Source organism: Sphingomonas olei, from assembly GCF_045369765.1.
Taxonomy (GTDB): domain Bacteria; phylum Pseudomonadota; class Alphaproteobacteria; order Sphingomonadales; family Sphingomonadaceae; genus Sphingomonas; species Sphingomonas panaciterrae.
Genome location: NZ_JBIQEU010000010.1, coordinates 55,940 through 111,392, shown reverse-complemented (window position 1 = coordinate 111,392; position 55,453 = coordinate 55,940). Strand labels below are relative to the sequence as shown.

The 55,453-nt window shown below is 66.8% G+C and carries 54 protein-coding genes, 1 tRNA gene, 1 other RNA gene and 1 pseudogene (2 of these 57 cut by a window edge); 38 read left to right on the top strand and 19 right to left on the bottom strand.

Going from position 1 to position 55,453, the window contains the following annotated elements:
* Positions 1-633, top strand: the end of a protein-coding gene (locus ACH0BU_RS12415; RefSeq protein ID WP_500264086.1) for an MFS transporter. The gene continues 882 nt to the left of window position 1, outside the view; the window shows 633 of its 1,515 coding nt (coding positions 883-1,515); its start codon lies off the left edge, out of view; its stop codon occupies positions 631-633.
* Positions 634-975: 342 nt separating this feature from the next.
* A complete protein-coding gene (locus ACH0BU_RS12410; protein WP_211095248.1) occupies positions 976-1,500 on the top strand; it encodes a CHAP domain-containing protein in 525 nt (174 codons plus the stop codon).
* Between the two features lie 48 nt (positions 1,501-1,548).
* Here ACH0BU_RS12410 and msrB read toward each other — a convergent pair whose 3' ends face one another.
* A complete protein-coding gene (msrB, locus tag ACH0BU_RS12405; protein ID WP_500264085.1) occupies positions 1,549-2,013 on the bottom strand; it encodes a peptide-methionine (R)-S-oxide reductase MsrB in 465 nt (154 codons plus the stop codon).
* 241 nt (positions 2,014-2,254) lie between these two features.
* Between msrB and ACH0BU_RS12400 the strand changes: the two genes are divergently transcribed.
* Entirely contained in the window at positions 2,255-3,514 is a 1,260-nt protein-coding gene (locus tag ACH0BU_RS12400) for a glutamate-5-semialdehyde dehydrogenase (protein WP_500264084.1), read from the top strand.
* A 3-nt stretch (positions 3,515-3,517) separates the two neighbouring features.
* Here the strand turns inward: ACH0BU_RS12400 and ACH0BU_RS12395 are convergent, their stop codons facing one another.
* Positions 3,518-4,795 carry a methyltransferase family protein gene (locus ACH0BU_RS12395; protein ID WP_500264083.1) on the bottom strand — a complete coding sequence of 426 codons (1,278 nt, stop codon included), beginning with the start codon at positions 4,793-4,795 and terminating at the stop codon, positions 3,518-3,520.
* An 84-nt stretch (positions 4,796-4,879) separates the two neighbouring features.
* Between ACH0BU_RS12395 and ACH0BU_RS12390 the strand changes: the two genes are divergently transcribed.
* Positions 4,880-5,362, top strand: a complete 483-nt coding sequence (locus ACH0BU_RS12390; protein ID WP_046407582.1) for a free L-methionine (R)-S-oxide reductase MsrC — start codon at positions 4,880-4,882, stop codon at positions 5,360-5,362.
* A gap of 152 nt (positions 5,363-5,514) precedes the next feature.
* Positions 5,515-6,558 carry an RcnB family protein gene (locus ACH0BU_RS12385; RefSeq protein ID WP_500264082.1) on the top strand — a complete coding sequence of 348 codons (1,044 nt, stop codon included), beginning with the start codon at positions 5,515-5,517 and terminating at the stop codon, positions 6,556-6,558.
* Positions 6,559-6,604: 46 nt separating this feature from the next.
* Here the strand turns inward: ACH0BU_RS12385 and ACH0BU_RS12380 are convergent, their stop codons facing one another.
* Entirely contained in the window at positions 6,605-7,057 is a 453-nt protein-coding gene (locus ACH0BU_RS12380) for a universal stress protein (protein ID WP_046407584.1), read from the bottom strand.
* Positions 7,058-7,165: 108 nt separating this feature from the next.
* Here ACH0BU_RS12380 and ACH0BU_RS12375 point away from each other — a divergent pair, with 108 nt between their 5' ends.
* The 3 genes from ACH0BU_RS12375 to lpdA are packed head-to-tail and all read left to right on the top strand — an operon-like array spanning position 7,166 to position 10,121.
* Positions 7,166-8,518: a pyruvate dehydrogenase complex dihydrolipoamide acetyltransferase gene (locus ACH0BU_RS12375; RefSeq protein ID WP_500264081.1), complete on the top strand. Its 1,353-nt coding sequence runs from the start codon at positions 7,166-7,168 to the stop codon at positions 8,516-8,518.
* 1 nt (position 8,519) lies between these two features.
* A complete protein-coding gene (locus ACH0BU_RS12370) occupies positions 8,520-8,717 on the top strand; it encodes a hypothetical protein (RefSeq protein ID WP_136452039.1) in 198 nt (65 codons plus the stop codon).
* A gap of 3 nt (positions 8,718-8,720) precedes the next feature.
* A complete protein-coding gene (gene lpdA / locus ACH0BU_RS12365; RefSeq protein WP_500264080.1) occupies positions 8,721-10,121 on the top strand; it encodes a dihydrolipoyl dehydrogenase in 1,401 nt (466 codons plus the stop codon).
* A 72-nt stretch (positions 10,122-10,193) separates the two neighbouring features.
* Here lpdA and ACH0BU_RS12360 read toward each other — a convergent pair whose 3' ends face one another.
* Together ACH0BU_RS12360 and ACH0BU_RS12355 are read right to left on the bottom strand one after the other, a co-directional pair.
* Positions 10,194-11,018, bottom strand: a complete 825-nt coding sequence (locus ACH0BU_RS12360) for an alpha/beta fold hydrolase (protein WP_046407592.1) — start codon at positions 11,016-11,018, stop codon at positions 10,194-10,196.
* Positions 11,019-11,073: 55 nt separating this feature from the next.
* Positions 11,074-12,468, bottom strand: a complete 1,395-nt coding sequence (locus ACH0BU_RS12355; protein ID WP_500264079.1) for an MFS transporter — start codon at positions 12,466-12,468, stop codon at positions 11,074-11,076.
* Between the two features lie 220 nt (positions 12,469-12,688).
* Between ACH0BU_RS12355 and ACH0BU_RS12350 the strand changes: the two genes are divergently transcribed.
* Together ACH0BU_RS12350 and ACH0BU_RS12345 are read left to right on the top strand one after the other, a co-directional pair.
* Positions 12,689-14,716: a prolyl oligopeptidase family serine peptidase gene (locus ACH0BU_RS12350; protein WP_241212488.1), complete on the top strand. Its 2,028-nt coding sequence runs from the start codon at positions 12,689-12,691 to the stop codon at positions 14,714-14,716.
* Between the two features lie 90 nt (positions 14,717-14,806).
* Positions 14,807-15,154, top strand: a complete 348-nt coding sequence (locus ACH0BU_RS12345; RefSeq protein ID WP_241212508.1) for a hypothetical protein — start codon at positions 14,807-14,809, stop codon at positions 15,152-15,154.
* A 26-nt stretch (positions 15,155-15,180) separates the two neighbouring features.
* Here ACH0BU_RS12345 and ACH0BU_RS12340 read toward each other — a convergent pair whose 3' ends face one another.
* Positions 15,181-15,699 (bottom strand): glycine zipper 2TM domain-containing protein, encoded by a 519-nt coding sequence (locus ACH0BU_RS12340; protein WP_136452035.1) that lies wholly within the window; start codon positions 15,697-15,699, stop codon positions 15,181-15,183.
* A 111-nt stretch (positions 15,700-15,810) separates the two neighbouring features.
* Here ACH0BU_RS12340 and ACH0BU_RS12335 point away from each other — a divergent pair, with 111 nt between their 5' ends.
* Positions 15,811-16,212 carry a DoxX family protein gene (locus ACH0BU_RS12335; protein WP_498343204.1) on the top strand — a complete coding sequence of 134 codons (402 nt, stop codon included), beginning with the start codon at positions 15,811-15,813 and terminating at the stop codon, positions 16,210-16,212.
* Here ACH0BU_RS12335 and ACH0BU_RS12330 read toward each other — a convergent pair.
* Both ACH0BU_RS12330 and ACH0BU_RS12325 read right to left on the bottom strand, forming a co-directional pair.
* A complete protein-coding gene (locus ACH0BU_RS12330; protein ID WP_500264078.1) occupies positions 16,203-17,354 on the bottom strand; it encodes an aspartyl/asparaginyl beta-hydroxylase domain-containing protein in 1,152 nt (383 codons plus the stop codon). The two genes, ACH0BU_RS12335 and ACH0BU_RS12330, sit on opposite strands and share 10 nt — an antisense overlap.
* Positions 17,355-17,401: 47 nt before the next feature.
* Entirely contained in the window at positions 17,402-19,708 is a 2,307-nt protein-coding gene (locus tag ACH0BU_RS12325; RefSeq protein ID WP_334655621.1) for an ATP-dependent helicase, read from the bottom strand.
* An 82-nt stretch (positions 19,709-19,790) separates the two neighbouring features.
* Between ACH0BU_RS12325 and ACH0BU_RS12320 the strand changes: the two genes are divergently transcribed.
* A complete protein-coding gene (locus tag ACH0BU_RS12320; protein WP_145118700.1) occupies positions 19,791-20,192 on the top strand; it encodes a GFA family protein in 402 nt (133 codons plus the stop codon).
* Between the two features lie 72 nt (positions 20,193-20,264).
* Positions 20,265-20,783: a GNAT family N-acetyltransferase gene (locus tag ACH0BU_RS12315; RefSeq protein WP_500264077.1), complete on the top strand. Its 519-nt coding sequence runs from the start codon at positions 20,265-20,267 to the stop codon at positions 20,781-20,783.
* A gap of 22 nt (positions 20,784-20,805) precedes the next feature.
* On the opposite strand, the gene ACH0BU_RS12310 is transcribed toward ACH0BU_RS12315, so the two are convergent.
* The gene (locus tag ACH0BU_RS12310) at positions 20,806-22,356 is read right to left on the bottom strand and encodes a porin (RefSeq protein WP_500264076.1); all 1,551 of its coding nucleotides are present in this window, start codon (positions 22,354-22,356) and stop codon (positions 20,806-20,808) included.
* A 147-nt stretch (positions 22,357-22,503) separates the two neighbouring features.
* On the opposite strand from ACH0BU_RS12310, the gene ACH0BU_RS12305 reads away from it, so the two are divergent.
* On the top strand, positions 22,504-24,411 hold the full coding sequence (locus ACH0BU_RS12305; RefSeq protein WP_500264075.1) for a BCCT family transporter: 1,908 nt from the start codon (positions 22,504-22,506) through the stop codon (positions 24,409-24,411).
* Positions 24,412-24,625: 214 nt separating this feature from the next.
* Positions 24,626-25,924 carry an MFS transporter gene (locus ACH0BU_RS12300; RefSeq protein WP_125944428.1) on the top strand — a complete coding sequence of 433 codons (1,299 nt, stop codon included), beginning with the start codon at positions 24,626-24,628 and terminating at the stop codon, positions 25,922-25,924.
* A gap of 10 nt (positions 25,925-25,934) precedes the next feature.
* Here ACH0BU_RS12300 and rsmD read toward each other — a convergent pair whose 3' ends face one another.
* Positions 25,935-26,474 carry a 16S rRNA (guanine(966)-N(2))-methyltransferase RsmD gene (gene rsmD / locus ACH0BU_RS12295; protein WP_500264074.1) on the bottom strand — a complete coding sequence of 180 codons (540 nt, stop codon included), beginning with the start codon at positions 26,472-26,474 and terminating at the stop codon, positions 25,935-25,937.
* Positions 26,475-26,974: 500 nt separating this feature from the next.
* A pseudogene (locus ACH0BU_RS12290) lies at positions 26,975-27,673 on the bottom strand (pseudouridine synthase); the annotation flags it as partial.
* A gap of 34 nt (positions 27,674-27,707) precedes the next feature.
* On the opposite strand from ACH0BU_RS12290, the gene ACH0BU_RS12285 reads away from it, so the two are divergent.
* Together ACH0BU_RS12285 and ACH0BU_RS12280 are read left to right on the top strand one after the other, a co-directional pair.
* A complete protein-coding gene (locus ACH0BU_RS12285) occupies positions 27,708-28,364 on the top strand; it encodes a response regulator (protein WP_346962757.1) in 657 nt (218 codons plus the stop codon).
* Between the two features lie 108 nt (positions 28,365-28,472).
* Positions 28,473-28,925 carry a DUF983 domain-containing protein gene (locus tag ACH0BU_RS12280; protein ID WP_046411633.1) on the top strand — a complete coding sequence of 151 codons (453 nt, stop codon included), beginning with the start codon at positions 28,473-28,475 and terminating at the stop codon, positions 28,923-28,925.
* 45 nt (positions 28,926-28,970) lie between these two features.
* Here ACH0BU_RS12280 and ACH0BU_RS12275 read toward each other — a convergent pair whose 3' ends face one another.
* Together ACH0BU_RS12275 and ACH0BU_RS12270 are read right to left on the bottom strand one after the other, a co-directional pair.
* Positions 28,971-29,213 carry a hypothetical protein gene (locus ACH0BU_RS12275; protein WP_500264073.1) on the bottom strand — a complete coding sequence of 81 codons (243 nt, stop codon included), beginning with the start codon at positions 29,211-29,213 and terminating at the stop codon, positions 28,971-28,973.
* A gap of 1 nt (position 29,214) precedes the next feature.
* Entirely contained in the window at positions 29,215-29,373 is a 159-nt protein-coding gene (locus tag ACH0BU_RS12270; protein WP_164518833.1) for a hypothetical protein, read from the bottom strand.
* A gap of 111 nt (positions 29,374-29,484) precedes the next feature.
* On the opposite strand from ACH0BU_RS12270, the gene ACH0BU_RS12265 reads away from it, so the two are divergent.
* The 7 genes from ACH0BU_RS12265 to ACH0BU_RS12235 all read left to right on the top strand — a co-directional run bounded on the left by ACH0BU_RS12265 (position 29,485) and on the right by ACH0BU_RS12235 (position 36,000).
* Positions 29,485-29,569 (top strand) — tRNA-Leu (locus ACH0BU_RS12265).
* Positions 29,570-29,631: 62 nt separating this feature from the next.
* The gene (gene tig / locus ACH0BU_RS12260) at positions 29,632-31,284 is read left to right on the top strand and encodes a trigger factor (protein WP_046410068.1); all 1,653 of its coding nucleotides are present in this window, start codon (positions 29,632-29,634) and stop codon (positions 31,282-31,284) included.
* A gap of 111 nt (positions 31,285-31,395) precedes the next feature.
* On the top strand, positions 31,396-32,352 hold the full coding sequence (locus ACH0BU_RS12255; protein ID WP_432431013.1) for a glycosyltransferase family 2 protein: 957 nt from the start codon (positions 31,396-31,398) through the stop codon (positions 32,350-32,352).
* Between the two features lie 9 nt (positions 32,353-32,361).
* A complete protein-coding gene (locus ACH0BU_RS12250) occupies positions 32,362-33,150 on the top strand; it encodes a MipA/OmpV family protein (protein WP_046410071.1) in 789 nt (262 codons plus the stop codon).
* 71 nt (positions 33,151-33,221) lie between these two features.
* Positions 33,222-33,911 (top strand): ATP-dependent Clp endopeptidase proteolytic subunit ClpP, encoded by a 690-nt coding sequence (gene clpP, locus ACH0BU_RS12245; RefSeq protein ID WP_046410072.1) that lies wholly within the window; start codon positions 33,222-33,224, stop codon positions 33,909-33,911.
* A gap of 80 nt (positions 33,912-33,991) precedes the next feature.
* Positions 33,992-35,260, top strand: coding sequence for an ATP-dependent Clp protease ATP-binding subunit ClpX (gene clpX / locus ACH0BU_RS12240; RefSeq protein WP_046410073.1), 1,269 nt, complete (start codon positions 33,992-33,994; stop codon positions 35,258-35,260).
* A gap of 164 nt (positions 35,261-35,424) precedes the next feature.
* Positions 35,425-36,000 carry a GNAT family N-acetyltransferase gene (locus ACH0BU_RS12235; RefSeq protein WP_245995426.1) on the top strand — a complete coding sequence of 192 codons (576 nt, stop codon included), beginning with the start codon at positions 35,425-35,427 and terminating at the stop codon, positions 35,998-36,000.
* A 175-nt stretch (positions 36,001-36,175) separates the two neighbouring features.
* Here the strand turns inward: ACH0BU_RS12235 and ACH0BU_RS12230 are convergent, their stop codons facing one another.
* The gene (locus ACH0BU_RS12230; RefSeq protein ID WP_046410075.1) at positions 36,176-37,255 is read right to left on the bottom strand and encodes a 1,9-bis(guanidino)-5-aza-nonane synthase; all 1,080 of its coding nucleotides are present in this window, start codon (positions 37,253-37,255) and stop codon (positions 36,176-36,178) included.
* Positions 37,256-37,363: 108 nt separating this feature from the next.
* Positions 37,364-38,596 (bottom strand): type III PLP-dependent enzyme, encoded by a 1,233-nt coding sequence (locus ACH0BU_RS12225; protein ID WP_046410076.1) that lies wholly within the window; start codon positions 38,594-38,596, stop codon positions 37,364-37,366.
* A 166-nt stretch (positions 38,597-38,762) separates the two neighbouring features.
* Here ACH0BU_RS12225 and ACH0BU_RS12220 point away from each other — a divergent pair, with 166 nt between their 5' ends.
* Together ACH0BU_RS12220 and ACH0BU_RS12215 are read left to right on the top strand one after the other, a co-directional pair.
* Positions 38,763-39,728: a threonine ammonia-lyase gene (locus ACH0BU_RS12220; RefSeq protein WP_296221444.1), complete on the top strand. Its 966-nt coding sequence runs from the start codon at positions 38,763-38,765 to the stop codon at positions 39,726-39,728.
* 89 nt (positions 39,729-39,817) lie between these two features.
* Positions 39,818-39,985 (top strand): hypothetical protein, encoded by a 168-nt coding sequence (locus ACH0BU_RS12215; protein ID WP_046410078.1) that lies wholly within the window; start codon positions 39,818-39,820, stop codon positions 39,983-39,985.
* 57 nt (positions 39,986-40,042) lie between these two features.
* Here ACH0BU_RS12215 and ACH0BU_RS12210 read toward each other — a convergent pair whose 3' ends face one another.
* Positions 40,043-40,699: an alpha/beta hydrolase gene (locus tag ACH0BU_RS12210; RefSeq protein ID WP_046410080.1), complete on the bottom strand. Its 657-nt coding sequence runs from the start codon at positions 40,697-40,699 to the stop codon at positions 40,043-40,045.
* Between the two features lie 73 nt (positions 40,700-40,772).
* Between ACH0BU_RS12210 and ACH0BU_RS12205 the strand changes: the two genes are divergently transcribed.
* The 7 genes from ACH0BU_RS12205 (at position 40,773) to ACH0BU_RS12175 (ending at position 45,801) form a co-directional block, all read left to right on the top strand.
* On the top strand, positions 40,773-41,867 hold the full coding sequence (locus ACH0BU_RS12205; RefSeq protein WP_500264072.1) for a cysteine desulfurase family protein: 1,095 nt from the start codon (positions 40,773-40,775) through the stop codon (positions 41,865-41,867).
* A complete protein-coding gene (locus ACH0BU_RS12200; RefSeq protein ID WP_500264071.1) occupies positions 41,864-42,949 on the top strand; it encodes a cysteine desulfurase family protein in 1,086 nt (361 codons plus the stop codon). The genes ACH0BU_RS12205 and ACH0BU_RS12200 overlap by 4 nt, the downstream gene beginning before the upstream one ends.
* Positions 42,946-43,254 carry a 2Fe-2S iron-sulfur cluster-binding protein gene (locus ACH0BU_RS12195; RefSeq protein WP_046410084.1) on the top strand — a complete coding sequence of 103 codons (309 nt, stop codon included), beginning with the start codon at positions 42,946-42,948 and terminating at the stop codon, positions 43,252-43,254. Before ACH0BU_RS12200 ends, ACH0BU_RS12195 begins: the two co-directional genes overlap by 4 nt.
* Before the next feature lie 29 nt (positions 43,255-43,283).
* Positions 43,284-43,381: signal recognition particle sRNA small type (gene ffs, locus ACH0BU_RS12190), an RNA gene on the top strand.
* 86 nt (positions 43,382-43,467) lie between these two features.
* Entirely contained in the window at positions 43,468-45,138 is a 1,671-nt protein-coding gene (locus ACH0BU_RS12185; RefSeq protein ID WP_046410086.1) for a DNA polymerase III subunit gamma/tau, read from the top strand.
* Entirely contained in the window at positions 45,135-45,470 is a 336-nt protein-coding gene (locus tag ACH0BU_RS12180; RefSeq protein WP_046410087.1) for a YbaB/EbfC family nucleoid-associated protein, read from the top strand. The genes ACH0BU_RS12185 and ACH0BU_RS12180 overlap by 4 nt, the downstream gene beginning before the upstream one ends.
* A gap of 88 nt (positions 45,471-45,558) precedes the next feature.
* Positions 45,559-45,801: a hypothetical protein gene (locus ACH0BU_RS12175; protein WP_046411634.1), complete on the top strand. Its 243-nt coding sequence runs from the start codon at positions 45,559-45,561 to the stop codon at positions 45,799-45,801.
* A gap of 9 nt (positions 45,802-45,810) precedes the next feature.
* Here the strand turns inward: ACH0BU_RS12175 and mtgA are convergent, their stop codons facing one another.
* Positions 45,811-46,500, bottom strand: coding sequence for a monofunctional biosynthetic peptidoglycan transglycosylase (gene mtgA / locus ACH0BU_RS12170; protein WP_125944437.1), 690 nt, complete (start codon positions 46,498-46,500; stop codon positions 45,811-45,813).
* A gap of 94 nt (positions 46,501-46,594) precedes the next feature.
* Here mtgA and ACH0BU_RS12165 point away from each other — a divergent pair, with 94 nt between their 5' ends.
* From ACH0BU_RS12165 to ACH0BU_RS12145, 5 genes are all read left to right on the top strand, one after another.
* Positions 46,595-47,704: a LysR family transcriptional regulator gene (locus tag ACH0BU_RS12165; RefSeq protein WP_500264070.1), complete on the top strand. Its 1,110-nt coding sequence runs from the start codon at positions 46,595-46,597 to the stop codon at positions 47,702-47,704.
* Positions 47,705-47,857: 153 nt separating this feature from the next.
* Positions 47,858-48,868 carry a D-cysteate sulfo-lyase gene (gene cuyA, locus ACH0BU_RS12160; protein ID WP_046410092.1) on the top strand — a complete coding sequence of 337 codons (1,011 nt, stop codon included), beginning with the start codon at positions 47,858-47,860 and terminating at the stop codon, positions 48,866-48,868.
* The gene (gene cuyB / locus ACH0BU_RS12155; protein WP_046410093.1) at positions 48,868-49,590 is read left to right on the top strand and encodes a cysteate racemase; all 723 of its coding nucleotides are present in this window, start codon (positions 48,868-48,870) and stop codon (positions 49,588-49,590) included. Before cuyA ends, cuyB begins: the two co-directional genes overlap by 1 nt.
* A gap of 201 nt (positions 49,591-49,791) precedes the next feature.
* On the top strand, positions 49,792-51,066 hold the full coding sequence (locus tag ACH0BU_RS12150) for a M20/M25/M40 family metallo-hydrolase (RefSeq protein ID WP_500264069.1): 1,275 nt from the start codon (positions 49,792-49,794) through the stop codon (positions 51,064-51,066).
* A 19-nt stretch (positions 51,067-51,085) separates the two neighbouring features.
* Positions 51,086-52,039 carry a M14 family zinc carboxypeptidase gene (locus ACH0BU_RS12145; protein ID WP_500264068.1) on the top strand — a complete coding sequence of 318 codons (954 nt, stop codon included), beginning with the start codon at positions 51,086-51,088 and terminating at the stop codon, positions 52,037-52,039.
* A 1,910-nt stretch (positions 52,040-53,949) separates the two neighbouring features.
* Here the strand turns inward: ACH0BU_RS12145 and ACH0BU_RS12140 are convergent.
* Positions 53,950-54,744 carry an esterase/lipase family protein gene (locus ACH0BU_RS12140; protein ID WP_136452016.1) on the bottom strand — a complete coding sequence of 265 codons (795 nt, stop codon included), beginning with the start codon at positions 54,742-54,744 and terminating at the stop codon, positions 53,950-53,952.
* Between the two features lie 101 nt (positions 54,745-54,845).
* On the bottom strand, positions 54,846-55,453 hold the 3' portion of the coding sequence (locus ACH0BU_RS12135) for an efflux transporter outer membrane subunit (protein WP_500264093.1). The gene runs 856 nt beyond the window's last position; 608 of the gene's 1,464 nt are visible here — the last part of the coding sequence; its start codon lies beyond the right edge, outside the window; it ends in the stop codon at positions 54,846-54,848.

Sequence of the window (55,453 nt, the reverse complement as noted above, 5' to 3'; positions counted from 1 at the left end):
CTGGGGCTGACGGTGCCGACCTTCGTGCCGCTGAGCATGGTGTTGTTCGGCGGCGTGCTGGTGGCGTTTGTCGTCGCGCCGCGGATCGGGGCGGTGACGAGCAAGCCCAAGGCGGCGTCGACCGCAGCGATCCTGGCGATCATCATCGGGACCACGCCTTATTGGCTGCGGCTGGCCGGCATGTTCCCGGGGCCGGAGAACCCGATGATGCTGCCGCTGCTGTTCGGCATGCTGGCGGCGGGGACGGCGGCGAGCGTGACGGCGCACATCCTGGGGGCATCGATGATGGCCGATGTGGTGGAGGATTCCGAGCAACGCACCGGGCGACGTTCCGAGGGCGTGTTCTTCGCGGGCAGCTTCTTCATCCAGAAGTGCACCAGCGGCGTCGGCATCTTTGCCACCGGGCTGATCCTGGCGGCGGCGAACTTCCCGGCGAAGGCGGTGCCGGGACAGGTGCCGGTCGCGGTGCTGGATCGCCTGACAATTATCTACATCATCTGCGCCACGGCGCTCGCGCTGATCGCGGCGTTCACCTACCGCGCCTTCCCCTTCGGGCGGGCCGAGCATACCGCACGGCTGGAGGCGCTCCGGATGCAGGCGCTGGACGCCGAGCGGATCGACCCAGTGCCGTAAGCACCTGCGCCAGCGATGAGGTGGAGGAGCCCTCGGGATAACCCCGAGGGCTCTTCTGTCTGGGGCGAATCCAATCGGAGTAAATGCAGGCGGAAACGGCGGTTTTTCAGCCTGCGGGAGCGTGAGAAGCGGCGGGCGGCTGCCGCCGGATGGTTAAAATACGGATAGTTTTGCTGTTCGTCGGCGCCGCAACACCGTTCATCGGAATTGGTTCCCGCAACTATTGGTATTCGGCGGAACCCCCCGTAGCTGGACTGCAACGAACGTCGGTTTGGCCGGGGGGTCGCAGTGCATTTCAAGTCTTTGACGGCGCGTTTGGCGCTGGTGGTGTCGTGCGGCCTGATGACCGCGACCGCAGCCAATGCACAGTTCTGGCAGTGCGCACCTTATGCCCGTGAGATCTCTGGCATTCAGATTCACGGCAACGCCAATACCTGGTGGGGCCAGGCTGCCGGTCGCTACGAGCGCGGCAATACGCCCAAGGTCGGCGCGGTGCTTTCCTTCCAGTCGACCCGCCGCATGCGCGTCGGCCATGTCGCGATGGTCAGCCAGGTCGTCAGCGATCGCGAAGTGCGCCTGACCCACGCCAATTGGTCGCGCCGCGGCAAGATCGAGCGCGATGTGCGCGCGATCGACGTGTCCCCGGCCGGTGACTGGAGCATGGTCAAGGTGTGGTATGCGCCCAACGGCGGCCTTGGCACGTCCGACTATCCGACCAACGGCTTCATCTATGCCGATGGCGCCGCCGGTGCGCCGGTGATCCAGGCCGGCAAGGGCGAGGGTGCCGACGAGACGCGGCTGGCCAACCTGGCGATCGCGTCGGCCGCATCGGTGCCGGTCAGCGGCGGCGTTTCGGTTTCGGACTGATCCCGGGCGGGCGCCAGAGCGCCCGTTCCTGACCCCCAGCGCTGCGAATCAGGCGGCGTGAAACTGTAGCGCGGCCCCGTTCATGCAATAGCGCTTCCCCGTCGGCGGCGGGCCATCGTCGAAGACGTGACCCAGGTGGCCGCCGCAGCGCGCGCAATGCACCTCCGTCCGCGGGATGCCGAGCGAGAAATCCCGCCGCGTTCCCACCGCATGGCGCAGCGGCGCATAGAAGCTGGGCCAGCCGGTGCCGCTGTCGAATTTGGTCCGCGAGGAAAACAGCGGCTGGCCGCAACCCCCACAACGAAAGATACCGGCGCGCTTCTCGCGATCCAGCGGGCTGGAGAAGGGGCGCTCGGTCGCCTCCTGCCGCAGCACGCGATAGGCCGCGGGCGACAGGCGCTGGCGCCATTGTTCGTCGCTGAAGCGGACGGGGAAGCTTTCCGCGGCGGCGGGTGAGGCGCGGCAGGCGCCGAGTGCCGTTGCCGCGGCTCCCGCGCCGAGCACAGCCAGCATCTGCCGTCGATCGAGCGTCTGCCACATGGGTTTCGATATAGTGCGGGCAGGCGCGGCATCACAGGGGCTGGGAAGCGCGCGTCCAGCGTCAGGTGATCGGGCGAGGAGCCCAGGTGCCGGCGTTACTGGAATGCTGGCGGGTGCCTGTTTCGCTGCCACGATGCCCGACGGCCGGGGTGCGCGCTGATCCGGGGGACCACAGCTACTCGTCCGCAACGCCCTGGCATGGTAGATGTCGGCCATGCTGGATCCGTTGTCCCCGTCTGCCCTGATCGCCGACCTCGCCACCAAAGCGCGCGCGGCGCAGCGCGTGCTGTCGCGCACCAGCACGGAGGAGCGGCGCGCCGGCGTGCGTCAGGTCGGGCAGGCGCTGCGAGCGGCGTCCGAAGACATTCTGCACGCCAATCGACAGGACGTTGCGCGAGCGGAGGCGGCGGGGCTGTCGGGGGCGATGCTGGATCGTCTGCGGCTGGACCCGGCGCGGGTCGCGGCGATGGCGGATGCGGTCGAAGCGGTGGCCGGGCTACCCGATCCCGTCGGCCAGATCATCGACACGGCAACGCGCCCCAACGGGCTGCGCCTGTCGCGCGTGCGCGTACCGATCGGGGTGATCGGCATCATCTACGAAAGCCGGCCCAACGTGACCGCCGATGCCGCGGCGCTGTGCGTGATGTCGGGCAATGCCGTGCTGCTGCGCGGGGGATCGGAGGCGCGTGACAGCAATGCCGCGATCCATCAGGCCTTCTGCGAGGGGCTGGCGGCGGGCGGTCTGCCGGCCGATGCGGTGCAGCGTGTCGCCACGACCGATCGCGCGGCGGTGGGCGCGATGCTGGCGGCGGACGGGTTGATCGACATGATCGTGCCGCGCGGCGGAAAAAGCCTGGTCGCACGCGTCCAGGCGGAGGCGCGGGTGCCGGTTCTGGCGCATCTCGACGGGATCAACCACCTGTTCATCCACCGATCCGCTGATCCGGTGATTGCAACCCGGATCGTGGTCGATGCGAAGATGCGGCGCACCGGCATTTGCGGGGCGACCGAGACGTTGCTGATCGACGCTGGCTACCCCGAGCCGGGTGCGCTGATCGCCGCGCTGGCGGCGGCGGGGTGCGAGGTGCGGGGCGACGAGCGGATCGCGTCGGTTGCCGATGTTGTCCCGGCGACCGAGGAGGATTGGGACACCGAATATCTCGACGCGATCTGTTCGGTCGCGATGGTCGATGGGCTTGAGGGCGCGCTGGCGCATATCGCCCGGCACAGTTCGCACCATACCGATGCGATCGTCGCGTCGGACGAGGCGGTGGCAGAGCAGTTCCTGGCCGAAGTCGACTCCGCGATCGTGCTGTGGAATGCGTCGACGCAATTCGCCGACGGCGGCGAATTCGGGCTGGGCGCCGAGATCGGCATCGCGACCGGCCGGCTTCATGCGCGCGGGCCGGTCGCGCTGGAGGGGCTGACGACCTACAAATGGGTCGGCGTGGGGACGGGGCAGGTGCGCGGCTGAACGTCAGCGCCCGCCGACCCATCGGAAGAAGCGCGGCACCGGCGCGTTGCGGCTCATCCAGGCGCTATATCCCTGATAGGCGGGGTCGGCCGACAGGTGCCGCTCCTCCGTCCGGGCACGCCAGTAATAGACGCCGCTGACCGCCGCGAGGATCAGCGTGGCACGCGCCGCGTCGGCCAGCGAGCCGGTCGAGAGCAGCGGGATCGTCGAGACCCACCAGAACAGGTTTTTGGTCAGATAGGCCGGGTGGCGTGACCAGGCGTAGGGACCATGCGTCAGGATGCCGCGGTGCGTCAGGTTGGAGAAGCGCAGGCCGAAGGCGACCGTCGCCCAGGCGTAGATGCCGGTGAGCAGCACCAGCAGCGCGCCGACGAGCGCGAGCAGGACGGGATATCCCTGAAGCCAATAGGTCCAGTCGGCGGTGCCCGGGTGATAATCGAGCGGGCCGCCGGCATCCATGAGGATGAAGGGGGGATAGCAGATCAGCGCCGCGGCCCAGCCGGCGGCATAGGGGTTCGCGCTGCGGATATGCGCGTCGAGCGGCCGCATGGTGAGGATGTAGCCCACCGTCGCGAATGCCACGTCGATCACGAACATGAAGGTGATGAGCCAATTGGCGAGGCGCACCGGATCCGCGAGGATGCCGAAGGTCGGCGTCTGGATGAACTCGGCAAAACCGGGCGGGACGATGGCGAGCATGAACGCCAGGAAAAAGGCCTTCACCCCCCAGGCGCGCAGGTGGCCGTAGATCACGTCCGGTTCCGGCCGGGCAGTGTTGGTGAGCCATGCGCCGAGCGCCCAGGCGCCATCGCGTGGCTCGACCAGATAGCGGTCGAGCCATAGGACATAGGGTATCGACAGCACGAAGAGGGCGGGGGCGGAGGTGCCGAGGCACCACATGGCGAAGGCGAAATTGCCCTCCCAGTAGAACCGGCAGGTCGCGTAGATGAGCGCGATGCCCGCCCAGGTCGCCCACAGGCCGGCGAGTTTGACGAGGCTGACATCGATGGTGTCGCGCCACGGCCGCGCCGCTGCCCAGTCGATCCCGGTCGACGAACGGCGATGGACCTTGTCGACGAAGATCGACCAGAGGATCATCGGGATGCCGCAGGCGAGCAGGTTGACCAGCGCGGCATAAGGCCCGTCCATGCCGTAGGCGCGGGCAATCGCGATCCAGACGATCACCCCGACGAGCCCGGCAAGCCCGACGCCATGCGACACGGCGGACGCCGGGCGGGGCTCGGCGCGGCCGGCAGCGGCAACGATGGAATCGGCGATCATGCCACCCCAATAGCGCAACAATGGTAAGCGGCGCATGAAGGAAGGCCCTCGCGCGATGCGGCGCGGGCGACTACATCGCGCACCATGTATCAGTTCGACATTGCAGCCGGCGACAAGGCCGAGCTTTACCGTGACATCCTGTCGGCGCTGGACGCGCTGACCGCCGACGAGCCGGACGCGATCGCCAACATGGCCAATGCCGCGGCGCTGCTGTGGCAATATCTGCCCGACCTGAACTGGTCCGGCTTCTACCGCATGGTGGACGACACGCTGGTGCTGGGGCCGTTCCAGGGCAAGCCGGCGTGCATTCGTATCGCGGTCGGCGCGGGGGTGTGCGGCGCCGCGGCGGCGACGCGCGAGACCCAGCTGGTGGCCGATGTTCACGCCTTCCCGGGCCATATCGCCTGTGATGCGGCAAGCGCGTCGGAACTGGTGGTCCCGATTATTCATGAGGGCCGACTGGTCGGCGTCCTTGACCTCGACAGCCCCATTCCCGGGCGGTTCGACGCGCAGGATGCGCGAGGATGCGAGGCGATCGTCGCGTTACTGGCGCCGCGGATCGCCTGATACGAACGATGGTCGCGCCACGGTGCCTGTTCCGGATGCATCATTCCGGGACATTGGCCGTTGTGGCTAGTCCTTATCCATTTTGATATCATTCTTCCTGACGAGCGTCGGCAGTTGCCTTGCCGGTTGAATAAGTTCTGGGAGAATGGACGATGCGCGCACTCTTGGCGACGGCGGCGATCCTGTCGATCGCGACGAGCGCGGCGGCTGGCAGTCCCGATCGCCCCGACCTGCGCGCTGCAGCCGCCGAGCGACCGAGCGGCCCGCGTGTGCCGCCGCCCCCGGGAAGCCGCCGCTCGGCCGAGGCGCGGCGTGACGCCGGCGCGTCGCAGGCCGCGGTCACGTCGCCGTCGCGCTGGGGCGAGCGGTCCGAGGGACGCTGGTGGGCCGGGCATCGCGCGCCGGGCGGCTGGGACGCCTATCGCCGGCCGCTGCGGGGCTGGGCCTTGCCGACCTATTGGCTGTCGCCCGATTGGCGGGTGAACGACTGGGCCACCTATGGCTTGCCGCGGCCGCCGGAGGGCTATGTCTGGTCGCGTTATTATGACGACGCGGTGATGATCGATGCGCGCGGATCGGTGCACGACACGATCGGCGGCGTCGACTGGGACCAGTTTGACGATGTGCTGGTCGATTATGCCGATGTCGGCGCGATGCCGGGATATGACCGATTGGCCTATGCCGCCCCGACACTGCCAACGCCATCGCCACCGGCCCGCCCGTCGTCGCAGGGTGCGCCCTATGACGCACCGCGCCGAGCGGCAGCGCGCACACCCGAACCCGGCCCGGCGCAACGGACGGTGACGAGCGTTGGCGCAGGGCAGGTCGCGGGCACTGGTCAGCCTGCGGCACCCTATCGCGCGCCGGCGCCCCGCTACGGCGCGGACTATCCGGTTCCGGGAGCAGGCTATTCGGCGGCGACCGGTGGCTATCCTCCGGCCGTGGCAACGCGTGCGCCGGCCTCTTCGCCGGCAGCCGCTCCGCCCCCCGTGCAGCAGGTAACGGGTGTGGCGCCCGTCGTGGTGACGGCGGCACCGGGCACGCGGGTGCTCAGCACGACCACCACGACGCCGACGCCCGGCTATTATGCCAACGGCTATTATTATCCGGGGACGAGCATCACGACGATCACGGTGCAGGGGCAGCCGGTGACGACGACGACCAACACCACGTCGCCGAGCCAGGGGCGCCGCTGAGATTGGCGCCCGCGCCGCCGCGTCTCGCAGAGGCGACGCGGGTGGATCAGCTCAGCCGGTCGATTGCCTCGCGATCGAGATTGCCGGGGATGATCATCAGCGGTACCGGCAGCGTGCCCGCCTGACCTGCGAAGTGGGTGACGAGCGGCCCGGGCGGCCCGTCCGCGGCCGCGCCAAGCACCAGCGCGGCGACTTCGCGATTGGCGGCCAGCATCTCCCGGATGATCTTGGGACCATCGCCCTGCCGCACGGTGATGGAGGGGCGAAGGCCAGATTCTTCCAGCAAGGTACCGGCGGCCTTGGCCACCAGCCCCTCCGCATGGCGGCGCGCCTCATCCTCGATCGTGGCCTGCACGCCGCCAAAGGCGATGAACTCCTGCTGTTCGACCAAGGCGAGGATTTCCACGCCGCCGCCGGTCTTCACGGCGCGCCGGGCGGAGAAGCGAAGCGCGATCTCTGCCTCCGGGGTTTCATCAATCACGGTCAGATAGATGCGCATTATATTGTCTTCGCCCCTGTAAGGCGTCACTTATCCGCCTGCGGGGTTGACCGCGCAAGGCCTCGGCGCAAGAGACGGGCGCCCCGCCAGGAACCGCTGAGGACCTTCATGTCGATCGAGATCAAAATGCCCGCGCTGTCCCCCACGATGGAGGAAGGCACGCTGGCGAAATGGCTGGTGAAGGAGGGCGACTCCGTCAAGGCGGGCGACCTCATGGCCGAAATCGAGACCGACAAGGCGACGATGGAGTTCGAGGCCGTCGACGAGGGCGTCGTCGGCAAGCTGGTGGTTCCCGAGGGTACCGATGGCGTGAAGGTCGGCACGGTCATCATGCTGCTCGACGGTGAGGGTGAGGAAAGCGCGCCGGCGAAGAAGGACGCTGCCGCCGAGACCGCCGCCCCGGCGCCGAAGAAGGAGCAGGTCGACGCACCGGTCGATCGCGAAACCGGTGAGAAGGTGTCCGCAGAAAACCCTGAGAACAAGCAGCCGGCCGCTGAGGCCCAGGCTCCGGCCCAGGCATCAGCACAGCCGCAAGCCGCTGCCGCGCCGCGCCGCGATGGCGAGCGCGTGAAGGCCAGCCCACTGGCGCGCCGCATCGCCGCCGAGAAGGGCGTGGACCTGGCGACGTTGGCGGGATCGGGGCCGAACGGCCGGATCGTAAAGGCCGATGTGGAAGGCGCGCAGCCGGCGGCCGCGGCTGCGCCGTCGCAGGCCGCCAGCGCGCCAACCGCCGCGCCGGCCGCTGCACCTGCCCCGGCCCAGATCCCCGACATCCCGCATGAGACGACCAAGCTCAGCAACATGCGCAAGACGATTGCGCGCCGCCTGACCGAGTCGAAGCAGCAGGTGCCGCACATCTACCTCACCGTGGACGTGCGCCTCGACAAGCTGCTGAAGCTGCGGGCCGAGCTGAACGAGAGCCTGGGCGCGCGCGGCGTGAAGCTGTCGGTCAACGACCTGATGATCAAGGCGCTGGCCGCGGCGCTGGTGCAGGTGCCCAAGTGCAACGTGATGTACACGCCGAACGAGCTGGTCACGTTCAAGCGCGCCGACATCTCGGTCGCGGTGTCGACGCCGGAAGGGCTGATCACGCCGGTGATCACCGAGGCCGATACCGCGTCGCTGTCGTCGATCTCGACCCGGATGAAGGATCTGGCCGCGCGTGCCCGCGACAAGAAGTTGAAGCCGGAGGAATTCACCGGCGGCACCGCGTCCCTGAGCAACATGGGCATGTACGGGATCAAGCAGTTCGAGGCGGTGATCAATCCGCCGCAGGGCATGATCCTGGCGGTGGGTGCGGGCGAGAAGCGCCCGTACATCATCGACGACGCACTGGGCATCGCGACCGTGATGAGCGCGACCGGCAGCTTCGACCATCGTGCGATCGATGGTTCGGATGGTGCCGAACTGATGCAGGCGTTCAAGGCGCTGTGCGAAAACCCGCTGGGCATGCTGGCCTGAGATGAACCGCGCGGCGGCCGTCGAGCTGATCTATCTGGCGATCGCGCTGGTGGCGACGCAGGCGGTCTTTCGCGCGGCGATCTGGTCCTATCCGCAGGGCACCGACTCGCTGGAGCCGGTGAGCTGGGCGGTGATGCTGGCATTGCTGGCGATGAGCGTGCCGGCGGTGATGAAGGCCGCGCGCAAACCAAGGAACTGAAAAGTGGCAGACACTTATGATCTCGTCGTCCTCGGCTCGGGGCCGGGCGGCTATGTCGCTGCGATCCGCGCCGCGCAGCTTGGGCTGAAGGTCGCGATCGTCGAGCGTGAACTGCTGGGTGGAATCTGCCTCAACTGGGGCTGCATCCCGACCAAGGCGCTGCTGCGGTCGGCCGAGGTGTTTCACCTGATGGGCCATGCCAAGGATTATGGCCTGAAGGCGGAGGGCATCGTCGCTGACCTGGACGCGGTGGTGAAGCGGTCGCGCGGCGTTGCCAAGCAGCTCAACCAGGGCGTCACGCACCTGATGAAGAAGAACAAGATCGCGGTCCACATGGGCACCGGCAAGCTGACGGGGAAGAACAAGCTGACCGTCACGGCCGAGGACGGCAAGGCGACCGAGATCGGGTATAAGAACATCATCGTCGCCACCGGCGCGCGGGCGCGCGACCTGCCGTTCGCCAAGGCCGATGGCAAGCGGATCTGGACCTATCGCCACGCGATGACGCCGAGCGAGATGCCGAGCAAGCTGCTGGTCATCGGATCGGGCGCGATCGGGATCGAGTTCGCGAGCTTCTACAACGACATGGGCGCGGACGTGACGGTCGTCGAGATGCTCGACCGGCTGGTGCCGGTCGAGGATGCGGACATTTCCGCGCATCTGGAAAAGTCGCTGAAGAAGCAGGGCATGACGATCATGACCTCCGCCGGGGTCAGCGCGCTGGACGTCAGCGACAAGGGCGTGACTGCCAGGCTGAAGGACGCATCGGGCAAGGAAGTGACTGCCGAATTCAGCCATGTGATCGTGGCGGTCGGGATCGTGCCGAACACCGCAGACATCGGCCTGAAGGAGTTGGGCGTCGAGATGGACGAGCGCGGCTTCCTGAAGACCGATGCGATGTGCCGCACCAACGTTTCGGGCGTCTGGGCGATCGGCGACATCACCGCGCCGCCGTGGCTGGCGCACAAGGCGAGCCATGAGGGCGTGATCGCGGCAGAGGCGATCGCGGGCGGGCACCCGCATGCGATGGACCCGCGCAACATCCCGGGCTGCACCTATTGCCGGCCGCAGATCGCCAGCGTCGGGCTGACCGAGGCGAAGGCGAAGGAGGCCGGCTATGAGGTGAAGGTTGGCAACTTCCCCTTCATCGGCAACGGCAAGGCGATCGCGCTGGGCGAGCCGGAAGGCTTCGTGAAGACGGTGTTCGATGCCAAGACCGGCGAACTGCTGGGCGCGCACATGATTGGCGCCGAAGTGACCGAGATGATCCAGGGCTACACGATCGGCAAGACGATGGAGACGACCGAGGCGGAACTGATGGAGACGGTGTTCCCGCACCCGACGATCAGCGAGGCGATGCATGAATCGGTGCTGAGCGCCTACGGCCGCGCGCTGCACATCTGATCGCCATCCCGGAATCGAAAAGGGGCGGTGGAGGACGAAACCTCCACCGCCCCTTTTTTCATGAGCCAGCGGTCAGCGGCTGAGGAAGGTCAGCAGATCCTCCGTCAGGCGCTCGCTTTCGGTGGCGAACAGCCCGTGGGGGGCGCCGTCATATTCGACCAGCTGGCTCGCGGCGATGCCGGCGGCCGCGGCGCGACCGGTGGCGTCGATCGGCACCGTCTTGTCGCCCGTGCCGTGGATCACCAGCGTCGGCACGCGGAACGCCGGCAGGTCGGGGCGGAAATCGGTGAAGCTGAAGCTCTTCGCGCATTCCAGCGTCGAACGCAGCGACGCCTGCATCGCAAGTCGCCAGGCCCATTCGAGCATCGGCTGGCTGACCGGGCTGGTCACATAGCCCACGCCGAAGAAGTCTTTGAAGAAATTGTGGAAGAAGTTCGGGCGGTCTTCCTGGATGCCGGCGGCGATCCCGAGAAGTTGATGTTCCGGCACACCGTGCGGATTGTCTTCCGTCTTCAGCATATACGGCACGACCGACCCGACGAGCACGGCCGAATTGACGCCGCGGCCGTCATGGCGGCTCATGTAGCGCGCGACCTCTCCGCCGCCCATCGAGAAGCCGACCAGCGTCGCATCCTGTTCGACGCCGGCCGCTTTCATCACGTCGGCCAGATCGTCGGTCAGCGTGTCATAGTCATAACCCGTCCACGGCTGGCTCGACCGGCCGAAGCCGCGCCTGTCATAGGAGATGACGCGATAGCCGGCCTCCGCCAGCGCCAGTGCCTGAGGATCCCAGCTGTCCGCCGACAGCGGCCAGCCGTGGATCAGCACGACGGGACGACCCTCGCCCCAATCCTTCACGAAGATGTCGGCTCCATCACGTGTCTTGACGTAGGGCATGATTAACTCCGGTTAGTGCCTTGCCGTGAACGAGCGGATGCGAGCCGCGTTCCGGTCAGCGCGAGGGGCGGAGGGTTGGTGCCTCGGCAGGAGTTTCAAAGCCGGCGGGGCTGCTTACCGAGGGGCGCAGCCGGGCGATGCTGCACAGGCCGGCGATGAGCGCGAGCCCGGCGGCCACCAGAGGCGGGACGGCACCGGTCCCGACACCCGCGGCGAGAAGCGCGGCGACCAGCGTGGCGCCGATCGTCTGCCCCGTCAGGCGAAGGGTGGAGATGAGGCCGCCCGCGGCAGCAGCGCGATGGTGCGGTGCGGAGCCGACCACGAGCCGCGAATTGGGCGGCAGGTACAGGCCGAAGCCCGATCCGCACAGCGCCATGCGCCACGCCACGTCGAGTATCCCCGCGTCGGCCGGCATGGTGGCGAGGAGCACCAGCGCGATGAGCGAGACCGCCATGCCGATGCCCCCCAGGATGCCCGCTGGGATACGATCGGACAATGCGCCGGAGAGCGGTGCGACGACCATGTTGGTGAGCGGCCAGGGGGCGATGCAGGTGCCGATCTGCGCGGGGGTGAAATCCAGTGCGGCCAGGCGGAAGGGGGTGGAGACGAGCACCGTCATTGACGCCATGAACGCGGTGAGGCTGCCGACCGCGGACAGTGCGATGATCGGGCGGGCGAGCAGGTCGACGGGGAGGATCGGCGCGGTGATGCCCAGTTCGCGCCGCACGAAGAACCAGCCGATGGTCGCGCCGGCGGCCACGACCGCCGCGCTGACCACCGGACTGTCGCCGTGGACGAAGCTTTCCGCGCCGCCAATGACGAGGCCGAACATCGCCGCGCACATGATCGCGCCGGCAAGATCGAGCCTGGTGAGGCGGGGCGGGGGATCGGGAAGCCAGCGACCGAGGATCAGGCTGACGATCGCGAGCGGGATGGTGCAGGCGAAGACCCAGGGCCAGGGCGCGACGGCGAGCACCAGGCCGCCGACCGTGGGCGCGGCGGCGGCGGCGCTGGTAACGATGACGGCATTGATCCCGAGCCCACGGCCAAGCTGCCGGGTGGGATAGGTGTGACGAATCAGCGCTGACGACACGCTGAGCACGCCAGCCGCGCCGATCGCCTGCATCGTCCGCACGATGAGGAGGAAGGGAAAGCTCTCGGCAAAGAAGCAGAGCAGGGTCGACAGGGTGAAGATGATCTGCCCGCCCTGGTAGGTCCGCTTGAGCCCGATACGCTCCGCCATCCCCGAAAATGGCAGGAGGAGCATGACCAGCGTGACCTGATAAACGGTGACGATCGACACCACGGCGCTGGACGCCACCCCCAGATCCCGCGCGATCGTCGGCAAGGCGACGTTGGCGATGCCGCCGTCGATGATCACCAGCGCGGACCCGCAACCAAGCGCGCCGATCGCGAACAGGCGGCGGGGAAGCGGAAGGCCATCGGACATTGCGGCGGTCATACGCGGATGATGGTCGTGGACAAGCCGGCGATTGCGGGGTGCCGCGGGGTGTGCGCTAAAGCGTTGAATCAGCGCCAGCTCAGGGTTGTTCGATCGGCAGGAGACAGTATATCGACGCCCGATGAAGACACGTCCCGCATTGCAACATCTTGTGGCTATCGCACTTGGAGCGCTTGCAGCACCGCAAAGTGCCGCCCAAATCGCATCGATGACTGAAGATCCGTATATCTGGCTTGAGGACAAGGACGGCAAGCGGGCACTGGCATGGGTAGAGGCGGAAAATGCCCGGACGCTTGCCCGCCTGGAGAACGACCCGCGCTATCGCACCTTCTATGACGAGGCGCTGGCCATCGCCTCCGCCGAGGACCGGATCGCGATGCCGCAGATGCTGGGCGACCGGATCTTCAACTTCTGGCGTGACCAGAAGCACCCGCAGGGCATCTGGCGCTGGACGAGCGCCAAGGAGTACGCCACCGCAACGCCGCGCTGGCAGACGCTGATCGATGTCGACGCGCTGTCGCAGGCGGAAGGCAAGAAGTGGGTGTGGAAGGGGGTCGTCTGCCTCGAACCGGGCGAGCGCCGCTGCCTCATCACGCTGAGCGAGGGGGGCGAGGACGCCACGTCGCTGCGCGAGTTCGACCTGGTCGACGGGCGGTTCGTCAAGGACGGCTTTGCATTGCCGACGTCGAAGCAGAATGCCGACTGGATCGACGAGAACACGCTGATCGTGTCGCGCGACTGGGGTACCGGATCGCTGACGAAGTCCGGCTATCCGTTCGTGGTCAAGATCCTGAAGCGGGGCCAGCCGCTGAGCGAGGCGCGCGAGCTGTACCGCGGGACCAAAGATGACCTGGGCGTGTTTCCATCGGTGATGGTCGACGGCGACGGCAACCGCGCGGTGGTGATCACGCGCGCCAAGACCTTCTTCACCTCCGAGACATTGCTGTGGGACGGCAAGACCGCGAAGAAGATCGCCATTCCGGAGAAGGTGGAGGCGATCGGGCTGGTCAAGGGACGGCTGATCTTCCGCACGAGCGAGCCGTGGGGCGCGGTGCCGGAGGGGGCCCTTGCCTCCTTGCCGCTGAAGGACGCGATGGCGGGAACGGGCACGCCGACGGTGATCTTCGCGCCGGCGGAACGGCAAGCGGTCGACCGGGGCAATGTGCGCGTGACGCGCAATGCGGTGGTTGCGGCGATCTATGACAATGTGCGTGGCCGCGCGATGGTGTTCACGCCGTCCGGGGACGGGTGGAGCAGCCGCAGCCTCAAGCTGCCCGACAATCTGTCGGTCGATCTGGTGGCCAGCGATATCGCGAGTGACGAAGCCTATCTGGCGGTGTCGGGTTTCACCACGCCAACGCTGCTGATGTCATTCAACGCGGCGAGCGATGCGGCGCCAGCGACGGTCAAGTCGGCGCCCGCGCGCTTCGATGCCACCGGGCTGGTGGTGGAGCAGCACGAGGCGCCCTCGTCTGACGGCACCAAGATCCCGTATTTCGTCGTTCGCCGGGCGGACACCCCGCTCAACGGCAGCACGCCGACGCTGATGACGGCCTATGGCGGCTTCGCGGTATCGAACACGCCTTATTATTCGGGCATCACCGGCAAGCTGTGGCTGGAGCGGGGCGGGGCATTTGTCCTGGCCAACATCCGCGGCGGCGGGGAGTTCGGCCCGTCATGGCATGAGGCAGGGCGCAAGACGCGTCGCCAGCTGATCTATGACGATTTCGCCAACATCGCGCGCGACCTGTTTGCGCGCGGGATCACCAGCGCCTCGCGGCTCGGCATCTATGGCGGGTCGAACGGCGGCCTGCTGATGGGCGTCGAGATGACGCAGCACCCCGAATTGTGGGGCGCGGTGACGATCCAGGTGCCGCTGCTCGACATGCTGCGCTACGAAGGAATTGCGGCGGGCGCGTCGTGGGTGGACGAATATGGCTCGGTCAGCGTCCCCGAGGAGCGCGCGTTCCTCGAGCGGATCTCGCCTTATCATGCGCTGCGCCGCGGTGGGCGTTATCCCGAACCCTATATCTGGACGACGACCAAGGACGATCGGGTCGGGCCGCAGCATGCCCGCAAGTTCGCGGCGAGGATGCGCGAATATGGCTTGCCGTACCTGTTCTACGAGGACACGGCGGGTGGCCATTCGGGTGATGCCGACATTGCGCAGGGTGCGCGACTGCAGGCGCTGCAGATGACCTATTTTGCGCGCAAGCTGATGCCCGAGCAGGAGTGAGCAGCCGCATCTACGGGTGCAAACAGGTTACGCAGAGTTGCAGAAAACAAATGTTGCTGCGGTGCAGCAGTGTGGATATTGCCGTTGAACATGAAGCTGAATACCGACCAGGATCAGGTCGCACCGTCGCCGCCGCCGGCCACCATGCCCGTCGTGTTCGAGGCTATCGTCAAGCAGCAGGCACTCGCCGCGACCTATAATCGCGGCGACGTGACGCTGGCGCCGCACATCGTCTACACCAAGCACGGTGAATTCTACCTCGACGCGGTGACGCTGGAGCGCGACGGCAAGCCGCCGCGCGAGCCGAAGATCGGCGCGTTCAAGATCGTTGGCCTGGGCGGGATGCGGGTCACGCCGCGGCGCTTCACGCCGAGCGAGCTCTTCAATCCCAAGGAAGAGCGCTACGAAGGGGTGACGCTGCTGGCCGTCGACTGCTGACTCGCAGCGCCGCGACGATCCGTTCGTCAGCGGCAGCGGATCTGCTGATTGCTGCGATCCACAGCGCGCCCGGCGAGTGCCCCGGCCGCGCCACCCAGCAGCGTTCCGACCGTGCGGCTGCGGCCGCCATCGATGACATTGCCCAGCACGCCGCCCAGCGCGCCGCCGACGATCAGCCCGGTCGTCCCGTCCGACCGGCGGCAGTAATAGCGGCCGTCCGATCCGGTATAGACCCGGTCGTTGGGGCCGAGCGCGCGTTCCTGGTTGCCGGGGCTATAATAGCGGCTGGGATCATAATCGCCCTCATCGCGCCATTGCGGGTCGTCGTACCGGGGGTCGGCCGGCGCGGTGCGATAGCCGGATCCCGGCACCCGGCGCACCGACTGGTAGCGATCATATTCGCTGCGGAAGGTTTCCAGCTCGCGCTCGAACCGTTCCTGCGCGGCGCGGAAGCGCGCATCATCAGCGGCGGTTTGCGCGAGTGCGGGGGTTGCCACCGCCGCCGCGGCGGCAGCCATGGTGACGGCGATGTGACGGAACGACATGTCGCGATCCTCTCCCAATCCTGAAAACCGGGCGCCCGCAAGCGCGCCCCACATAGAGGGCAAGGCGGATACGGTTGCATCGGCGTATCGTTCCGTTGGTCAGGAGGATCGATGATGGACCGGGAGAGCGGCGGCAGACGCGTGGCACGCTGGCTGCTGATCGCCTTCTATCTGACGGCGGGGATCGGGCATCTGCTGTTCATCGATGCGATGGTGCGGATCGTGCCGAAGTTCGTGCCGGCGCCGCGGCTGGTGGTGCTGGCAACCGGGCTCGCCGAGCTGGCAGGCGCGGCGGCCCTTGTGACGCCGCGGTACCGGCGCGCGGCGGGATGGGCGCTGGCGGCCTATGCGCTTTGCGTGTGGCCGGCGAACATGCAGCATGCGTGGAACGACCTGTCGAGCGGAACGGGGCTGCCGATCGGATATCATGTGGTGCGCCTGCTGCTCCAACCACTGATCATCTGGTGGGCGCTGCGGGCGAGCGGGGCCGTGCGCAGCTGCCGTCAGCCCTGATCAACCATCGGCGGGCCATAAGCGTCGATCGCCTCGAACAGCCGGGTCAGGTCGGCGCGTTCGTCGGGCGCAATCTCCGGCTTCCAGATCTCGAACAGCAGGACCGTGCGGGTCGACGTGCCGCGATTCCATGCCTCATGCTCGAAGGAATCGTCGAAGGTCACGAGCTCACCCTCGCGCCATTCGTGCGTGTCGGCGCCAACGCGCAGCGCGCAGCCGGGCGGGGCAATGATCGGCAGATGGCAGATCAGGCGGGTGTTGAGCAGGCCGTGATGCGGCTGGATATGCGCGCCGGGCGTCAGCCTCGAGAACAGCGCCATTGGTGAGCGGCCGGCAATGCGCGGAATGGGCAGCTTCGCCAGCGCCGCCATGGTGACGGGAAAGCGATCGGCGTTCTCCGCCACGATCTCCCCGCCGCGCCACAGATGCAGCGCGCTCCATGCCGGATCGTCGAGCAGGGGGTTGTTGGGGAGCGGGCGGTTGGGATCACCCTCCACATAGGGGCGGAAGCCCTCGGTAACGGCTTCCAGTTCGGCACGGATGGCGGGTGTGGCGGCCTCCAGTTCGGCGACCCACTCGAACTCGTCTCGGCGGTAGAAGGGGCGCTGCGGCAGCCCTTCGAAATAGAACATCGAGGGTTGTTGCAGGTGAAGTTCGCGGCGGCCGAGCAGCAGGTCGACTGATTGGGCGACGCGGCCGGCGTGAAGCGCGCCCACGGCCGCCTCGACATGGCCGGCGAAGCGCACGGCGCTTTCCTGCTTGAACGCTTCCGCCTGGCGCAGCAGCGGGTGGAGCGAGGCCGGAACCTCACGCATGGCCGCGGCCTGATTGAGCGCCGCGGTGTAGAAGACGGTTGCGGCGCGATCGTCGCTATCGAGCCGCTTGCGATCCCCCATCAGCAACAGCCCGGCGAGGTTGCGAGGCTGTTCCCTGAGCAGCGCCTGCAGCGCCTCCGTCTCAGCCGGGGCGTCCCCGATCAGTCGGCAGGCCTGGGCGAGCGGCAACCACGGACGCGGCACGTCGGCCGGGGCCTCCACCGCCAGCCGATCAAAGATGGCGCGGGCGCGGGCGCCGTCGCGATTGCGCAGGGCATCGAGCCCCTGACGGGCGAGTTGGTCGGCATCAGCACGCGGAAGGGCCATGGCCGGACTATTGCGGCATCAACCCGGCAGGTAAATAGCACTGAGGCTCAGGGGATGGTGACGAAGCTGTCCATGACGCGCTTGCGGCCGGCCTTCTCGAACTCGATCTCGAGCTTGTTGCCCTCGATCTCCTCGATCGTGCCGTAGCCGAACTTCTGGTGGAAGACGCGCAGGCCAACCGACAGGTCGGTGCGCCCCTTGTTGCCGAGGCTGACCGCCGGCGTGCGACTTTCGACCACGCGCGACGGTTCGCGCGAAAAGGTGCGGCTTTGCCAGTCGCCGCCGGGCTTGCCGCCCAGCGTCCCCGCCGCGCGCTGCCAGCCCGGGCCGCGGCCGGTGCCGCGCCCGACGTCGGCAAAGGGGTCGGCGCGTTCCGACCAGTTGGCGCGCCACAGGCTTTCGCCGCCCGACATGGTGGTTTCGGTTTCCACGTGATCGTCGGGCAGCTCCGCGACGAAGCGCGAAGGGATGGAGCTGGTCCACTGGCCATAGATGCGGCGATTGGCGGCGTGGAGGATCGTGGCCTGGCGGCGCGCGCGGGTGATCGCGACATAGGCGAGGCGGCGTTCCTCCTCGAGCCCGCGGGTGCCGGTTTCATCGAGCGAGCGCTGCGAGGGGAACAGGCCTTCTTCCCAGCCGACCAGGAAGACGGTGTCATATTCGAGGCCCTTGGCGGCGTGGATCGTCATGATCGTGACCTTGGGATCCTCCCGCAAGCCTTCATTGTCCATGACGAGGCTGACGTGTTCGAGGAAAGCGCCGAGGCTTTCATATTCCTCCATCGCTCGGACGAGTTCGCTTAGGTTTTCCAGCCGGCCCGCGGCCTCGGCGGACTTTTCCGCCTGCCACATGGCGGTGTAGCCGGATTCGTCGAGGATCTGTCGGGCGAGTTCGGGGTGCGGAAGATCGCGCGCCATGTCGCGCCAGCGCGCGATGTCACCGACGAAATTGCCCAGCGCACGGCGCGCCTGCGGGGTTAGTTCGTCGGTGTCGAGGATACGCGCGGCGGCGAAGCTGAGCGGGAGGTTCTCCGCGCGGGCAAGCTGGTGGAGCTTGGCGATCGCCTTGTCGCCAAGGCCGCGCTTGGGCGTGTTGACGATGCGTTCGAACGCGAGATCGTCCGCCGGCTGGTTGACGATGCGCAGGTACGCGAGTGCATCGCGGATTTCCTGCCGCTCGTAGAAGCGGAAGCCGCCGACGATGCGATAGGGCAGGCCGATGGCGATGAAGCGGTCTTCGAACTCGCGCGTCTGGTGCTGTGCGCGGACCAGGATCGCCATGTCGTCCAGGCTCTTGCCCGCACGCTGGCACGCCTCGATCTCGTCGCCGACGCGGCGCGCCTCCTCAGGCCCGTCCCATACGCCGACGACGCGGACCTTTTCGCCGACGTCGAGCTCGGTCCACAGCTGCTTGCCGAGCCGGCCGGTGTTGTTGCCGATCACGCCGCCGGCGGCGCCCAGGATGTGCGGCGTGGAGCGGTAGTTCTGCTCCAGCCGGATGACCTTGGCGCCGGGGAAGTCCTTTTCGAACTTCAGGATGTTTTCGACCTGCGCGCCGCGCCAGGAATAGATCGACTGGTCATCGTCGCCGACGCAGCAGATGTTGCGGCGTTCCTGCGCGAGCAGCCGCAGCCAGAGGTACTGGACGGCGTTGGTATCCTGATATTCGTCCACCATGATGTAGCGGAAGCGCTGCTGATACAGCTCCAGCACCTCGCGATTGTTCTTCAGGATGGTGAGGACGTGGAGCAGCAGATCGCCGAAGTCGCAGGCGTTCACTGCGCGCAGGCGGGCCTGATATTGCTCGTAGAGTTCGCCGCCGCGGCCGTTGGCGTAACGCTCGCTTTCGCCGGCGTCGATTTCGCGCGGCGTCAGGCCCTTGTTCTTCCATTCGTCGATCAGGCCGGCGAGGCTGCGCGCGGGGAAGCGCTTCTCATCAATGTCGGCAGCAAGGACGAGCTGCTTCAGCAGACGCAGTTGATCGTCGGTGTCGAGGATGGTGAAATTGTTCTGCAGCCCGACGAGTTCGGCGTGGCGACGAAGCATCTTTGCGCCGATCGCGTGGAAGGTGCCGAGCCATGGCATCCCCTCCACCGCATCGCCGACGAGGCGGCCAACCCGCTCGCGCATTTCGCGCGCCGCCTTGTTGGTGAAGGTCACCGACAGGATCTCGCTGGGATAGGCGCGGCGGGTGTAGAGCAGATGGGCGAGGCGCGCGGTCAGCGCCGCCGTCTTGCCGGTGCCGGCACCGGCGAGGACGAGGACGGGCCCGTCGGTGGTAAGCACGGCCTCGCGTTGCGGCGGATTCAGGCCGGAAAGATAGGGCGGCTCGCTGGCTTGGCTCTGCGTCGACAATTCGGTCACGGGTGCCACGTAGGCAGGGTTGCGCGACAGCGCAATGCATGAGAACAAAGGTGAAACGATTGGGAGAAGGGTGATGAGCGCGACGGGACGCTGTCATTGCGGGGCGGTCACATGGGCAGCCGAAGGTGAGCCGCAGCATCATGCGATCTGCCATTGCGAGGATTGCCGGCGCTGGTCGGGCGCGCCGATGGTCGGGTGGATCGCGTGGCAGGAGGATCAACTGACCGTCGAAGGCGCGACGACGCGCTATCATTCGTCGCGGCACGGGACGCGGGAGTTTTGCAGCGCCTGCGGGACGGGGCTGTTCTATCGCAACCCGGAGACCTTGCCGGGCATCGTCGACATACAGTCCGGTACGCTCGACGACCCGGAACGGCTGCCGCCCGGCGCACAGATCATGGTCAAGGAGCGGCTGGGCTGGGCGCCGGGCATCGCCGACCTGCCGGCGTTCAACGCCTATCCCGGCATGGACTGACGCCGCCGGGGCGCGCAGGAGCTGCGTGCGGCTGTTGCCGGTTGAACGGTCATCGGCGAAAGTGGAGCGATGATGTCACAGGCCTCTTCACTGACCATCCGCCGCTTCGCCGAGAGCGACGTGCCGGCGGCGCTTGCCATTCAGGCAGTCTGCTTTCCCGCGTTCCTGCTGGAGGACGAAGCCGCCTTCGGCAGCAGGGTGAGACTGGCGAGTTCGTGCTGCTTCGTCGCGATGCAGGGCGACACGATGGCGGGCTATGTGCTGGCGCATGGCTGGCCGGAGGGGTCGCCGCCGCCGGTGGGAGCCGTGCTCGCCGAGCCGCCGCAGGTCGACGTGCTGTTCATCCACGACATGGCCGTCTCCCTTGACGCGCGCGGGCTGTCGGCCGGACGGGCGCTGATGGAAGCGGCCTTCATGTGCGCCGCGGGGCAGGGCATTGGGCGCGCCGAGCTGATCGCGGTGGGCGGCGCCGCGACCTATTGGCGCACGCTGGGGTTCACGGAGGCGGCGGCATCCGATGCGCTGGCGGCAAAGGTGGCCGGCTATGGCGCCGACGCAACCTGGATGACGGGCGCCATCCCGCTCGACTGACGATCGCGAACTGACGCGGCCGTCAATAATTCCACTGTAGCTGCGCGCGGATGACATCGCCCTCCGCCCGGCCGAAGCGGCGCTCGTCTGCCTCGCGCCGCGTCATATCGGCATAGGCGAGCGTCAGCTCCAGTTCCTCGATCGGCTGGAATTCAATGCCCAGCTCGATCTCGTCCGTTTCCAGTCGGGGCGCGTTGACGATCGCCTTCCACCCGCCGCGATACGTCTGCCAGCGAACATAGGGCATGAAGGGGCCGAGCGGGCTCTGGCGAACCCGGCCCATCGCCTGGACGTAGCCGCCGCTGAGGGAGCGGGTGCGGATCGTCCCCAGCAAGGGATCATATTCCGGGCCGCGGCCCCAGTTCCATTCCGCCTGGAGGCCGAACGGCTGGGGGTAGAGGATCAGGTGAACGCCGACCCGATCGTCACGGAAGCTGGCGTCGCTGACGCCGCCGGTGCGGATTTCGGGGCGGACACGGTTGCGCATCCCGGACGCGCCCACTTCGAGTACCTGGCCGGCGAAGGTGGTGCCCAGGCCGTCAAGCTCGAACGGCCAGGTCGCCATGGCGACGCTCATCAGGTCATTGTTGCGTTCCGGCCGGTTGACGCCCTGACCGTTATACAGGCCGAGACCGAAGGCGCCGTAATTGCCGAACAGCTTCTGCCCGTCATCCTCCAGCCGGTCCCAGATCCGCTGCACCGCGGCCGGCGTAAAAAATGCGGTCACGCCCAGATCGCGTTCGCCGGGAATGGCACTGTTGATCCCGTCCGAGCGGTCGAGCGTCAGCCGGTTGGAGGATGATTGAAGGTTCTCCCAGCCGAACGGTACCTTCTGCTGACCAAAGCGAAAGCGGAAGCGGCGATCGGCCCATGGCGACCAGTCGACATAGGCATCGCGCAGCTGGGCGAACCCCTCGCGACGCTCGCCCGCGGACTGGTTGCTGACCGCGACGGCGAAATCGGGCTGGAAGTAGAAGGATACCGAATCGGACAGATCGCCCGAAAAGACGAGGCGGATACGGCGGAAGGTGAAATTGCCTTCGTCGGTGATGCCGCCGTCGCCGGGTGACCGCAGCCGTGACACGCCGTCCGGGGCGGTGGCGTCGCCCGAGATGATTTCGTTGAGGCGCAGCTGCGTATAGCCGCGCACGTTGATCCGTTCGTACCACGGCTTGTCGGCCGGCGGGGTGGCGGCCGCGAGCGCTACCGGCGGAGCGGCGGTGGGCGTAGCGGCCGGGGTGGCAGTCTGTGCCGGGGACGCGGGGGTGGCAGGCGCGGTGGCCGCTACCTGCGCGTCCGGTGCGGGCGGCTGATTCGTCGTCGCGGGCGCAGGAGCAATGGTGGCGGCGGACTGGTTGGCGGCAGGCTGGTTGAAGGACGCGGCCGGCGCGGCGGCGCGCTGATTTTGGGTCAGCACGCGAATCTGCGCCTTCAGCTCGTCGATCTGACGCTGGAGGTCCTCGACGGTGGGCGTTTTCGCCTGGGCAAAGGCCTGGGCCGGGGACACCAGCATCCCCAGCGCCAATGCGCCGACCCCAAGGCGGCGACGGAACGCGGCTGGTTCCTCCCTCATCACTCGCAAACAGCTCCGGCAATCACAATTCGGGTGCCGCCCTATGCCCGTTCAAAAAGCGTGGCAATCAGGGAGACGTCCGATGCCCTGATCGGCATCAATGATCTGGATGATCCAAACGCGCCCCTGGTGCGTTCAGCCGCCCTGATGATCAAAGCTCAAATCGTGCCGCGCGTGTTCTGGGGGGCGTCGGCGATCGTCGTCGCCTTGCTGACAGTGACATTGCTGATGCCCGGCCGCGCGGACGTGGCGTTCAGGGCAGCGCAGGCGTGGACGATCGATACGTTCGGCTGGTTCTACATCGCGTCGGTCGCCGTGTTCCTGGTCGTGGCGCTGATCCTGGGGTTCGGGCCCGCCGGCAAGCTGAAGCTGGGGCCGGACGATGCCGAGCCGGATTTCCCTTATGTCTCGTGGCTGGCGATGCTGTTCGCCGCGGGCATGGGCATCGGCCTGATGTATTTCGCGGTGGCCGAGCCGATCCAGCATTACATCTCGCCGCCCGAGGTGGAGAGCGGCACGATCCTCGCGGCGCGTGAGGCGATGGCCATCACGTTCCACCATTATGGCGTCCATGCCTGGGCGATTTATGCGCTGGTGGGGTTGAGCCTGGCGTTCTTCACCTATCGCAAGGGGATGCCGCTGACGCTGCGGTCCGGCCTGTCACCGATCCTGGGCAAAAGGATCAACGGCCCGTTGGGCGATGTGATCGACATCTTCGCAGTGTGCGGCACCGTTTTCGGCATTGCGACGTCGCTGGGGTTTGGCGTGTCGCAGATGACGTCGGGGCTGGCCTATAATTACGGCGTGCCGGACACCACCGCGACCAAGGTGGTGGTGATCCTGGTCGTAATGGGCGCAGCGACGCTGTCGGTGCTGAGCGGCGCGGACCGGGGCGTGCGGCGACTGTCGGAACTGAACCTGGTGCTCGCCGTGCTGCTGATGCTGTTCGTGCTGGCGGTCGGCCCGACGCTTTTCCTGCTGCGTGCGCTGATCCAGAATTTTGGCCTGTATCTCGATCATTTCGTGAAGCGTACCTTCACGCTGTACGCCTATGAACCGCGCGCCTGGATGGCGGACTGGACGCTGTTCTACTGGGCCTGGTGGATCGCCTGGTCGCCGTTTGTCGGCATGTTCATCGCGCGTATTTCGCGTGGGCGGACGATGCGCGAGTTCGTCACCGGTGTGCTGTTCGTTCCTACCGCCTTCACCTTCGTCTGGATGACGGTATTCGGCAATACGGCGATCGCGCTTGATCTTGGCGCAGCATCGGGCGGCATTGCCGATGCGGTCCAGGCGAACCTGTCCACGGCGCTGTTCAAGTTCCTGGAATATCTGCCGGCCGCCGGCTTTACGTCGACGCTGGCGATCATCCTGGTCGGTGTGTTCTTCGTCACCTCGGCGGATTCGGGGGCGCTGGTGATCGATACGCTGACGTCGGGCGGTGCGGAAGAAACGCCGCGCTGGCAGCGGGTCTATTGGTGTGTGCTGCTGGGTGTGACAGCGACCTTGCTGCTAGTGGCGGGCGGTCTGGGCGGATTGCAGGCGGCGACGCTGATGGCTGCGCTGCCCTTCTGCTTCATCATGCTGCTGCTGGCGTTCGGGCTGGTGCGGCAGGCGAATGCCGATCTGGAAGGGATCACGCTGGCTGATGAGGCCGCGCCTGTCAGCGAGCGGCTGAAGCGATTGTTCGTCCCGGCGCGGCGCGGCGAGATCATGCGCCAGCTGCAGCAACAGGGGGAGCCGGCGCTGCGTTCCGTTTATGATGCGCTTCAGCAGGACATGCCCAGCGAATGCCGACTGGACATGGAGGACGGTGAGGTCGTGCTGACGGTCGGAACGGAGCCCGAGCGGCGTTTCGTCTACCGGTTGTTTCCCCGTCCCCGTCCGCTTGCCGCCTATACCGCGCTGGAGGCGCCGGAGGGCAGGCGCAGCGTGACCTGGACGCTGGCGGCGCAGACCAACAACGATCCACGTTTCCGTGACCTGACCGATTTTTCGCAGGATCAGATTGCCGGTGACGTGCTGGCGCAGCTGAAGCGCTGGCGGCTGGGCTGAGACGGGAAAAAGAAGGGGCAGCCGTTAACGAACGACTGCCCCGCAGTTCAGGGAGTGCCGCGACCGGAGGCCAGCGGCTGTCGGTGTCAGATAGGGGGCTGGACCGACAGGGCAGCCTCTACAGCGCGAATGTTGCGCAATTGTGTCGCGTAGGGACAAAGTTGTTGCACGGCGGCCGTGTTGACGCGGGCGCGGCGTGGAGGGAGAGGGAGGCATGAGCACCATCGTCTCCGGCGGCAATTCGTCGCGCCGCGTTCTTCTGGCGAGCTTCGTCGGCACCGGCGTCGAATTCTACGATTTCTACATCTACGCGACGGCGGCGAGCCTGGTGTTCGGCCAGATATTCTTCCCGGTCGCGGAGCCGGGGATGCAGCAGATGGCGAGCTTCGCCACGCTGGCGGTGGCGTTCTTCGCGCGGCCGGTGGGTGCGGCCTTCTTCGGGCATTTCGGCGATCGTATCGGCCGCAAGTCGACGTTGGTCGCCAGCCTGCTGACGATGGGGCTGTCGACGACGCTGATCGCCTTTCTTCCGACCTATGCGCAGGCGGGATGGTGGGCGCCGTTCATCCTGTGCCTCCTGCGGTTCGGCCAGGGATTTGGCCTTGGCGGCGAATGGGGCGGGGCGGCGTTGCTGGCGGTGGAGAATGCGCCGCCGGGCTGGCGCGCTCGTTTCGGTTGCGCCCCCCAGATGGGCGCGCCGGCGGGATTCATCGCGGCGAATGGCCTGTTCCTGCTGCTGGGCCTGTGGCTGACGCCCGAGCAGTTCCGCGATTGGGGCTGGCGTATTCCGTTCCTGGTCAGCGCGCTGCTGGTCGGGCTGGGGCTGTGGATCCGGCTGAAGCTGACCGAAACGGCCGAGTTCGCCGCGGCGCTGGAGGAAGCGCCGCCACCGGCGGTGCCGTTCGCCGAATTGCTGCGCCACCACGGTCTGGCCACGCTGGCCGGGACCGTCGGCGCGATCGCCTGCTTCGCGCTCTACTATATCGCGACGGCCTTTGCGCTGGGCTACGGTACCAAGACGCTGGGCTATTCGATGCAGTCCATGCTGCTGGTGCAACTGGGCGCCATCCTGTTCATGGCGGTGGGGATCTATGCCTCCGCCTGGCTGGCAGACAAGAAGTTCGACGAGCGGCGGGTGCTAGCGGGCGGGTGCGTCGCGGTGGTGTTCGCCGGTTTCCTGCTGGGGCCGATGATGGGCGCGGGGTCGCTGGTGCTGGTGTTCGCCTTCCTGGCGCTGGCGCTGCTGCTGATGGGGTTCGTGTACGGCCCGCTGGGCGCGTGGCTGCCCGGCCTGTTCCCGCCACGGGTCCGCTACACCGGGGCGTCGATGGCGTTCAACGTGGCGGGCGTGCTGGGCGGCGGCCTGACGCCGCTGTTCGCCCAGGCGCTGGCGGAGAATGTCGGCCTGTCCGCGGTCGGATGGTACGGCAGCGTGGCCGCCGCGCTGAGCCTGGTGGCCCTGGTCGCTACGAGGCCGCGGCCGCGCACCCACGCCGTCGTGCTGGAGCCGTAAGTTCGCTGCCTCAGGCGGCGCGCAGCAGCGTGATCTTTGCCTTGCCGTAGACGCGTTCGGCGTCGACGACGAAACCCTTCACCTCGACGTCCTCCTGCTTGGCGGTCTCGATCGAGATCCACGTCGCCGGGCCGGCCCAGCCGAGCCGGCCGAGCTTGTCGAGTGCCACCGCCCCGGCGCCGGTGCCATAGGGCGAGTCCATCATGATGAGGTCGAGCGGCTTTGCCGTCGGGCCGAGTGCCAGCGCGCTGCCGGCGCGGACCTCCGCCCCGCTCGCCTTGAGCGCGGCAATATTGGCGCGCAATGCGTCGAGCGCGGCACGATCCTGCTCCACGAACAGGCAGGAGGCCGCACCGCGCGATAGCGCCTCCAGCCCCAGCGCGCCCGATCCGGCGAACAGATCCGCGACGGCCAACCCGTCGAAGCTGCCGAGGCGGCTCGCCAGCATCGAGAACAATGCCTCGCGCGTGCGGTCCCCGGTGGGACGGGTCGAATCGCCCTTGGGCGCGACGAGCGGTCGGCCGCGCCATTCGCCTGCGATGATCCGCATCAGCGCTTCCCCCGCGGGCGGGGCGGGCCCAAGCGCGATGCGCCGGGGCGAGCAGAGCCAGCGCCCGGTGACCGCGGCCGTCCGCCGCCGGGACGTGCGGGGCCGGCGTTGCGCGGTGGCCCGTCGGGACGATCGACGCGTGGCTTTGCCGAGCCGCGCGGGGCGGAAGCGCCGCGGGCGGGGCGGCTGCTGCGATCGGCCGAGCGACCGGCAGCGCGGTCGGTATCCGCGCTCGCGCCACGCGCCGGCCGTTCCGCAGGAGCCTGTTCGGCGCGGAAGGTGCGTGCGCGCTCGTTGCGCGCCGTGCCGGCGCGACTGGCGACAGAGCCGTCGGCGCGGCGGCGTGGTTCCTTCTTCGCAGCGCCGGGCCGCGTCCGCTGCGCTGGTTTCTTGTCGGCGGGCCGCTCCGGCGCGGGGATGGCGTCAGCCGGGGGCAACACCGGCTCGACCGCGCGGCGGCGCGCGGGTTGCGGCAGTTCGCGGCGCGTCGGCTCCGCGCTGAAGCTCTCGACGTCGTGACGGCGAACCTCGCCGATCTGGCCGGGGGCAAGATCACCGAGGACGAACGGGCCGTAGCGGGTGCGGATCAGGCGGCTGACCTGCAGTCCCAGATGCTCCAGCACACGCCGGACCTCGCGATTCTTGCCTTCCTTCAGCACCAGTTCGATCCAGAGGTTCGCGCCGGTGCGGCGTTCGATATTGGCGTCGATCGGGCCGTAACGGACGCCCTCGATCTCGATGCCGTGGATCAGCTCCTCCAGTTGCGGCTGGCTTATCTGGCCGTAGGCGCGGGCGCGATAGGCGCGCTCGACGCCGGTGGCGGGAAGTTCCAGGAGCCGCTTCAGCCCACCATCGGTGGTCATCAGCAGCAGCCCTTCGGTGTTGAGATCCAGACGGCCGACCGGCATCAGGCGCGGCAGCCCCTTCGGCAAGCGATCGTAGATCGTCGGGCGCCCGGCGGGATCGCGCTCGGTCGTGAGAAGCCCTGCCGGCTTGTGGAACAGGAATAGGCGGGCCGCCTCCGGCGCGGCAACAGGGTTGCCATCCACCGTCACCCCGTCGAGCGAGGCAAGCAGGGTCGCCGGCGTGTCGAGCGTGACACCGTCCAGCGCGACGCGGCCCTCCGCGATCATCCGTTCGATCTCACGACGCGACGCGACGCCGGCGCGCGCCAGCAGCTTGGCGATGCGGGCGGGCTCCGGCGCTCGGGTCGTCGATTTCTGGTCATGGCTCTTGCCGGGTCCGGTCAACGGCCCGTCACGCTTTTCTGTCGGCATGGAGCGCTATTACCGCGGTTCATGTCGCAGCGCGAAAATATTTGCGACCAGCCGTCACCCGGCGCGTTATTCCTGCCATGGGAAAGAGGGACAGGCGCGGATCGGTCGTATGATCTTCAGGAAGCGCAAACGGTCGATCATCCGTCTCCTCCTCGTCGAGGACGAGCCACTTGTCGCCTTCGACACCGAGCATCTGTTGAGCGAGCAGGATTTCGAGATCGTCGCCACCGTGGATCGTGTTTCCGATGCGGTGGCCACACTGCAGGCCGGACACGACATCCATCTCGTGCTGGTCGACGTTCGGTTGGCAGACGGCAGCGGCATTGATGTTGCGCGAGCCGCGGGCGAACGCGGCATTCCCTCGCTGTTCGTCACCGGCGACTGCCCGCCGGAGGCGGAGCTGGTCGGTGTCGGCTGCCTCTACAAACCGTTCGAACAGCGCGATCTTCTCCAATCGATCAAGGCGATCGAGGCGAGCCGGGCGGGCAAGGTCCCGCGGCGGCTGCCCGATGCCCTGCGGCTGTTCTCGGCAGATCGCGGCAACGAAGCGCCGAGGGTCAGCCAGACGCCAGATGCGACGATTCAGCAAAGCAGCGTGCCCGGCCGTGAATGACGCCGGGGCCAGCGCCGGTTTCTTCAGCGAGGTTCAGGAAAGGTGCGGGCGAGGTGGACATTATGTCCAATCCCGGCTTGATGGCGGCATCCCTACCTGCTGAGCATGATGGAGAAGCAAGCTATCGAAAGCGAAGCCCAGTCCGACGGAGACAAATTCCGCTGGATCCTGAAGAGCGGGTGGAAAGGTCTTTGTCCGCGTTGCGGCAAAGGTCACATGTTCCAGTCATGGCTAAAGATCACGGATCGATGCGAGAACTGTGGCCTCGATTACCGCTTTGCTGCGCCTGATGACGGGCCGGCGTTCTTCTCTCTGTGCATCGTGGCCCTGCCGCTGACGGCATTCATCGTGTGGTTGCAGGTCGCCTTCGATCCACCCGGCTGGGTCCATCTGTTCACGTCGGTTCCGATCATGGCGCTGGGCACGGTGCTGCCGCTGCGGCCGATCAAGGGATGGCTGGTCGCCTCTCAATATGTGAATCGCGCGCAGGAAGCGGGGACGCAGAAGCTGTGGGCGCAGCTTCATGGCACGGACGCGAGCAAGAGCGACTTCGACCAGTAGCTGCGGCTCTGGTCCAAGCGGCTGTCCGCGCGCCGGCTGCCCGCGCTAGTTCACGCGGGGATCGTGCCGGCTGTCATCGGGGCTGTCGGTTTCGCTGAAGCGGGCGGGAGCGTCGTGCGGCTCCGCAATGGCGCCTTCATCGACCGCTTCGTTGCGGATCGCGGTTTGCCCCTCGATGTCGGTGCGGGCAAGATCGTCCTGCGCGGCAGGCGGGCTGTCCGGCGTGGCTTCCGGTTCATCTTCGGGCAGGCTGTCGATCAGCGGGTCGTTGCTGCGATTGTCGGTCACGTCAGATACTCGGGTTGGCGGGGGCAGGATCGTTCGCAGGGGCGCCCGGTGCCGGCAGATCGATGTCGGGCGCGGGCGGCGTCACTTCCGGCGGCGGGGCCGCGGGCTGAGCCGGCTGGGTGGGCTGAACGGGTGTTTCGGGCGGGGGCGTGGTGGCCATGTTCTGGGTCCTCTTCACGCTTTCAACGCGCGATCGCGCTGCGTGGTTGCTCGCGCCGCTTGCCGATCGGCTCCACCCGGTATAGAGGCCCGCGACCGGCGGTGCCTAAATGCGGGCGTGGCGGAACTGGTAGACGCGCTGGATTTAGGTTCCAGTATCGCAAGATGTGGGGGTTCGAGTCCCTTCGCCCGCACCAGTTTATCCGCGGCGTGCCCGCGGACAGGCACCATCCACGAAATTTCAGTTGAAGGCACGAAGATGCAGACTGTCGAGACGTTGAACGAGGGCCTGAAGCGCGCCTACACGCTGACCATCGCGGCCAAGGACATCGAGGCGCGCGTTGATGCGGAGCTGGCACGAGTCGCACCGCAGGTCCGCATGCCCGGTTTCCGCCCCGGTAAGGTTCCGGCGAACATCGTGCGCAAGATGCACGGCCCGGCGCTGCTGCAGGACGCGCTCAACACGTCGATCCAGGAAGGCATCCAGACGCTGCTGGCTGAGAAGCAGCTGCGTCCGGCGATCCAGCCCTCCGTCCAGCTGGCCGACGGCTATGAGCCAGGCAAGGACGCCGAACTGACCGTCGAGTTGGAAGTGCTGCCACAGGTGCCGGCGCCGGCGATCGAGGGGCTGAAGCTCGAGAAGCTGACCGTTCCGGCCGACGACGCCGTGATCGACGAGCAGCTGCAGAAGTTCGCCGACCAGACCAAGAAGTGGGAAGACGCCGAGGAAGGCTATGCCGCGAAGATGGGTGACCTCGTCACCGTCGATTTCGTCGGCAAGACCATGGACGGCGTCGCCTTCGAAGGTGGCACCGGCACCGACATGGCGATCGAGCTCGGCTCGGGCCGCCTGATCCCGGGCTTCGAGGATGCGACCGTCGGCGTGAAGGCCGGCGAGGAGCGCCAGATCAAGGTGACCTTCCCGGAGGATTACCAGGCAAAGGAACTGGCCGGACAGGACGCCACGTTCGACCTGACCGTGAAGTCGGTGAAGGTCGCTGGCGAAGCGACCGTCGACGAGGACCTCGCCAAGAACCTGGGCCTCGAGAGCCTGGAGCAGCTGCGCGGCCTGGTCCGTGGCCAGATCGAGAGCGAGCTGGGCAACCTGACCCGCACACACATGAAGCGCAAGCTGCTCGATCAGCTCGCCGCCGGCCACGATTTCGAAGTGCCGCCGTCGATGGTCGAGGCCGAGTTCCAGCAAATCTGGGCGCAGCTCGAGCATGAGGCGACCCATGAGCCGGATCCGAAGGCGGCAATGGAAGAGATGGAGAAGGAGCGCGACGATTATCGCAAGATCGCCGAGCGCCGCGTCCGTCTCGGCCTGCTGCTGAGCGAGATCGGCCAGGCCAACGGCGTCGAAGTCACGCAGCAGGAAATGAACCGCCTGATAGCGCAGGCCGCGCAGCAGTATCGCGGCGAGGACCAGCAGCGCTTCATCCAGTACATCCAGCAGGAGCCGATGGCTGCTGCCCAGCTGCGTGCGCCGCTGTACGAGGACAAGGTCGTCGACTTCCTGTTCGACAAGGCTGAGGTGACCGAGCGCGAGACAACCCGCGAGGAGCTGGAAGCCGCGATCGAGAGCGAGGACGGTTTCGCGACCGGCACCCATCACCACGATCACGACAACCACAAGCCCAAGCAGAAGAAGGCCGCGGCCAAGAAGAAGGCTGACGAGGCCGCTGCCGAGGGTGACGAGGGCGACGAGGTGAAGCCGGCCAAGAAGGCGGCGCCGAAGAAGAAGGCCGCGGCAGCACCGGCCGAGGACGAGGCGACCGACGAGGCCGCAGCGCCGGCCAAGAAGGCAGCGCCGAAGAAGAAGGCGGCTGCCGCTGATGCCGAGAGCGAAGCGGAAGCACCGGCCAAGCCGAAGAAGGCCGCTGCCAAGAAGGCGCCCAAGACCGAAGGCTGATCTTAATTCGTTTCGGATAGTGAAGGGCGTCTCCCTGATTTTTCAGGGGGACGCTCTTTTTTGTTACAGAACATCGCGATCGGAGATCTGGGCGGCGTGAATGGAGCTATGGTGCGCGAGACGGAGCTGAGGATTGCCGTCCTGCTTCCTTGCTACAATGAGGAAGCAGCGATTGCGCAGACGATCGCTGGCTTTCGCGCTGCGCTGCCGGGCGCGGCGATCTACGTCTATGACAACAACTCGCACGACCGAACCGCGGCGGTCGCGCGGGCGGCGGGCGCGATCGTGCGGACCGAGCGCGTGCAGGGGAAGGGCGCCGTGGTGCGCCGCATGTTCGCCGACGTCGATGCCGACATCTACGTGATGGCGGATGGCGACGCGACCTATGATGCGGCCTCCGCGCCGTTGCTGATCGAGCGGATGCTCGACGAGCAGCTCGACATGGTGGTCGGCAGCCGCATCGGTGAAGCGACCGAGGCGTATCGACGCGGACATCGGTTCGGCAATGCGATGCTGACCGGGATGCTGACTCGCCTGTTCGGGCGCAGCTTCACCGATATCCTCAGCGGATATCGGGTGTTCTCGCGCCGCTTCGTCAAGAGCTTCCCGGTGCTGTCGGTCGGGTTCGAGATCGAGACCGAGATTTCGGTGCACGCGCTGGAGCTGAAGATGCCGGTGGGCGAGGTGGAAACGCCTTATTTTGCGCGCCCGGAAGGCTCGGTGTCGAAGCTGAGCACCTATCGCGATGGCTGGCGCATCCTGGGCACGATCGCGACCCTGTATCGGATCGAGCGCCCCTTGTGGTTCTTCGGCTACGTCGGGGCCGCACTGTTGCTGCTCGCGATCATCCTGGCCGTCCCGCTGGCGGTTACCTATGCACAGACCGGGCTGGTGCCGCGCTTCCCGACGGCGATCCTCGTGACCGGACTGACGATCCTGGCGGCGCTCGCCGGATTTGCCGGGCTGATCCTGGATACGGTGGTCCGTGGCCGCCGCGAGGTACGGCGATTGGCGTATCTTGCGTATCCTGCGCCGGGAACGCTGGTCAGGGCCGACAGACTGATCTAGTCTCACTGCATGGCGATGTCGCTCCTCGGCCGTTCAGCGGCCCTTTTCGTCCTTGGCACGACAGGGGCGACAGGCGTTGCCGCGCAGGACGAGCCACGGCGGACCAGGATCGCGGCGGGGCCCCAGCTTGTCCCCCGATATCCCGGCTACAAGGGCGTGGTGCTGCGGCCGTTCCTGGATATCAGCCGGGCGCGTGGAGACACGCCGTTCATCTTCGAGGCGGCGGACGAGAGCGCCAGCATCTCCGTCTTCGATACTGAAAGGTTTTCCGTCGGCCCGACGCTGAGTTTCGAGGGGTCCCGCCGGACGCGCGACGTGCCGGGCGTGCGTGGCGTGGGCTTTACCGTGGAGCCGGGCCTGTTCGCGCAATATACCATCGCCGAGCCGCTGCGCGCCCGCCTCGAGCTGCGCCAAGGGATTGGTGGGCACAAGGGGCTGATCGGTGTCGCCAGCGTCGATTATGTCGCGCGCGACCGCGACGACTGGCTGTTCGCAATCGGGCCGCGGGTCACCTATTCCAACGGCAAGTACCAGCGTGCCTATTTCGGCGTCCCGGTGGAATCCGTCGCCACGTCCGGGTTGACGGCGTTCCGCCCCGGGGGCGGGATCCAGGCAGTGGGCGGGAACGCCGGTTTCCTCAAGCAGTTGACGCCGCAATGGGGCATCTACGTTTATGGCAAATACGAGCGGCTCGTCGACGATGCGAGCCGGTCGCCAATCGTGCGGCGCTACGGCTCACGCAATCAATGGTCCGGTGGCCTGTCCCTGACCTATACGTTTCGCGGCCGCCAGGACTGAGCGGCAGGTCTTGAAGTCGCCGCTGCCGCGCGCGACATAGGTCATCCTGAAAGAACAAGAGAGAGCCTTCCATGCACAACCCGTTCGAGACCGGCGACTTTGCAGGCGCCCTTGCGCGCGCCGGCGTCGGCATGCAGCAGACGCAGGCAGGTCTCGTGCCGATCGTCATCGAACAGTCGAACCGTGGCGAGCGGTCCTTTGATATCTTCAGCCGCCTGCTGCGCGAGCGCATCGTGTTCGTCACCGGCGGCGTTGAAGATGGCATGGCAAGCCTGATCACGGCGCAGCTGCTGTTCCTTGAGTCGGAGAATCCGAAGAAGGACATCTTCATGTACATCAACTCGCCGGGCGGCGTCGTCACGGCGGGCATGGCGATCCACGACACCATGCAGTACATCCGGCCGCGCGTCGGCACCGTGTGCATCGGTCAGGCCGCGTCGATGGGCAGTTTCCTGCTGTCGGCGGGCGAGCCGGGGATGCGGGTCGCGCTGACCAATGCGCGGATCATGATCCACCAGCCGTCGGGCGGTGCGCAGGGCATGGCCAGCGACATCGAAATTCAGGCGCGCGAAATCCTGCGCATCCGGCACCGGATGAACGAGTTGTACGCCAAGTACACCGGCCAGCCGATCGAGGTGATCGAGCGCGCGATGGATCGTGACAAGTTCATGAGCTCGGATGAGGCCAAGGAATTCGGCCTGATCGACGAGGTGTTCGACAAGCGGCCTGCCCCGGCCGAAGATACGGCTGCCGCCGCCTGATCGGCGTTGGCCCTCTTTCCGGCATTGCCGGATCATGACTGGCCGGGTTACCATGCCCGGCCGGCAAAGGATGTGATTGAATGACCAAGCTCAGCGGCGGTGACTCGAAGAGCACGCTCTATTGCTCCTTCTGCGGCAAGTCGCAGCACGAGGTTCGCAAGCTCATCGCAGGACCGACCGTGTTCATCTGCGACGAGTGCGTGGAGCTGTGCAACGACATCATCCGCGAGGAAACCAAGTCGGCGCTTGTGTCCAAGAAGGACGGCGGCGTGCCGACCCCGCAGGAAATCTGCGACGTCCTCGACGATTATGTCATCGGGCAGAAGCAGGCCAAGCGCGTGCTGTCGGTCGCGGTGCACAACCACTACAAGCGGCTGAACCACGGCGCCAAGGGTGCGGATGTGGAACTCGCCAAGTCGAACATCCTGCTCGTCGGCCCCACCGGCTGCGGCAAGACGCTGCTGGCGCAGACGCTGGCGCGCATCCTCGACGTGCCGTTCACCATGGCCGACGCGACGACGCTGACCGAGGCCGGCTATGTCGGCGAGGACGTCGAGAACATCATCCTGAAGCTGCTCCAGGCATCCGACTACAACGTCGAGCGGGCGCAGCGCGGCATCGTCTACATCGACGAGATCGACAAGATCAGCCGCAAGGCCGAGAACCCGTCGATCACGCGCGACGTGTCGGGCGAGGGCGTGCAGCAGGCGCTGCTCAAGCTGATGGAGGGCACCACTGCCTCCGTGCCGCCGCAGGGCGGGCGTAAGCATCCGCAGCAGGAGTTCCTGCAGGTCGACACGACGAACATCCTGTTCATCTGCGGCGGCGCCTTCTCGGGCCTCGAGAAGATCATCGGCGACCGCTTGCAGGGCAAGTCGATCGGCTTTGGCGCCTATGTCGCGGCGCCGGAGGAAAAGCGCACGGGTGAAGTCCTTCGCCAGACCGAGCCGGAGGATCTGCTGAAGTTCGGCCTGATCCCCGAGTTCGTCGGCCGTCTGCCGGTGATCGCGACGCTCGAGGACCTGGACGTGACGGCGCTGGTGAAGATCCTGAGCGAGCCGAAGAACGCGCTGGTCAAGCAGTACCAGAAGCTGTTCGAGATGGAGGAAGTGAAGCTGGGCTTCACCGACGACGCGCTCGTCACGGTCGCCAAGAAGGCGATCGAGCGAAAGACCGGCGCGCGCGGCCTGCGATCGATCCTGGAGGGCATCCTGCTCGACACCATGTTCGACCTGCCGGGCATGGAATCGGTGGACGAGGTGATGATCGACAAGGACGTGGTGGACGGCCGCAAGGAACCGATCCGCGTCTATGCCGAAAAGAAAAAGGCCGGCAGCGACGCGGCGTAAGCCTCGTGACGCACCGCTGAATGACGAAGGGCGCCGAGCGATCGGCGCCCTTTTTCGTTGTCGGTGGCTGCGCGGCGGCCGGAGTGGTGAAAAGGAGGGGAGGGGATGGCAATGGTCTGGGCCTTGGCTTTTGCGGTTCCTTTGGAAGATCGAGGGTGAGCGGCATGCGCAATGCCGGCCGGGCTGACCGGGCGCGGGTTGCCGCGATGCTGGCGCGCGCGTTCGCGGATGATCCGGCGATGAGCTGGATCTTTCCCGATCCGGCGGAGCGCGCGCGTCGGCTGCCGCGATTGTTCGCGATCCTGTTCGATGCGGATGCGGCGGGGATGCGGGTCGTCACGGCAGGGGGCGAGGCCGCGACGCTGTGGCGCGGCCCGGGCAAGGCCACGACCGGCGCGGTCGCCATGCTGCGGCAGGCGTGGCCGCTATGGCGTGCGCTGGGGGCGAACATTCCACGCGCCCTGAAGGTTTCGCACGCGGTCGAGGCGCACATGCCGGCGGGTGACTTCTGGTACCTTCACATTGCCGGCTGTGATCCCGCTGCGCAGGGCAAGGGTCTGGGCGCTGCCGTGGTGCGGGCGGGGCTGTCCCGCGCGGCCGGGCGCCTGCCCGCCTATCTCGAGACGGCGACCGAGCGGAACCTCGGTTTCTATCGCGCCCTCGGCTTCGATATTGTCGATGACTGGCACGTGCCGGGGGGCGGGCCACGCTTCTGGTCGATGCTTCGCCAGCCAGATTGAGGTGCATGCCCGCGCAGCCGGCGAGCAGGCCCGGTGCGCGACTTGTCAGCGTCACGCCGGCCTGGACAATGCGCCGATGCGACGTCTGGAAGGGTTAACAAGCAAAAGGCCCGCACCACGCCGCTGCCTCTGATGAGGCAGGGCGGGGCGCGGGCCCTTCGTCACGTCAAGCCGATCAGGCGAACAGCTTCGCCCAGGCGCGCTTTGCGCGATCCTTCCAGTGACCGCGGTGATAGGCGTCGGACGCCAGCAGCGGCATCACCGAGCCGGCTTCCGCGAACACCATCTGCTCGATGCCGGTGTTCACCTTGCCCCACGAAGCTGCTTCCTGCAGCGTCGAGGAGGAGCAGGCGCCGTCGCGCACGTCGGCGACGGTGATCTGCACGGCGTACTTGTGCACCTCGACATCCTCGTGGCCGAGGATCTCGGCGCAGACGACGGTGTCCTGGATGAAGTTCTTCGGCACGCCGCCGCCGATCATGAGGAGCCCGGTGGTGCCGGCCTTGATCTTGATCTCGGTCAGCTCACGGAAGTCCGCGACCGCGTCGATCATCATGTACGGCTTGCCTTCCTTGGCGCGGTCGACCTGGTGCTTGACGAGGCCGAAGCCGGCCGACGAGTCGACAAACGCCGGGCAGAAGATCGGCACGTCATGCTCATAGGCGAGCTTGACGAGGCTGTTCTCCTTCTTGCCGTGCTCGACGAGATACTTGCCCATCTCGCGGATGAAGGCGCGCGAGGAATAGGCCTTGGGCTCCAGCTCGTTCGCGATCTTGTTGATCGTGAAGTCGCAGTCCTGCAGCTGCTCCTCGTCGATATACGTGTCGTAGATGCGGTCGATGTAGAGCGAGCGCAGCGTATCATCATCAGGGATTTCAAGCGCCTGATAGTGCTTGTGGCCAAGACCTTCGAAGAAATCCATGTCGACGATGGTGGCGCCGGTGGCGACGATCACGTCGACCATGTTGTTGCGCACCAGATCGGCATACAGGTCCATGCAGCCGCCTGCGCTGGTCGATCCCGCGATCACCAGGCACACGGTGCAGTCCTTGTCGGCCAGCATCTCGTTGTAGATCTTCGTCGCGCGGCCGAGGTCGCGGCTAGTGAAGCTCATGTCGCTCATCGCGTCGACGATCGGGCGCGCATCGAACGACTTGATGTCGATGTGCTTGACCTGCTTCGATAGCAATTCCGCCTTGCGGGTGTCGTTGATCGGCGCGTTTGCCGCCGCGGTCTTCGTGAGGGTGTCAGTCATGGGTGCTTCTCGCATGATGGCACACGTCGTTCGGAAGGGGACGCGTTAACCCGTAAGAACGACGGCGCCCCTGCGAGCGCCGCCGTCTATCTCAATGTAATCGGTCGGTTACAGCTTTACGACGTTGGACGCAGCTTCGCGTTCCACCTCGGCGTAGAGCGACACCATCGGCTCGTCCTCGACGATCACCGTCTCGTCCGATCCGAAGCCGTTGAAGGCCGTGCGCATCGCCGAGCCATAGGCGCCGAGCATCCCGATCTCGATGTAATCGCCTGCTTCGACATCCGCCGGCAGCAGGAACGGCCCGGCCATGTGATCGAGATCGTCGCAGGTCGGGCCGTAGAAGGAGAAGGGATGATCGCGCACGGTGGACTGCGGCTCGCGCAGCAGCGTCACCGGGAAGCGCCAGTCGATGTGTGCGGCATCGAACAGCGCGCCATAGGCGCCGTCGTTGATGTACAGCTCGCTGCCGCGGCGCTTTTCGACGCGCACGACGACGCTGCTGTACTCGGCGCACAAGGCACGACCCGGCTCCGCCCACAGCTCCGCCGAATAGCTGATCGGCAGGCTCTCAAACGCGCGGTGGATCGTCTCGAAATAGAGCTCGAGCGGCGGCGGCTCCATGCCCGGGTAGGACGACGGGAACCCACCACCAACGTCGATCACGTCGACCGTCACCGCCGCATCGACGATTGCGCCGCGCACCCGCTCCATCGCATCCGAATAAGCCTCCGGCGTCATCGCCTGGCTGCCGACGTGGAAGCAGATGCCGAGCGCGTCGGCCGCCTGGCGCGCGGCGAACAGCAGCGGCTTGGCATCCTGCGGCGCCACGCCGAACTTCGACGCGAGGCTGAGCTTCGAATGCTCGGACGACACGCGTAGCCGGACGCAGAGCGTCAGGTCGGCCGCATTGCGCGTCGCGCGCATGATCTTGTCGAGCTCTTCGAGCGAATCGAGGCTGAACGTGCGGACACCGTGCTTGAAGTACGCCTCGGCAATGGCCTCCTCGGCCTTCACCGGGTGCATGAAGCACAAGGTGGCCTCCGGCACCGTGCGGGCAACCATGCGCACTTCGCCGATCGAGGCGACGTCGAAATGCGTGATGCCGTTCTCCCAGAGAATCTGGATGAGCTCGGGCGACGGATTCGCCTTCACGGCATACATCGAGCGACCCGGGAACTTCTCTACGAAGAACCGGGCGGCGCGTGCCGCGGCGTGCGGACGCACGAGCGTGACCGGCTCGACCGGCTTGCCCTGTGCGATGTCGATGGCGCCCGAAACGGAGTTGCAGGCAACGGTCGAGAGGGGCGCTAGCCCCAGCGCGCGATGATCCTGGTGCAATTCAAGGGACCTCCAATGCCAGGGAGGCGGGCCCCCCGGTCTTCAGTTGACGAAATCACTGCCTTGCGGTGGAAGTCCCATGGGGCAGCGGAGGCGCGAGTTAGGTTTAGAGACCCCATATGTAAAGACCTTTTCCGGGGTAGTGTTTCCCGGCAAAGGGTGGCCCGTGACCATTTTGCGACAGCCCACCCGTGCAGGCGTCCGCGACGCTGCGGCGAAGATCGCTGCGATCCTGCCCCCGACCCCCTTATTCGTGAGCGAGATCAAGGGGATCCCGGTCGCGTTCAAGGCAGAATCGCTGCAGCCGATCGGTGCGTTCAAGATCCGCGGCGCGTGGCACAGGCTGACCGCGATGGACCATGCGGCGCGGGCGCGCGGCGTGGTGGCATTTTCGAGCGGCAACCATGCGCAGGGAATCGCCTGGGCGGCGCGGCGCCTGGGTATGCCGGCTAGCGTCGTCATGCCGTCTGACGCGCCACGCGCGAAGGTCGAGGGCACGCTGGCGCTGGGTGCCGAGGTTGTCCGCTATGACCGCCACACCGAGTCGCGTGAGCAGATAGCCGCATCGCTGGCCGAGGCGCGCGGCGCCACGCTCGTCCCCAGCTTCGATGATCCGTGGATCATCGAGGGGCAGGGCAGCGCCGGGATCGAGGCCGCGGCCCAGATGGAGGCGGCCGGGCTGGGCGCACCCACGCGCGTCCTGGTGCCATGCGGTGGCGGTGGCCTGGCCGCCGGCCTGGCGCTGGCGCTTCCCGAGGCGGCCATTACCGTGGCGGAGCCCGAGGGGTGGGACGACATGCGCCGCAGCCTGGAGGCGAGCTGGATACTGCCGGTCGAGGATTCGCCGCCGACGACGGCGTGCGATGCGTTGATGACCAAACAGGTGGCGTCGCTGACCTTTGACGTGTTGGCGCGTCGCGATGCGCAGGGCGTGGCGGTGAGCGAGGAACAGGTTGCGGCCGCACAGCGCTGGGCAGCCGAGAAGCTGCGGCTGGTGGTGGAGCCGGGCGGCGCGGTTGCCCTGGCTGCCCTGCTCGCCGGGAAGGTCGCGGCCGAGCCGGGCACGTTGGTGATCCTGTCAGGCGGCAACGTGGATACGGCCGCTTATGCGCGGGTGCTCGCCGGCGGCTAACGCGCGACACGCTGTAGGCGGCGCCTGATCAATATGCAGACACGGCCAGCGCGGGCGGCCGGCAATTACATCACAGTCAGAAGGACATCATGGACGCCATTGCCAATGCAGCCCCCGCGATCGCGATGCTCGCGGCTTTCGCCTGTGTCCTGGGCGGAGGCTGGATGATTCGGTCCCGCCGCGATCCGAAGCGTGGCTGGCTGCTGATCATCATGGCGCTGGTGCTGTTCGGCAATGTCGCAATTTGGACGCTATGACGCGTCACAGCGCGATGGGTGCAGCGAGCGGCGCGGTGCCGCTCGCTGCCACACCGATTACTTGATCGGGCAGTTGGGGTCGAGCCGCATGTCGAGATAGCCATCGACCGACTTCATCAGGTCGTCCATCTCATGCTCGAAGAAGTGGTTGGCGCCCGGGATCACATCGTGATGGATGGTGATGTGCTTCTGGGTGCGCAGCTTGTCGACCAGCTTCTGCGTGGCCGGCGGGGTCGCCACTTCATCCTCGGCGCCCTGGATGATGATGCCCGACGAGGGGCACGGGGCGAGGAAGGTGAAGTCGTAGAGATTGGCCGGCGGGGCGATCGAGATGAAGCCGCGGATTTCCGGACGGCGCATCAGCAGCTGCATGCCGATCCAGGCACCGAAGCTGAAGCCCGCGATCCAGGTCGTCTGCGCCTCGGGGTGGAAGCTCTGCACCCAATCCAGCGCGCTGGCAGCGTCGGAAAGCTCGCCGACGCCATTGTCGAACGTGCCCTGGCTCTTGCCGACGCCGCGGAAGTTGAAGCGCAGGGTAGCGAAGCCGCGACGCTGAAAGGTCTTGTAGAGCGCCTGGACGATGTGGTTGTTCATCGTGCCGCCGGCGGTAGGGTGCGGATGCAGAATCATCGCCACCGGTGCGCGCGGCTTCGGGGCGGGTGCAAAACGTCCCTCGAGGCGGCCCTCGGGGCCAGGAAAGATCACTTCAGGCATCGTTACTCTTGTCTGTGGAGGGCGCCGGGTGTGGCGCCATGAACGCCGCACTATATAGGGGATGCATCGGAATATGGAACGAGTTTTGCCCGAGCGCCTCTATCTGGACCATGCTGCAACCACCGCTATCACCCCTGCCGCGCGTGAGGCGATGGCGCGGGGCGTGGCGCTATGGGCCAACCCGTCGTCGCCCCATGCCGAGGGACGCGCGGCGCGTGCCGCGCTTGAGGAAGCGCGGCGTGCGATCGGCACCGCCTATGGCTGGCAGCATGAGGTGCTGTTGACGAGCGGGGCGAGTGAATCGCTGGCCATCGCGCTTGGCCGGGCGGTTGCCGGACCACGCTTCATTTCCGCGGTCGAGCATGACGCAGTGATGCGCGCGGCGGGCGAGCAGGCCCATGTGCTGCCGGTGACGGCGCACGGGCTTGTCGATGTGGCGGCGCTGCGGGAGCACGCCTGCTGGAGCAGCGACGGCGCGGGGGGGCGGCCGATCATCTGCATCCAGTGGTGCAATAGCGAGACGGGCGTGATCCAGCCGATCGCCGAGATTGCGGAGATCGTGCAAGCCGCTGGCGGGCTGTTGCTGGTCGATGCGGCGCAGATGCCGGCGTCGGATGCGCTGGCGGCCCATGCGGATTTCATCGCAATGTCCGCGCACAAGCGGGGCGGGCCGCCGGGGGTGGGGGCGCTTCTGGTTCGCGATCTGGCGACGCTCCAGCCCACCGGCGGGCAGGAACGGGGCTATCGCGCGGGAACGGAGAATGTGCCCGGGGTGCTGGGTTATGCCGCAGCGCTCGGCGAGAATGAGGCAGATCACAGGGAGTTGCGAGCTATTCTTGACGACGCCATCATGCGTTCGGGCGGTGAAGTGGTGGCGAAAAACGCGCCCCGTCACCCGGCGATCGGCAGTTACCGGCTGGCCGGCATGAGCGCCAACGCGCAGCTGATCCGCCTCGACATGGCAGGCATTTCGGTGTCGGCCGGCAGCGCGTGCGCGAGCGGCAGCCTGAAGCCGAGCCATGTGCTGCGCGCCATGGGATGGTCGGAAGAGGCCTGCCGCGAGGTCATTCGGGTAAGCTTTGGCCGCACCACGGACAGATCGGCCGTCCAGCGGTTCATTTCGGCCTGGCGTGACATGGCGCGCGGCGCGCGGGTGCTGGCGGCGTGATCTACCTCGATTATCAGGCGACGACCCCGCTCGCCCCCGAAGCGTTCGAGGCGATGGTGCCGTGGCTGCGCGATCAGTTCGCCAATCCCCATTCGCCGAGCCGGCTGGGTCGCGCGGCGCGAGCGGCGGTCGAGGTGGCGCGCGAACAGGTGGCGCAATTGCTGCCGCCAGGCGGGCGCGTGATCTTCACCAGCGGGGCGACAGAGGCGCTGAACTGGGCGCTGAAGGGAACGTCGGGTTCGATCATCACCATCGCCAGCGAACATGCCGCGGTGCTGGACACGGTCCGCGCCGAGCAGGCGCGCGGACGCGAGCTGACCGTGTTGCCGGTGCGCCCCGATGGACGCATCGACCTGTGGGTGGCGCATCGCGTACTGGGGCAGGGCGCGGGCGTGCTGGCGGCGATGCTGGTCAACAATGAGATCGGCGTGATCCAGCCGCTGCCGGAACTGGTACGCGCGGCGAAGCGGCATGGCACGTTGGTGCTGTGCGACGCGGTGCAGGGATATGGCCGCATCGCCATCCCCGAGGAATGCGACCTGGTGGCGATTTCCGCGCACAAGATCCACGGGCCAAAGGGGATCGGCGCCTTGTGGGTGCGCGACGGCGTGTCGATCGAGCCGCTGCTGCATGGCGGCGACCAGGAGGGTGGCCGCTCCGGCACGCTGAGCCCGGCGCTGTGCGTCGGATTTGGCGTGGCAGCGCGGCTGATGGGCGAGCGGTACGAGGCGGATGCGACGCATGTCGAACGGCTGTGGGCACTCGCCACCGAGCGGCTGAGCGGCTGGACGATCAACGGATCGGCGGAGCACCGCTATTGCGGCAATCTCAACGTCCGTCGCCGCGGCCTGGATGTGGCGCGGTTGATGAGCGATTGCCGTGACGTCGCCTTTTCGGCCGGATCGGCGTGCGCCAGCGGTTCGGGGCGGACCAGCCATGTGCTGAAGGCGATCGGGCTGCTCGATGCCGATGCGCGGTCGTCCATCCGGCTGGGCTTTGGCCGCTACACCACCGAGGCGGACCTTCGCGCCGGGCTGGATGCGATCGTCGCGGCTGCCGACGCGCAGCTGATGATGGCATGAAGATCCGTTTCATCGACGAGGATGGCCGGGCGATCGACACCGATGCGGCGGCCGGGGAGCGGCTGCTCGACGTGGGTCAGCGGATCGGCATGCCGCTGGAGGGGACGTGCGAGGGGCAGATGGCGTGCGCGACCTGCCATGTCATCATCGACGCGGCCGACTTCGACCGCTTGCCGCCAGCGAGCGAGGAAGAGGAGGATATGCTCGATCTGGCGCCCGGTGCGACGCGCACCAGCCGGCTGTCGTGCCAGATCGTGCTGGACGATGCGATGGACGGCCTGACGGCGCGTATCGCGCGCACTTGAACACCGCGCATTGCTCGGCCATATGGCGCCCCGGGAGTCGGGCGGACGTAGTCGTCGCCAACCTGGTCAGATCCTGACGGAAGCAGCCACAACGATTTCGCTGCGGGTCGTTCCGGCTCCCACCGCAGTGCGCAGCGCGACGCAGCGCTCCCCCTCGCCAATTGGCAAACAGCCCCTTCGACAAGCGCGGCCGGCGAGACTAGATAGGCGCCGATGAGCGACTCTCTTCTCGGCCTGGACGAACCCGCGCAGCCAACGCGTGGTGGGGAAGCGTATCGCGTGCTGGCGCGTAAATATCGCCCGCAGACGTTTCAGGCGCTGATCGGCCAGGAAGCGATGGTGCGGACGCTGGAGAACGCGATCCGGCGTGACCGCATCGCCCATGCCTTTCTGCTCACCGGGGTGCGTGGTGTCGGCAAGACGTCGACCGCGCGGCTGATCGCCAAGGCGCTGAACTGCATCGGCCCCGATGGCACCGGCGGGCCAACGATCGATCCCTGCGGCGTGTGCGAGCCGTGCCGCGCGATCGCGGAAGGCCGGCATATCGACGTGATCGAGATGGACGCGGCGAGCCATACCGGCATCGACGACATCCGCGAGATCATCGAGGCGTCGCGCTATGCCGCGGTGTCGGCGCGCTACAAGATCTACATCATCGACGAAGTCCACATGCTGTCCAAGGCGGCCTTCAACGGGTTGCTCAAGACGCTGGAGGAGCCGCCGGGGCATGTGAAATTCCTGTTCGCCACGACCGAGGTGAACAAGGTGCCGGTCACTGTCCTGTCGCGATGCCAAAGGTTCGACCTGCGCCGCATCCCGGCGGAGAAGCTGGCTGAGCATTTCGCCGCGGTGAGCACGCAGGAAGGCGTGTCGGCCGAGCCCGAGGCGCTGGCGCTGATCGCGCGGGCGGCGGAGGGATCGGCGCGCGACGGCCTGTCGATCCTGGACCAGGCGATCGCCCATGCCGATACCGAGGGCAGCGGCGTATCCGCCGCCGCGGTGCGCGAGATGCTGGGGCTGTCCGACCGCGGCGCGGTGCGCGACCTGTTGGCGCTGCTGCTCGCCGGCGATGCGCCGGGGGCGCTGGCCGCGCTGCGGCGGCAATATGATTACGGCGTCGATCCCACCGGCGTGCTGCGTGCGCTGCTGGAGGCGGTGCACGGCATCACGCTGACCAAGGTCGGGACGGCCGAGGACCCGGCACAGCCCGCCGAGGAGCGCGCGGCCTATCGCGAATGGGCGGAGGCGTTATCCTTCCCGCTGCTCCACCGCCTTTGGCAATTGCTGCTGAAGGGGCATGACGAGGTGGCGCGCGCCGCGTTGCCGATCGAGGCGGCGGAAATGACGCTGCTGCGGGTGATCCATGCCCGGTCCTTGCCCGACCCGGGCGAGCTTGCCCGCGCGATCACCAAGGGGGAGGGCCCTGCCGCCACCTCGCCGCAGTCTGCCAGCGCGGCCGCACCCGCACCCGCGCCGGCGCCGGTCGCGGTGGTAGAGGAACCGGCCGCGCCCGCGATGCCCGAGACCTTTGCCGCCCTTGTCGAGCAGATGGAGGTGCATGGCCATCATCTGCTGGCCGTGCGGCTGGCACATGGGGCGCGGATCGTCAGCTACCAGCCGCCGGAGATTGTGCTGAGCGGCACTCGGCCGATCGCCGCCGATACATTGTCGGAAACGGCGGCGGCGCTGCGGACAATCACAGGTGTCGCGTGGAAGCTCAGCCTGCTTGATGCGCCGGGTGAGCCAACGCTGAAGGAGGCGCAGGACGCCGTCGCGGAGGCGGAACGCCAGGCGGTGCTCGCCTCGCCCATCGTGCAGGCGGCAATGGAGGCGTTTCCGGACGCCGAACTTATCGATTGGCCTAACAAGAGGAATAGCGCGTGAAGGATATCAACGAGCTTCTCGCCGCAGCGCAGAGCGCGGCAGAGAATGTCCAGAAGCAGATGGACGAGGCGCAGAACACGCTCGACAAGATCGAGGTCGAGGGTGTTTCCGGGGGCGGCCTGGTGAAGATCAAGGCGAGTGCCAAGGGTCGCATCCTGTCAGTATCGATCGACGATTCGCTGATCGTGCCGAGCGAGAAGCAGATGCTGGAAGATCTGGTCGCCGCAGCGTTCAACGATGCGCGCACCAAGGCAGATGCCGTGTCGTCACAGGAAATGGCGAAGATGACGAGCGGCCTGCCGCTGCCGCCGGGCTTCAAGCTGCCGTTCTGATGATGTAGCCGCGGCGCGCTTCATTGCAGCGCTGGAACAACAATTGATCGGTCAACGTTGCGCTTCATCAGTAATGATGGAGAAACACATGACCGACGAACGTGTGACCGAGACCTCCACGCCGAATACGACGATCATCGAGCGGCGTGGGGGCGGTGGCGGCATGCTGATCGGGCTTGCCGTGCTGCTGGCGGTCGTGGTTGCCGCCTTCTTCCTGTTCAATCAGTCGAAGAACGACAATATGGAAACCCGGGCGATCAGCTCGGCCGCCAAGAGCGTCGGCGACACGGCCGACAAGGCTGGTGCCGCGATCGAGGGCGCTACCAAGTAATTTCGTCGATCAGGGGTTGGGCGGCCGGATACAGGCGTCCAGCCCCTGCCGGCGGACCACGCCGACGTAGCGAGCGATCGTATTGCCGTGGCGGCGGACAAAGCCGCTGGGCGCGACAGCCTCGCGCTTCTTCGGCAAGGGCAGTACCGCGGCGATGCGGGCCGCCTCGGTCGGCGTCAGCTTGCTCGCCGAGTGATTGAAATAGCGCTGCGCGCCCGCCTCGGCGCCATAGGTGCCGATGCCGGTTTCCGCGACGTTGAGATAGACCTCCATGATCCGCCGCTTGCCCCAGATCGCCTCGATCAGGAGGGTGAACCATGCCTCGAACGCCTTGCGGATGTAGCCGCCGCCCTGGAAGAGGAAGACGTTCTTCGCCGTCTGCTGGCTGATTGTGGAGCCCCCGCGAATCCGGCCTCCTTGCGCGTTGCGATAGGCGGCGCCGGCAATCGCCTCCAGGTCGAAGCCGTGATGGCTGCAGAATTTGGCGTCCTCCCCGGCGATCGCGGCCCGCGCCATGTCGGGATCGATCCGATCGAGCGGCATCCATTGCTTGGTGACGGAGCGGCCGGCCAGGAGATCGCCGAGCATCGTGAAGGTGAACGGCGGCGGCACGAAGCGGAGCGCGACGACCAGCAACACCGACAGGGCGACGAACCAGAACGCCGCCTTCAGCAACCATCGTAGCACGCGTGTAGCCATGCCGTGACGCTAAGCGCCAAACGCCGCCGGGCGCAACGGGGCGGAAGCTGCGGCGATTGCCCGGGCCGCGGGGTGCCGCTGTTTCATTGATGCCATGGGATGTGCCGATTGTGGTCGGACACATGCAAAAGGCATAAGCAGGTTAGAACAAAAAGTTATGTTCCAGGTCGCCAGAGGTCTGGCGAAAACGCTGCTCGATCTGATAACGTTCCTTCATAACCATAAAACGCCGCAGCAGGGACGAGAGCAAGATCAACCGGGGAGCGTCATGAACCTGCGCCACATCGAGGTGTTTCACGCCGTCTATTCCGTGGGATCGATCAGCGGTGCGTCGCGTCTGCTGAATGTATCCCAGCCATCGGTCAGCAAGATCGTGAAGCATGCCGAAAGCCGGCTCGGCTTCCGGTTGTTCACCCTGGTGCGCGGCCGGCTGACCCCGACCGAGGAAGCGCATATCCTGTTTCGCGAGGTGGACGATCTGCACAGCCGGATCGACACCTTCCAGCGGGCGGCGCGCAACCTGCGCTCGCCGTCGGAGGGGCATATCCGGATCGGTGTGCTTCCCTCGCTGGCGCTTGCGAAGCTGCCGCGCGCGATCTCGGTCTTTCGGCAGAAGTGGCCGCGTGTGACCTTTGAGGTGTCGGCGATCCACCATGACGAATTCCGCGCGGCGCTGATGTCGCGCGAGTGCGACTTCGTGATTGGTCACCATGCGGTAGGTGACCCCGAGATCGCTGCCTTCTCGCTCGGGCAGGGGTGCGTCGGCGCGCTGTTCGTCGAGGGCATGTTTGACCGTGATTTAAGTGCGATACCGATCGATCTTCTGCGCAGCCAGGAACTGATCGGGCTCGCGCCGAGCGTGTCGATCGGCGACCTGATTGCGCCTGTCATGGCCGGCACGCTGAAGAGCACGCCCGCGATCCAGGTGAAGTCCGTCTATATCGCGGCGGCGCTGGCGCGGAGTGGATCGGGGGTTGCGATCGTCGACCAGTTCACCGCCCAGGCCTTTGTCGGCGACGACCTGCATTTCCGCCCGATCGAACCGGCCGTGACCTTTGGCCTGTCGGTCCAGCATCTCTCCGCGCATCCGCTGTCGCGGGTCGCGCGCAGCTTCACCGACCTCATGGCGGGGATGATCGAGGCGCAGGGGCCGAGCGCCGAGCGGGATGATTGCCGAAATGCTATGGGTGCCCGCCAACACTGAAAGCTTGTCGAACAACGGCCTGCTGTGTGAACTGCGGTGCAGGAGATCGATCCAGTCCCCATGACGGCCGGAGACGGCGCTGGACGATCGTGGAACACCAAAGGGTCGTCCGGGCGTTGAACGCCCCGACCAGCAGGATCGGAGCCGACCATCATGAATCTCGCGCGTTTCGCGCGCCGGCGCTACACGCCCGGCGCAACCCCGATCGAGCCCATGCCGCATCTGACCAAGGCGCTCGGCGGGCCGGAGCTCTTCATCAAGCGTGACGACCTGCTCGGCCTGACCGGTGGGGGCAACAAGACCCGCAAGCTCGAATTCCTGGTTGCTGATGCGCTGGCGCAGGGCGCGGATACGCTGATCACGGTCGGCGCAGTGCAGAGCAACCATTGCCGCCTGACGCTGGCCGCCGCGGTTCGCGAGGGGCTGAAATGCCGCCTCGTGCTCGAGCAGCGTGTGCCGGACAGCTATGACAAGACCGCGTCGGGCAACAATTTACTGTTCGACCTGCTCGGCGTCGAGGCCGTGACGGTGGTCGCGCTGGGCGATGATCTTCAGGCCGCGATGGAGAAGATCGCCGGCGACCTCGCGGCCGAGGGGCGGCGCGGCTACATCATCCCCGGTGGCGGCTCCAACCCGCTGGGCGCGCTCGGCTATGTCGCCTGCGCCGAGGAAATCCTTCAGCAGTCGTTTGCCGATGGCGTCGCGTTTGACCGGATCGTCGTGGCGAGCGGCAGCGCCGGTACCCATGCGGGGATCGTCGCCGGCCTGATCGGCAACAGCGCGGGCATTCCGGTGACGGGCGTCAACGTGCGGCGTCCCCGCGCGGAGCAGGAGGCGAATGTGCTTCGCCTGGCGCGGGAGGTTGCCGCGCTGGCCGGGGTCGTACCCGAGATCACGCCGGACGAGATCGAATGCCGCGACGAATGGGTCGGGCCCGGCTATTCGCTGCCGACCGAGGAGATGGTCGAGGCGGTACGCCTGTTCGCCTCGCTCGAAGGGGTGCTGCTGGATCCGGTTTATACCGGGAAGGCGGCGGCGGGGCTGATCGGCATGGTCCGTTCCGGCGAGATCCATGCGGATGAGCGCGTGCTCTTTGTTCACACCGGTGGCTCGCCCGCGCTCTATGCATACCAGCCGCTGTTTACCGGCGACGCTGCCTTCTGATGACCGACCACCCGCTGGCGATCGGCGTGCTGGGGGGCATGGGCCCCGCCGCGACGATCGATTTCATGGCGAAGGTCCTGCGCCACTCGCAACGCGGCGCAGCGCGGGAGCAGGACAATGTGCGGGTGATTGCCGACAGCAATCCCGCGCTGCCCGATCGCAATGCCGCGATCGCGGGCACCGGTCCGTCGCCGGCCCCGGCGCTCGCCGCGATGGCGCGCGGGTTGGCGGCGGCGGGGGCGGGCGTGCTGGCGATGCCATGCAACGCCGCGCACGCCTTTGCCGATGCGGTGCGCGCCGCCACGCCGCTGCCCTTCGTTCACCTGATCGACGAGGCAGTGGCCGCCGTCCGTCGCCGCCATCCCGAGGCGCGGCGGATCGGCGTCCTTGCCGTCGCTGGCGCGGCGGAAGCGAAGCTGTACGAACGCGCGCTGGATGCGGCCGGGCTCACCGCTGTCACACCCGACGATGCGGCACGGGCAGCGTTCATGGACGCGATCTGGCAAATCAAGCGGGGCGAGCTTGATGTGGGCACGGCTGGGGTACGCGCAACGGCGCACCACCTGCTGGATCAGGGCGCAGAGATTATCATCGCCGGCTGTACCGAAGTGCCGCTGGTGATCGCCGACGGCGAGCTTCCCGTGCCGCTGATCGACGCCACCGACGTTCTTGCCGAGCGCACGGTCGCATATGCGCGGGGTGAGTGGGGGCGAGGCGCTTAGCCTGCGGTTATGCGACGTTGAACAATCAATCAGTTCCCTGACGCGATTGGCACTCGTCCCCGCCACTTTCGTGAGTAGCATGCGGTGAACAGGCGATCGTGACTGCAAGAGCGGCGCGACACACATGGTGCCGACGCGGCGGTACCGGCGACACGTTGGTCGCCGCGGTCGCCGGCGGTACATCGCAACGAGGGGGCATGAATGAAGACGCTGTTGACCTTGGCATTGCTGGCGAGCGCGATGGTGCCGGCAGCGGCAGTCGCGCAGAACCGGGACGCGGCAGCCAAGCAGTTCCTGTCCAGCCCCAAGTTCGCCGCCGCCAAGGCCAAGCTTGCCGCCGATCACGATCGCATCGTGGCGGATGTCATCACGCTGACCGAGATCGAGGCGCCGCCCTTCAAGGAAGCCAAGCGCGCCGCCGCATTCCTGGAGATGCTGGGCGCCGAGGGGCTGACTGACCTGACCACCGACGCGGAAGGCAATGTGTACGGCACCCGCAAGGGCACCGGCGGCGGGCCGCTGATCGTCATCACCGCGCACCTTGATACGGTGTTCCCCGAAGGCACCAACGTGAAGGTGCGGCGTGAAGGCAACATGCTCTACGCGCCGGGCATCGGCGACGATACGTCGAGCCTGCCGGTGCTGCTGGCATTCATCCGCGCGATGAACGAGGCGAAGTTCACGACCAAGTCGGACATCGTCTTCATGGGCAATGTCGGCGAGGAAGGGCCGGGCGATCTGCGCGGCACGCGCTATCTGTTCACCAAGGGGCCGCTGAAGGGTCGGATCGGCTACTTCATCTCGCTGGAGCCGGGGCGCGCGGGGCGCATCACCAATGCGGGGGTCGGATCGAAGCGCTACAAGGTGACATTCTCGGGGCCGGGCGGCCATTCGATGGGCGATTTCGGCCTGGTGAACCCCGCCAATGCCATGGCCAATGCGATGGTCGAGTTCGGCAAGATGAAGGTGCCGGCGGAACCGCGCACCGTGTACAATGTCGGCCTGCTGGAAGGTGGCACCTCGGTCAATTCGATCCCGTTTTCGACCGCGATGACGGTGGACATGCGGTCGGTCGGCAAGGCCGAACTGGACACGGTGGAGAAGAACTTCCTCGCCATGTTGCCGGGCGCAGTAGCGGCGGAGAACGCCGCGCGGTCCACCGCCAAGGGCAAGATCACCTATGAGGCGAAGCAGGTCGGTGACCGGCCGGTCGGCACCACGGCGTCGTCGACCGACATCGTCCAGATCGCGACCGCCGTCACCAAGGCAGCGGGCTTCACGCCCAGCTATGGCGCGGGATCGACCGATTCCAACATTCCGATGAGCCTTGGCATCCCGGCGGTGACGCTGGGATCCGGCTTCCAGACGATGCGGGCGCATTCGCTGGAAGAGGCGATGGTGGTCGACAAGCCAAAGGACGTGGACAGCATGGCGGTGAGCCTCGCCACATTGCTGATGCTTGCGGGGGCGAAGTAAACAGGGGGAGCAGATCACGATGCGTGCATTGATGCTGGCAGCCACAGGGCTGTCGATCGTTTTCGCCAGCGGCGCGGCAACCGCCCAGTCGCGGACCGTGACCGACCCGGTCGCGGTGCTCAAGGCAAAGCCGGGCTCCGACTATTTCCTCGCCAATTACAAGCAGATCAGCGAGTGGCTTCAGAAGGTGTCACAGGAAAGTGACCGGATGAAGCTGGTGAGCATCGGCAAGACCGCCGAGGGTCGCGAACAATATATGGCGATCATCTCGTCGCCAGAGAACATCCGCAACCTTGATCGTTATCGCGGCATTGCGCAGCAGCTCGCGCTGGCCAAGGGGCTGACCGACGATCAGGCGAAAGCGCTGGCCGACCAGGGCAAGGCCGTCGTGTGGATCGACGCCGGGCTGCATGCGACCGAAGTCGTCAACGCGCAAAGCCACGTTCAGCTGATCCACGAAATGCTGACGCGGACTGACCCCGAGACGATGCGCATCCTGAACGACACGATCGGGCTCTATGTGTTCGCCAACCCGGACGGGCTGGACCTCGTTGCCGACTGGTACATGCGCCTCGCGGACAAGGCGAAACGCAGCACGAACACGATCCCCGTGCTTTACCAGAAGTACGTCGGGCACGATAACAACCGCGACAGCTACGCCTCGCACCAGCCCGAGACTACCAACATGAACCGCGCGGCCTATCGCGAGTGGTTCCCCCAGATCCTCTATAACCAGCATCAGACCGGGCCGGTGGCACGGTGGTGTTCATCCCGCCCTTCCGCGATCCGTACAATTTCAACAACGAGCCGCTGGTCATCAACCAGACGGATGCCGTGGGTACGGCGATGCATGCGCGGCTGGTGGCGCAGGGGAAGGGCGGGTCAGTCTCGCGATCGGGCGCGCCCTATTCGACCTGGTTCAACGGCGGCGTCCGCACGGTCGGCTATTTCCACAATCAAGTCGGCATCCTGACCGAGATCATCGGCAGCCCGACGCCGATGGAAATCCCGCTCGTGCCGGCGAAGCAGCTCGCCACATCCGATGGCGTGATGACGATCGCGCCGCAGAAATGGCACTTCCAGCAGTCGATCGATTACGTGAAGGAAATGTCGCGGGCGATCCTCGACTATGCCTCGCGCAACCGCGAGACGGTGCTGTTCAACCGCTACGTCATGGGTCGAAACCAGATCCAGAAGGGTAGCGAGGATAGCTGGGTTGTCACACCCAAGCGGATCGACGCGGTCAAGGCGGCGGCGGAGCGGCTGAAGAAGGAGAGCGGCGGTAGCGCGCTAGACGATCTGGCCGGGTATAACACGCGCGATATCGTGCCCTCCACGCTGTACCAGACGATCCTGCGCGATCCACAATATCGCGCGCCGCGCGCGTTCGTGCTGCCGGTCGACAAGCAGGCGGATCTGCCCACCACGGTGGATTTCCTCAACTCGCTGATCAAGACCGGGGTCGAGGTGGAACGGGCGGACAAGCCGTTCAGCTATGGCGGCAAACGCTATGCCGCCGGCTCGTACATTGTGCGGTCCGACCAGGCGTTTCGCCCGCACGTGCTCGACATGTTTGAGCCGCAGGACCATCCGCAGGACTTCGCCTATCCGGGCGGGCCGCCGATCCGGCCGTATGACATCACCGGCTACACGCTGGCGTATCAGATGAACGTCACGTTCGATCGCCTGCTCGACGGCGCGCCGCAGCATTTCCCGCAAGTCACCGATGTGATCCAGACTCCGCCGGCCGGGCGCGTGATCGGCGACGGTGGGGCGGGTTATGTCGTCAGCCATGCGACCAACAACAGCTTCATCCTGACCAATCGGCTGCTGAAGGCCGGAGTGCCGGTGTACTGGCTGAGCCAGGGTGTGACCGTGGGCGGCGAGCAGCTGGCGCCCGGCGCCTTGTGGATCCCGGCGGGCGGCGCTGCGAGCGGCATTGTCGATGGTGCGGTCAGGACGCTGGGGATCGATGCGCATGCCGTTACCGCCAAGCCTGCTGGCGACGCGGTGAAGCTGAAGCCGGTGCGGATCGGGCTGGTGGACCATTATGGCGGCTCGATGGCGTCGGGCTGGAACCGCTGGATCTTCGAGAAGTACGAATTCCCCTACACGCGGGTCTATCCGCAGGAGCTCGACAAGGGCGGACTGAACGCAAAATATGACGTGCTGGTGTTCCAGTCGGACGTCCTGGGACGCGAGGGGCGGCCGCCACAGAAGCAGCCGGATGCCGCCGACCTGCCGGCCGAATGGCGCGCTACCTTGGGTCATATCACCAGCGAGAAGACGGTGCCGCAGATCGCTGCCTTCGCCAAGGCGGGCGGTACCGTGATCGCAGTCGGCGGCGCAACACGTCTCGGGGCCGAGATGGGGCTGCCTGTCTACAATGCGCTGACCAGTGTCGATGCATCGGGCAAGCGCGTGCCACTGCCGAGCACCAAATTCTATGTGCCGGGTTCAGTGTTGCAGGCAAAGGTCGATCCCAGCGACCCGCTGGCGTACGGCCTCCCCGAGACGCTCGACATCTTCTACAACAACAATCCGACCTATGCCGCGGTGCCGGGGCAGGCGGGTGTGCGGCGGGTGGCGTGGTTCGCCAGCGACGATCCGCTGCGGTCTGGCTGGGCCTGGGGGCAGAAGGCACTGAACGGCACGGCCACCGTGATCGACGGGACACTGGGGCAGGGCCAGGTTTACCTGCTCGCCAATGAAGTGACGCAGCGCGGCCAGCCCTATCCGTCGTTCAAGTTCCTGTTCAATGCGGCGCTCTATGGCCCGACCCAATCAGGACAGACCGCTCGCAAGGCGGACTGATCGCTAACGCGTTCGATTGTCCGCGCCGGTGATCTGGCGCGGACAATCGATCCCGTAAGATGCGCGGGATCAGGCGTGGCCGACGGTAGGGTACGCCATGGCGCGTAGCAGGCCGCGCCGATCGAACGGCTTCCAATCGTCCTCCGGCTGGGCGAGCCGGTCGGCCACCGCATAGAGGACGGCAGGATTGACCGGCATGCCGAAGTGGCTGCCAAAGATCTCGATATTGTCGGTGGTGGCGCAATGCGGCTCGACGCAATTGGCCCAGGGCACGATGCCGTCGTCCCGGCTCCAGATCGCGGTGGACGGGACCGTCAGCTGCTGCGCGGCCTCGCCCATATAGCCAAGCGCCACCGGGTCATCGATCTTGTGCCCCGACAGATATTCGTAGATCCGCCACACCCGCGTCGATCGCGGCGTGCCAGAGAACGGCGCGCCGAGGGTGATGACCTGCCGCACCATGGCCGGGCGACGGTGGGCGATCACGCGGGCCATGATCCCGCCCAGGCTCCAGCCGACGACGCTGACGCGGCGCCCCTCGGCAGCGTGGATCGCCTCGAGCCGGGCGATCAGCTTCTCGCCCTCCGATCCGATCGAACGCGGGCCCCGGTTGCGCCCGAGGTCCCAGCCGTGAACGTCATAGCCGAGCCGGCGAAGGTAGAAGCGCAGGATTCGCGTCGACTTGTCCGAGGCGTTGAAGCCGGGGATGACGAGGACGGGATGACCGTCGCCATGCGGGACGCTGGCGAGCGCCGGGGCGGCCCAGGGCAGCATGCCGAACTCCAGCAGCGCGCGGGGCAGTTCGGTAAGCGCCAACAGCGGGGAGGGCGGCGCCACCACCGTGTCCGCCGCATCATTGGCCATCGTCTGCGTCTCCTCAGGGTCCGCGAACAACGGACAGAACCGGACAAGGTTCTGCCGCGCAGCCGCTTAATCGTGACTATATGGTGAGGATTACGTGCCGGTCACCGCGGATTCGGCGCGGATGAGCCCACCAGGGCCGGGGCAGGGACGGCGCCCACCGCGTTGACCGCGAGCTGCGAATCACCGCCCAACGTGCGGTAGAGCGTCACCAAATTCGTCGCGCGGATCAGGCGGGTCTGCACCAGCTGCTGCTGCGCCGCATAGAGCGAGCGTTGCGCGTCCAGCGTGGTCAGGAACGGCTCCACCCCACCGCGATAGCGCGCGTTCGACAGCTGGTAGGTGTCTTGCGCGGCGGCGGCGAACCGCTCGGTCGCGGCGAGTTCATCACTGATAGTGCCGCGGCGGGCGAGCGCATCGGCAACCTCGCGGAACGCGGTCTGGATCGTCCCTTCGTAGCGGGCAAGCGCGGCCTGCTGTTGCGCGCGGGTCTGCTCCACGCCGGCTCGCGCCGCGCCGCCGGCAAAGATTGGATAGGCGATGTTGCCGGTCGCGGTCTTGGTCAACGCGTCACTGCTGATCAGCGAGGAGAGCGCCGTGCTGGCAAAGCTGAACAGCCCGGTCAGCGAGATGCGCGGGAACAGCGCGGCGCGCGCAGCGCCAATTTCGGCGTTGGCGGCGCGCAGATCATATTCGGCCTGCACCACGTCGG

Bases quoted from the DNA above. Each gene is read 5' to 3' on its own strand.
- mtgA (WP_125944437.1), bottom strand. From the start codon at position 46,500: ATGGCTACACGCGTGCTACGATGGTTGCTGAAGGCGGCGTTCTGGTTC.
- rsmD (WP_500264074.1), bottom strand. From the start codon at position 26,474: ATGCGGATCATCGCAGGCGAATGGCGCGGCCGACCGCTCGTCGCGCCC.
- ACH0BU_RS12370 (WP_136452039.1), top strand. From the start codon at position 8,520: ATGAACCGCGCGGCGGCCGTCGAGCTGATCTATCTGGCGATCGCGCTG.
- cuyA (WP_046410092.1), top strand. From the start codon at position 47,858: ATGAATCTCGCGCGTTTCGCGCGCCGGCGCTACACGCCCGGCGCAACC.
- ACH0BU_RS12185 (WP_046410086.1), top strand. From the start codon at position 43,468: ATGAGCGACTCTCTTCTCGGCCTGGACGAACCCGCGCAGCCAACGCGT.
- ACH0BU_RS12165 (WP_500264070.1), top strand. From the start codon at position 46,595: ATGGGATGTGCCGATTGTGGTCGGACACATGCAAAAGGCATAAGCAGG.
- ACH0BU_RS12210 (WP_046410080.1), bottom strand. From the start codon at position 40,699: ATGCCTGAAGTGATCTTTCCTGGCCCCGAGGGCCGCCTCGAGGGACGT.
- ACH0BU_RS12345 (WP_241212508.1), top strand. From the start codon at position 14,807: ATGAAGCTGAATACCGACCAGGATCAGGTCGCACCGTCGCCGCCGCCG.
- ACH0BU_RS12230 (WP_046410075.1), bottom strand. From the start codon at position 37,255: ATGACTGACACCCTCACGAAGACCGCGGCGGCAAACGCGCCGATCAAC.
- ACH0BU_RS12145 (WP_500264068.1), top strand. From the start codon at position 51,086: ATGCGTGCATTGATGCTGGCAGCCACAGGGCTGTCGATCGTTTTCGCC.
- ACH0BU_RS12400 (WP_500264084.1), top strand. From the start codon at position 2,255: ATGCTGGATCCGTTGTCCCCGTCTGCCCTGATCGCCGACCTCGCCACC.
- ACH0BU_RS12175 (WP_046411634.1), top strand. From the start codon at position 45,559: ATGACCGACGAACGTGTGACCGAGACCTCCACGCCGAATACGACGATC.
- ACH0BU_RS12140 (WP_136452016.1), bottom strand. From the start codon at position 54,744: ATGGCCAATGATGCGGCGGACACGGTGGTGGCGCCGCCCTCCCCGCTG.
- clpP (WP_046410072.1), top strand. From the start codon at position 33,222: ATGCACAACCCGTTCGAGACCGGCGACTTTGCAGGCGCCCTTGCGCGC.
- ACH0BU_RS12315 (WP_500264077.1), top strand. From the start codon at position 20,265: ATGTCACAGGCCTCTTCACTGACCATCCGCCGCTTCGCCGAGAGCGAC.
- ACH0BU_RS12300 (WP_125944428.1), top strand. From the start codon at position 24,626: ATGAGCACCATCGTCTCCGGCGGCAATTCGTCGCGCCGCGTTCTTCTG.
- ACH0BU_RS12335 (WP_498343204.1), top strand. From the start codon at position 15,811: ATGATGGACCGGGAGAGCGGCGGCAGACGCGTGGCACGCTGGCTGCTG.
- ACH0BU_RS12205 (WP_500264072.1), top strand. From the start codon at position 40,773: ATGGAACGAGTTTTGCCCGAGCGCCTCTATCTGGACCATGCTGCAACC.
- ACH0BU_RS12360 (WP_046407592.1), bottom strand. From the start codon at position 11,018: ATGCCCTACGTCAAGACACGTGATGGAGCCGACATCTTCGTGAAGGAT.
- ACH0BU_RS12380 (WP_046407584.1), bottom strand. From the start codon at position 7,057: ATGCGCATCTATCTGACCGTGATTGATGAAACCCCGGAGGCAGAGATC.
- ACH0BU_RS12330 (WP_500264078.1), bottom strand. From the start codon at position 17,354: ATGGCCCTTCCGCGTGCTGATGCCGACCAACTCGCCCGTCAGGGGCTC.
- msrB (WP_500264085.1), bottom strand. From the start codon at position 2,013: ATGCTGGCTGTGCTCGGCGCGGGAGCCGCGGCAACGGCACTCGGCGCC.
- clpX (WP_046410073.1), top strand. From the start codon at position 33,992: ATGACCAAGCTCAGCGGCGGTGACTCGAAGAGCACGCTCTATTGCTCC.
- ACH0BU_RS12385 (WP_500264082.1), top strand. From the start codon at position 5,515: ATGCGCGCACTCTTGGCGACGGCGGCGATCCTGTCGATCGCGACGAGC.
- ACH0BU_RS12195 (WP_046410084.1), top strand. From the start codon at position 42,946: ATGAAGATCCGTTTCATCGACGAGGATGGCCGGGCGATCGACACCGAT.
- ACH0BU_RS12320 (WP_145118700.1), top strand. From the start codon at position 19,791: ATGAGCGCGACGGGACGCTGTCATTGCGGGGCGGTCACATGGGCAGCC.
- tig (WP_046410068.1), top strand. From the start codon at position 29,632: ATGCAGACTGTCGAGACGTTGAACGAGGGCCTGAAGCGCGCCTACACG.
- ACH0BU_RS12235 (WP_245995426.1), top strand. From the start codon at position 35,425: ATGCGCAATGCCGGCCGGGCTGACCGGGCGCGGGTTGCCGCGATGCTG.
- ACH0BU_RS12150 (WP_500264069.1), top strand. From the start codon at position 49,792: ATGAAGACGCTGTTGACCTTGGCATTGCTGGCGAGCGCGATGGTGCCG.
- ACH0BU_RS12270 (WP_164518833.1), bottom strand. From the start codon at position 29,373: ATGGCCACCACGCCCCCGCCCGAAACACCCGTTCAGCCCACCCAGCCG.
- ACH0BU_RS12250 (WP_046410071.1), top strand. From the start codon at position 32,362: ATGGCGATGTCGCTCCTCGGCCGTTCAGCGGCCCTTTTCGTCCTTGGC.
- ACH0BU_RS12280 (WP_046411633.1), top strand. From the start codon at position 28,473: ATGGAGAAGCAAGCTATCGAAAGCGAAGCCCAGTCCGACGGAGACAAA.
- ACH0BU_RS12375 (WP_500264081.1), top strand. From the start codon at position 7,166: ATGTCGATCGAGATCAAAATGCCCGCGCTGTCCCCCACGATGGAGGAA.
- ACH0BU_RS12340 (WP_136452035.1), bottom strand. From the start codon at position 15,699: ATGTCGTTCCGTCACATCGCCGTCACCATGGCTGCCGCCGCGGCGGCG.
- ACH0BU_RS12390 (WP_046407582.1), top strand. From the start codon at position 4,880: ATGTATCAGTTCGACATTGCAGCCGGCGACAAGGCCGAGCTTTACCGT.
- ACH0BU_RS12305 (WP_500264075.1), top strand. From the start codon at position 22,504: ATGATCAAAGCTCAAATCGTGCCGCGCGTGTTCTGGGGGGCGTCGGCG.
- ACH0BU_RS12410 (WP_211095248.1), top strand. From the start codon at position 976: ATGACCGCGACCGCAGCCAATGCACAGTTCTGGCAGTGCGCACCTTAT.
- cuyB (WP_046410093.1), top strand. From the start codon at position 48,868: ATGACCGACCACCCGCTGGCGATCGGCGTGCTGGGGGGCATGGGCCCC.
- ACH0BU_RS12350 (WP_241212488.1), top strand. From the start codon at position 12,689: ATGACTGAAGATCCGTATATCTGGCTTGAGGACAAGGACGGCAAGCGG.
- ACH0BU_RS12355 (WP_500264079.1), bottom strand. From the start codon at position 12,468: ATGTCCGATGGCCTTCCGCTTCCCCGCCGCCTGTTCGCGATCGGCGCG.
- ACH0BU_RS12215 (WP_046410078.1), top strand. From the start codon at position 39,818: ATGGACGCCATTGCCAATGCAGCCCCCGCGATCGCGATGCTCGCGGCT.
- ACH0BU_RS12395 (WP_500264083.1), bottom strand. From the start codon at position 4,795: ATGATCGCCGATTCCATCGTTGCCGCTGCCGGCCGCGCCGAGCCCCGC.
- ACH0BU_RS12310 (WP_500264076.1), bottom strand. From the start codon at position 22,356: ATGAGGGAGGAACCAGCCGCGTTCCGTCGCCGCCTTGGGGTCGGCGCA.